This window comes from Bacillus sp. AR8-1 (assembly GCF_008042345.1).
GTDB lineage: Bacteria > Bacillota > Bacilli > Bacillales > Bacillaceae_G > Bacillus_A > Bacillus_A cereus.
This window is the reverse complement of the sequence record NZ_QNUB01000038.1, coordinates 1-57671: the sequence shown is the minus strand read 5'-3', so window position 1 is coordinate 57671 and position 57671 is coordinate 1. Positions and strand designations below refer to the sequence as shown.

Sequence of the window (57671 nt, the reverse complement as noted above, 5' to 3'; positions counted from 1 at the left end):
ATTTATACACCTCTTTTAATCTATTAATTCTCTATTACGCTCCTTCATTGAGATATAAGGGTGACTCCTCATTTAAAGAATAAAGTAAAACTTTATTCAGCTCGATCCCCATCTAACTTCTTTACTTTCATTGAATTTTTGGGCGTGAGTCTTACTGCCCACAAATAGCGGGATACATTATGCAACATTGCATTTGATAATCATTTTCAATGTAACTACAATGATTACAGGGTTACTGTTAATCCAATATTCTACATGGAGGTTTTATTATGTTAAAAAAAATTATTGTATCTTCTATGGCGCTTACTATGTTCGGTGGAGCTGCAACTATGCTAGAGGCACCTACTGCTCAAGCAGCTTCTTATAACTCAACGTCATCCTCTTACTTTGATGTCACTCCTGAAGAGGCCGTGGCTTTCTATCAATCTCAAGACTATAAAAAATTAAAAGTATTTTTGGATGACTTTGAAGCAAGAAACCCTTATACTCCAGGTGGAGGCTACGCTCAAGGGAGTGTACGTATGCAAAAATTCAACGATGCTCTTAGAGATGCCAAATTAACAAATGTCTACCAAGAATTTATTAGAATCTCATACTACAATCATTATCCAGAACCAAAATAATAACAACGGATTAAATGTTTATTATTTCTATAACTTAGCCTAATTTTAAATGTATAACCTAAAAATAATTACTAAAAACCACTCATATAAGAGTGGTTTTTCTATTTCCCCATATAATTTAGCGGAATGTTACATCATCTTTATTTTGATATCTTTTATAGTAGACATTCTCTCGTTGACACAATCTAGTAGGTTAGCAATGGAAATATCAAAATGTATTTATAATTGTTTTCTGTTTAATAGCAAAAAACGAACACCCTCTCACAATTAGATAAGGTGCTCGTTTTCATTTTTATCGGTAATTCTCAATTCAATTTAGCTTCTTTCCAATAAGTAAAGATTAAATTAACTTAAAAGCAAAGCGTTTTAAATTTAATTCATAGATCTTACTGAAACTTGGAATTGCCCCTTAGAACCATCATCATTTGAAACGTAAATTTTATATGTTCCATTCGGTAATGGAGATAAAGCATTCCGTACATTTGTAACATTAATTTGTTGTTCTCCAGGTTTTATATAACCACCAACAATTAGCTCTGTATTTGGACCTTTTACACTATATCCCATTGTATTTTGACCATTATTTTTCATAGAGAAGCTTAAGTCAGTACTCCCATCATATACGAAAGAAGTTTCAGCCTCGCCACTATAATCCATTGTTTGGGTTAATAATAAGTCTGCAGAAACATGTTCAACTACATGAATTGGATCATTCGTTTTGTGTACTTCTTCAGCATAAGTATTATTCCCTAACACACCAAGTGTTAATGCTGAAATTACTCCACAACTAAGCACTAGTTTATTTAACTTCATTTTAAGTTCCCCCTTGATGTTTGTATTCTATTACCATCATACATCCTTTTCCAAGTACGTTTTTATGTAATAATTCATATCTATAAACCTATATATCTTAACTTTTCACCTTAATAGTTATTGAGAAACCCACATAGATAAAGCTACAATATTACGCTTCATAAAAAACATGTGAATTTTAAAGTCTTTTTCTAACAAAGTTTTATACGAGTAAGTACCAAAATACTCACATAAATAGCATTTCTATTTCAGATAAAATGTACTAATAAAATTTTTCTAAAATTTCACTTTGTAATTTGATATATTCCATGTTAATATAACGAAGGCTACAAAACAGGAGTCACCATGTATATCATTTTTACAGAATATTCATACTTAAAAAACCTTATTTTATCAGTAACTCAATCCCAATTTTACCTATACAAAAGTTAGTTTATAATTTCATATGTACATAAATTTAAATAGATTTTTTCTATTTTCCTTATCAATTTTAATACGAGTAATATAACAGCATTTTTCAAGTACCCTTCCTTTTTTAGATAAAAAGTCTACTAATACTAAACATCTATGTCCAACTCATACATAATTCTACTTACAAACTATTGGAGATGCAAAACTATGGGAATTTCTACTCTTTTATTAAATACCTTTATTATAATAATTTGTATCCTTAGCTATCACGTATTTTGGCTAGAGTTTAAAGAAAAAACAACATGTAATAATATATTATTTTCTATCCTTTCCTCCATTGCTATTATTTTTTGTATGACTTTTCCTTTTCATTTACATGTGGGATTTATTTATGATTTACGTTTTATTCCTATAATATTAGTTTTTCTATATGGAAATACAAAAAACATTGTTTTTATAGGAATTTTATATCTTTCTTATCGGTTTTACTTAGGCGGAAATGGCGTTCTTCCATCATTTATTATCTTCACTATTATTTTTGGTATAACAATGCTCTTTCGTTACTTATTACCTATGTATGTTAAAGAAAAAAAAGTATTATTAAGCTTACTCCTTATTTTAGTATGTACAACTTCACTTTCTATTTGCGGTATTGTAACTCAAATACATACAGGAGGGAAAATAGACTCTACTCTCATAGAATTTTTATTAAATTACATAATCATTAATATTTTCACAGTATTATTATCAGTTTATTTAATAGAGGGAATGATCGAGAAATATAAAATGAAAGAAAAGCTACAACGGGCTGAAAAATTTTATATAGCTAGCGAACTAGCAGCGTCAATTGCACACGAAATCCACAATCCACTAACCACGGTACATGGATTCACTCAATTATTAAATGAAAAACATGCCTCTAAGCTATCTCAGGATCAATACTTAGAAATCATGTTAATTGAAATGCAGCAAATACAATCTACTATTAATAACTATTTATCTTTAACCAAACCACAGAACACCCTAAAAGAGAAAATAGATATTAATCACATTTTAAATCAGGTGAAAGATACTATTTCACCACTCGCTCTATCATACAAAGTTGAAATCAAACAAAATAGTACAGATTCCTTTTATATAAATGGGGACCCCGAAAAATTCAAACTCTGTCTAAACAACATCATCCAAAATGGAATTGAGGCTATGAAAAATGGTGGATTATTACAAATAAATATACAAAAAGTAAAAGGAAATATCATAATTGATATTATTGATTCAGGAATTGGGATGTCATCTCAACAAATAAAACGAATTGCTTTGCCATTCTATTCAACAACAGAAAAAGGAACTGGGCTTGGTACTATGATTGCTTATAGTATTATTAAAGAATTAAACGGAGATATAGAGATAGAGAGTAACTTAGGTAAAGGGACACGCTTTTCTATTAGTATCCCTTACTAATGCGATAAAAATTTTCTGTTTAGTTAATTACATAAATGAATTTTAAGAATCCCGCTAGCGCTAGCTTACTTATTAATTATCTTAAATTCATGTGTATTAATTAAAAATAATAAGGATCAGAGCTTATCTATTGTTACAGATATACTCTGATCCTTTAGTTTAATTCAATTAAAAACACTTAATATTTATAACTTTTCTTACATCGTGATGAAATACTAGTTCATCGACTTTATCTCATTTACTGATTAGATTGGTTTAATGTAAATATAACATCTCTCGACACTTAATTTGTTATTATCATTATAGACATTTCCTACAGTTGTTTTTCCATTAAAGTACAGACCTTGTGCCATTCATTGAAAAAGACAACTCCCTTTTTACTACTTCACTTCCACCGTATAATTCCCTGTCCCCCCGCCATACTGATACACATGTAAATAATACTTCCCTGGATACGTGTAGTAACTACCTACTAGTTTATTCCCTTGCTGCTGAGCATACGTAACATAATTATTTAAATCTGCTTCAGAATAAAGTACCCAGTTCATTCCGATATTATTTTCATTCGTTACGTTAATTTGAAGGTTTTTAGCAGTCTCCACATTAATTTCAAAGAAATCACTTGTATCGCCATTTCCTAAACTAGCACGTAAGACTTGATTTAACTGCAGTTTGTTTGCTGTTTGGAATGAGTTATTCGGTTCTTTTTCTACACTGTTATCTTCTTTCTTTTGAACAGTTACAGTCGCTGTAGCAGTATTAGTTGCTCCTTTATCGTCTGTTACCGTTAATTTCGTTGTATACGTTCCTTCTTTTGTATATACGTGAGTTGGATTTTGCTCATTACTTACTGCTCCATCACCAAACTCCCATTTATACGAAGTAATTTTCCCGTCTTCATCTTTTGATCCGTCGCTTTTAAATGAAATTGCTTCATTTACATTTCCACTATACGGACCGTTTATAACTGCAACTGGTGCTTTATTCTCTGCACCTTCTTCTGTATTAATACCGTGGAACACAACATCATATTCAAATTGTCCTGATGCATTCACGCGATAATTTACGAAGTATGCTGTTACTGTTTTATAGCCTGTCCATTCCTTTGCACTTAAACGTTTTAACGTATCATTAACGTTTTGTGTAATTGTTTTCCAATCTTCATATTCTCCTTTTGCTGCAGTTCCTGTATATGTTCCTTGTAGTGTGAATGTATTAAAGAACTGTGATTTATTTTTCTTCACTGATACATTTTTCAATTTTGCTTCCGCTGTTATTTCTGCTGCAATATCTGAAACTGGCTTCGATGCATGATTCGCTAAATAATCGTCTGATACTAATGGCACATTATATTTCTCACGATTATCAACTAGCATTTGCATATAGTCTTGATATTCTTTATTTAAATTCGCATCTTTACTTAATGTAGAGCGATATGCATCATATGCTGTTACATCATTTTTCCTAATAAGATCATGTATTTTATCGAACATATCATATCTCTTATTGTACATATACGATTGTAAAGCAAAGGAATAATTATAGAAATCCCACGTTCCATACTTTGCATTTAACGTTCGCTCTGCCGTATAACGCTCCTCTGGGTTTGAAGATAATCCTCCTATAATACTCTTTCTCGGTACAATATTATCCGTTCTCGTTGCCCCTGCAAAAAATTCAGCATTTCCTTCTTCAAACCAAGATAATCTTTCATTTTCATATATTTTCCCTTGTCCCCATAACCCTGGTACTTCATATCTACCTTGTAAATAATGCGTGAACTCGTGTCTGAATAATTCTTCTAAACTATAAATACTTTCTTCTGGCGTACGCTCATAAGTAAAGAACGTACCTGTTCCTTCTATATAAAGACCACCGTTATTCGTTTCATAACCGTACAATTGACGATTAAATTGATATTCTGCTGGGCTATTATAAATAACCATCGTTAATACATCATCAGGATTTCCTTTTTCTAAAGGTTGATCACTTTCAACCGTACGATGGAATTGTGCCTTTACTTCTTTTGCCGCCCAATATAAACGTTTTACTTTTTCTTCTGTCACTTTATCTCCAGCTTTTAAAACAATTGCCCCATCATCAAACGTATACGTTTTTGGCAAATATTTTTTCTTTCCATCTTCTCTTATTTGATCTAAATTCACCACTTTACCATTTGCATCTTTTCCGCCATAATTCGTTGCAATTTGCTCAGCAGCTACGAAATATTGCTCCCCTAAATACGGATACATTTTCATCGCATCTGTTACAACTTGTAACCCTTTCGTTCCTGTACTATGGAACATACCGAGTCTACCTGTATAATAAATGCCATTATTAATAAGCCAACCGTTTTTTGCTGTAATCGTTCCCATTAATGCAAAACGACTTAATTCATTAATATAACTATCTATTTTCTGATACCATACTGTATCTTTTGGTGCTTTCCTCGTATCGTACAAATACGATTGAATGTCGTAATCAACACCTTGCATAATATCGTAAATAGCATTTCCAGCTGAAAGATTATCTACTAATGTAGAAAAATTATCATTATATTGTTTAAAAATCTTTGCAGCCGATGTTATCGTTTCCACATCGCTCGAAGCGTTTCCTATTAACTTTCCGTATGATGATACCACTCTATTTTGCTCTAATGTACCCAGCTTAAAATTTGAATTGTTAGCCATCGCTTTTAATGCAGGTAAGCATTTATCATGATAACTCCGTTCATTTAATTTACTAAGTTCCGAATTATAAAATCCTAAATAAAATCCTGAACGTACTACCTCTACTAATGTCTCAATCCCTTTTGAATCATCCTTCGTATAGGCTTGTCCTTGCTGCTTCAATTTATCAATAATCGCCTGCATCCTACTATCATTTTGATAGAATGCTAGACTGTCTGTATTAAACTGAAATAGCCCCGTAATTTGCTCCCAATCAATTGTTACAAGTAAATCTACTAACTGCTGATTGCTTAATTGATTTAATTCGGCAATTGTATAAGTTTTCGCTACAGCTAATTGCTTACTTTCTTTTTTCACCTCAGGTGGTCTTTGTGATAAATCGGCAAATTGTAACCTTTTCTCAAAAGACTTGCTTTCGAGCACTTTCGATGAATGAGCTAATTCTTGTACTGGTAGTTGTACACCGACTGGCTCCATTTTGAGCACATTTCGATAAGAAACTTGCTCTCCCTTAGTATCTTCTGCCAAACTTACCCCTTGAAAACTCCCTAACATTAAACTAGCAAAACTTACCCCTACTAACATTTTCTTTGAATAGCCTTTCATGCTCTCCCCTACCTTACATTTTTAGTGTCCCGCTCCATTATTTTACTATTTTTACTTTTTGTCCTGTATTGAGAAAAAAATAAGGTAACGTTCACACATGTATCCATTCCATATAAAATTAACGCTTGACTTTCCGTGCATTTTATATCAAAAAAAGATAGATAATAGCAAAATTCCTGCTACATCTATCCTCGTTTTCAACACTATGATTTTAACTTTATAAATGTAACTTCCGGTAATGTTTGCATATGCTGAATAAACTCATTCTTTTCTTCTGACGATATATTTTTCAGTTGCATCCCTACCTTATAAACAGTTTCTGTACCTTGCTGTGAAGCTTCCACCTCATATGAGAGTATTGGGATGCCTTTCACTTGTAGTGTTTCTAATATTTGTTGTACCGCTTCATGTTTATTTACAAACATTTGCACTGTTATATTTTGTGGAAATAAAAATTGCACCTTAAAAATACGACTTACAATTTCTAAACCAATTAAAACGAGAATCGTCGCTACAATGCCTACTACATACATTCCCGCTCCAATTGCTAATCCTATGCCGGCAGTAGCCCATAAACCAGCCGCAGTCGTTAATCCTTTCACCGCCTGCTTTTGAATAATAATTGTGCCTGCACCTAAAAAACCAACTCCACTAACGACTTGTGCTGCAATACGACTTGGGTCTAGAGACATATGCTCTTCAAACACAATATCTGAAAAGGCATATTTCGAAACAACCATTATTAACGCACTTCCTACCGCTACGAGGAAATGAGTCTTTAATCCAGCTTCTTTCGATCGAATTTCTCTTTCAATACCAATCATTGCTCCTAACAAGCCAGCAACACCGATTCGTATAATAAAATCAAAATCTACACTCACGGGCACTTCCCCCTTTCATTCATTATAGATAGATAAAACAAAAATTATCACAAACATCCTTTTATTTACATGTAGGGATACCGCTAAAATATACTTAATACTCCGACCGTTTTATGTTAATATTTTAAATATTAACATAAAATAAATAACTTCTAATTTTAAACCTCCACTAATTTTCTAAAAAACAAAGATGGATTACATGAAATTAGGTTGAGAAATTACAGAAAACGCTTTCACTTTGTATCGTAATTTTTTATAAAAACTATATAAATAAAGGAGCTTACTAACAATGAACGTCTCATTACTCACACCTACTACTGATTTACAAGAAGAATACTTAGATTTCTATAACGAATGGAAAGATAGCGGTGAAACAATGATCCCGTGGGTTATCTCAAAAAATCCTGCCAACTTCCCAGCTATGGTTCAAGAACTTCTCGATGCGCATAACGGAATAAATATCCCTGAAACTTGGGTACCAGACTCTACATATTGGCTTGTTACAGATGAAAATAAAATTGTGGGAGCTGTTAATATACGTCATAGTTTAACCAAACATTTATTTAACGCTGGCGGTCACATTGGTTATGGCATTCGCCCTTCTGAAAGAAGAAAAGGTTATGCTACGAAGTTACTAGCATTATCATTAGAAAAAACGAAGGAGTTAGACATCACGAAAGTACTTGTCGTTTGCGACGCAGTGAATACCGCTTCTGAAAAAACGATTTTGCATAACGGCGGGATTCGTGATGATGATTTCACTGAGGAAGATGGGAATGTAGTAAGAAGATATTGGATTGAGCTATGAATAATCACAAATAAGCGAGAAAGTGATTATACACTTTCTCGCTTATTTTACAATGCTTCTATTTCAAACTGCACTGTAATACCACTTGGATCTACCACCACAAACCCATTTGTAGTTTCATTTATTTCATGTTGTTTTTCTATTAATCTTTCTTTCACTTCATCTAACGCTTCTTTATACGGTAGTACAATCGCATATACCTTTAGCCCAGTTGCATGTACTGGTGGGTGTGGGTTGTTTACTCCGTTCCACGTATTTGCACCAATATGGTGATGATATCCCCCTGCTGAAATAAATAAGCAATCCTCTTCACGCTGTTGTACTTCAAAACCTACTGTTTCCACATAAAATTCATGTGATTTCTCTACATCAGCTATTCGTAAATGTACATGCCCAACGACAGTATTAGCAGGCAAACCATCAAACTCATAATCAACGAGTGTTGCCAATTCTTTTAAATCAAGTGGTGTACTTCCTCCTGGCCCTTCTCCCCATTGATCGCACGGTCGGTCTGCATAAATTTCAATACCATTCCCCTCTAAATCTTGCAAATAATAAGCTTCGCTATATGTATGATCACTTGCACTATTAAACCTTGAAATTGGTAAAATTTCATTTGAATATGTATAACGCCCTTCTTGCTCATCCGGGCTGTCAATTACATTCTTATTACGAAGAACCCCAAATAGCGCAGAAGCAAAAGCTTCACGAGTCGGAACTAAAAAGGCTACATGATATATACCAGTCGTACGCGGTTCTTGCAGTACCCCGTCCTCTAACTTTTCAAGAACAAGTAACGCGTTCTTTCCACCTTTTCCAGATAAATATGCTTTATTTCCCTCTTGCTTAATTACCTCTAAGCCTACAACATTTTCATAAAAAGCAATTTGACGCTCTAAATCTTTCACTTTAAATTCAACATGACCAATACGTGTTTTCGGATGAATTTGTACCATGAATAACCTCATCTCCTTATCCCTATATTTTCCCATTACATATAACCGTTACTATGAAGGATACAACTAAAATCATCCTATGTAAATAAGAAAAGTCAGAATTTACATACATTTTTATTTTCATAATAAAATGCCCCCTTTTCTAACTTTCAGAAAAGGGGGCTTTATAACTCTTATCTCATTTTATGTACTTCAGCAACTAGCTTTCCACCCTGAATGCCCATATAAAGCTTCACAGGTGCATCATTCGTATTTTCAAATACTAAATCTAAATATGGATATGCAATTGTAGCATCTCTTCCTTGTGGAACATAACCTACCGTTTTAGAATGTGTAGTTCTCTCCACCATTTTCAGGCCAGCTTGATCTGCTGCATTGTATAAAGTTGAAGATGTTTGACAAACACCACCGCCATATCCATCTACTAATTTACCATCAACTATTTCTTTCCCTAATTGATATCCTTTATCTGGTGTTGTATCACCGATTAAAGAATTAAAAGAGAAACGGTCTCCTTTTGCTAACACAACTCCATTTATGCTCGCTGCTGACAAACGAATATTCTCAATACGGCCACCTGTTGAACCACCTAAGTTCGTTTCATATCTACCAATTACCGTACCATTTCCTTGCGCATCACTTAATGTTGCGACTGGTTTTTTCTCCACAATCGGCAACTGATACGTAGCATCCCACATACCAACGTTTAACAATTTATCTACTAATTCTTTTTCCATTAATTCATAAGAAGGTTTTCCTTCTTGCCAACTTCCATCAGGTGCTATACGTGAAGGAACCATTTTTTTGTCGACGCTTTTTCCAACCTCACCAACAACCTTTGTTACAGACTTTTTAAATTTCGCTTCATCTTCAAAATAGCCTAAACCAGATAAATCTAATTTTTTCACTTCAGTACCAGTTCGACCATCAACTAAACTAATAGTATCCTGCACTTCTGCTTTAGCCTCTACAGTGTGCCCACCAATATCACTTACCAATGCAACATCACTTACTTTTGCACCACAGCCACTCACTACAGCTACACATAACACCCCAACTAATATACCCTTTACTTTACGGAACAATATACTCTCTCCCTTTCCCCAACATCACTATTATGTATTTATTTCATTTTTATGTATGTTTTGTTACAATCATTTTACAATATGTTTATAAAATGTTACAAGTTATTTTTCACTCTATATAAATTACTCTTTTCTTTTATAAATGTCTATACATATTTACATAAAAGTTTGAGTTTGATAGAATTGTAACTTTTATGTAAACTCTCTCTTTTATCCAGTATATACCATCAAGCAAAAGAAATACAAATCAAAAACCCTCAAGCTATTTTTTATAAAGTGAAACTTTAATCAGTGGGGTCTTACTGCCCGTTAATGCGGGATAAAGAGAAATCCCGTCAACATAAATAGGTATTTGCCGTGCCACCGCTCCGCTTTTGCACATACATTATGGTGAATTCAACCTATTTTAAAGAAATGGAGGATGTTATTATGTATCCCTACAATCCATATGATCCATATAATCAATATGCGTACCAACAACCACAGTATGACTTACAAGCACAATATCAATCTAATATAGATCAAGCAGAGCAAACGAATCCATATGACCAAAATAGACAATTCCAACTTCCAATCTCTTTTCCTGGCACTGGAAATCGTCAATTAGAAAGACGCGTAAATGAGCTTGAACAAAGAGTACGTCAACTAGAAAATACAGTTGAGCGCCATACACGTAGACTAAACCGCTTAAACCAACGTTTACGTACAGTAGAAAACAGACTAAACATTCCATTCGCAGCATTAGAAGACGGATTTTAATCAAGAAAATAAAAATTATATAAGGAAGGGGCTCCCCCTTCCTTATATAAATTGACGAAAGTTTTTTCCATCTCTATACTGATAAGAGTTAATGAAATGAAACAAGGTGATAAATATGGATTTTGAAATAAATTATCTTTCCTTTTATGTTGTACAAGTAGAAGGAAAAGGTGAAGCAGTTGATAAACGCTACAAACATTTTCAAACTTTAGACGCTGAAGAATATGAAGATAGCTCCTTAAAAGAATTTTTGAATGGTGAGTTATTAAAAATATCGAAGCGAAAAGTAGAACGTCATGCAAAAACAGAACAAGCCCCAACAAAGATTGGTCGCTTTATTGTAGAGGAAGGGCACGAACTTGATTCAAACCCTCATTACAACCTTTTTAATCGTATTCGCTTTGCAGAAACAAAGGACAACTTTAAAGATATGAGCGAACCTCTCGTTTATACATATCTTGACACAAGCGCTGTACGCGGTGGTGTATTTTTAATTGCTCAGGCAAAACTACGCAAATACTTTGATGATCCATTTGTATTCGTAATGAAATGCGACTTCGAACCAAAGGTTGCTTCTATTTCTGATGAATCAACACTGATTCGTAACGTTGAAATGGCCATCACAACAAAGAATATGAAATCTATCCAATATCCGTACATGCCTGAAGAAGGTATGGTTGAAGTAGGCGAACTAAAAATACACCAAGCATCACATGCCCGCTACTTTGAAGACTTCTTAAAATTCGTCGAATATGAACGCTCTATGCCTGAAATTATGAAAACACAGGTAATGGACATGGTATACGACCAAATTGAAGATGTATTTGAAGAAGGTACGGAAGAACGCGAACAATTCGACCAAGCGATGGAAGTATGGGCTGCCAGTCCGAAGCGGGAAATTATGGAACAATTTTCAACCGAAGAAGTAATGGAAGCTACCGCTCAAATCGTCGAGCACGCTCCTGAAGTGGAATTAAAACTAAAAGCAGATCATATCTCTGTGAAGGCTTTGCTTGCTGATTTCGGGGATCAAATACATATTGCGAAGGTAAATGACCGATACGTATTAATGATTGAGGCTGATACACTTACGTTTGAGAAAGGCTTCTCTCCTATTGAATTCCTGAAGCCGGATGAGTTGCAAGATGTGATTGAGCGGATTGAGAATAAGCAGCAATATTCTTATGATCCGAACGGGATTGAATAAATCCTTCCATATAACTATTTTTACCGAGCGCTTTTAATAAGCGCTCTTTTATTGTGGACATATTTTATAGTTATATAAAAAACCGATTCTACTAAGAATCAGTTTTTCTGCTTTATAACAAAAATATTTATTTTTAATCCAAGATAACACTTGTTGCAGAATCCAGTAAATTCCTTCCTTGTTGTACAAGCGTATTTCCATTAGAGTAGTCACTATGTATGTTGGTAAAATGAAAACTTCACTTCACTACCTCAAATTTATTATACTCGTAAAAAGATAATTGAAAACGATATTCCGGATGCTCTCTCACCCAATCGTAGGCTTCTTCTAAAATTCCCATTTTGTTTTGTAGGTCATTAAGTTCACTACATTTGTCCTTTTTCTGTTTGCACAGAGGGCAGAATCCATTTACTATGTCGGCACTTGTCGCCCTAATAGTTTTACTTTTTAAGTCAACTACTAAACGAAGAAGAAGAGAATACTCAGCTTTTGTAGTCACCGTCATTTCAGCAACCCCATCCTCATTCCAAAAGACACCGTTTAATTCCATCTGTACGGTGACATCTTTAATATCCAAGTCTATCACTATCACACCTCCCTTGTATAAAACTCATATTTTATTCTTCGATTTTAACCTTTAATACACCACGCTTTAAAGATATATTAAGCTTTTTCCAATTCTTCTTCTTTGCTATGAAAGGAAGTATAATTACTGCTGATCGCGTGGCAAATATTATCCCCAAAACTAAAACTGTTACAATGTTAAAGATTGCTTCCATTTAACTCTACCCTCTTTCATTTCTATGGGCTCTAATTTTATGAATGTATTTAAAAATTCTTACCACCCCTTAATTTTCAAAGCAATTATAATGGCCCAATCACAACAAATCAATTCCTATTTAATATGAATACTTTATTCATCCATCAGTATAATGATGTTAAATTTATGTAGCTAGAAATAGAGGAGAATGTCATTTAACCTCTACATTCTCCTCCATCTCAGCCAAATACCTAATCTGTCGTTCCGCTTTTCTCACTGCCGTACGAAAATGTTTTTTCAGGAGTTCTACTGTATTTTCACTTATATAATATCTTTCCGTTATACTTTCCCACGTGTCACTACTTTCAAATGTACTCCATTCAAAAGGGCGTTCTGTATTTTTCTTTAGTTCTTTAAACACCCATTTCCGCATCTTTTTTTTCGCTTTTTCTGTTAGTTTTCCGTTTTTTACAAGTTCAAGTTCACCATGTCTTTTGTATCGCTTATTAATATCTCTCTCGCTATACACTTTAAGAAGTATATTTGCTGTATTTTCGGCATCTGCTAAAGCACGGTGCTGTTTCCCTTCCCACGTTAAAGCGAGCTGTTCTACCGCAAATTGTAAACTTGGCGTATGTTCAAACAATTCCTCATATGCTTGGAAAACAAATTTTTGCAAATCAATTCTACTTTCTTTTTCTATAATGGGGCATTCAACACCATGTAATGTACAATCATGAGATAGAAAGCGATAATCTTCTTTTCCCCATGAAACAAATATAGAATCTTCTCCGATAAACTGAATAAATTTCTCTATAATTTGAGGGAATTTGTCTACAGCCATTAAATCTGTCTTCGTAATACCGGTTAATTTTGTTGTATGACGAGTTAATCGTGCACTTGGTTTTACTAACTCCGAAAATTCTTCAATTATCTTCATTGTACCTATTTCTATTTTTACAGCTCCGATATCAACTATTTCTGACGGATCTTCTGATTTATACGGTCTGAAATTCCTCTCAATATCAAACACAATGAAATGTGTAGCGTTTTTCAATTTATTTACCTCTTTCTAAATTCCTTTTTCACACAAACACTCTATTTTCAGTATTTATTTATTCATGTACTTTATACAAAAATCCTTCGAATAAATAAATGAAAATTCAGTCTTATTATGATATGTAAGTAGGAGGACATCTATAAAAATGCAAAAAAAAGAAGGGCGAGCCCTTCTTTTTTCAAAAATTACTTCTTGTTTACGTTAGTAGCTTGAGGTCCACGGTTACCTTGTTCTACTTCGAAAGTAACTTCTTGACCTTCTTCTAAAGTTTTGAAGCCTTCGCCTTGGATAGCTGAGAAATGAACGAATACGTCTTCTCCGCCTTCAACTTCGATGAAACCGAAACCTTTTTCTGAGTTAAACCATTTTACTTTACCGTTTTGCATGAAAAAAATCCTCCTACAATGTACCTATATGTACATATTCATTTTCAACCACCTTACAATAATAAGCCAGATATTAAAAAACTGCAACCCCTGAGGAGATTTAACATTGCTATCCTCCTCGGAAGTTACAGCTCATTTAAATCTCTATATTATTAAAAGTAAAATGGTTTAAACATACTATATCATATCAATATAATAAAAGTAAAGTTTTTTCTTAAATTATTTTTTGTTCCCACTGCATTGCTTTTAATTCACCTGATCCAGCTACTACATAACCATCTTTTTGATTAACAATGCGCCATCCGTGTCCTTTAACTGAATCACATACTGTAACAATACCTTCGTCAAGAAGTACACGGCACACACTACTAATACCCGCCTTATTTTGTGTTGAAGTTGTATATAAGACATGTTGGTCTACACTTAAGTCTAAATAACTACTTGCTTTCTGCTCACTTTGACATGTATGCCAATATATTTTTTCACTCGCAATACTGTCATCTATTTTACAATAAGAAATATTCCCGCTAACTCCCTTGCACGATCCACTTGCCGCTACTAAATAAGAATTGTGTAAAGTCAACGCAGAGATCATTTGATTCATCGTAATTTTAATCCTCTTTAATTTACGTGTCTTCAAATCAAAGAGCCAAACACCACCATACTTAGCATGTATTTTCGTACCAATAAATAAGTAATGTTTATATAAAAATAATGATCGAATAGACGGTGCCGCACTGCCATACTCAAGAAACGGATGAATAGTCTCCCATGTCGAACCGAAATTATTAGAAAGATACAGCGTTTTTTCTCCATGAGCAACAACAGTTCCTTGTACATTGCTACATACATTCCAACTTGTTGCTTTTGTTGGAAAACGCTGAATTGTCCAGTTCTCTCCACTATTCATACTACGAATAAAAATCCCTTCGTCACCTACACCATAAACTACATTATCTTCGCTATGTAAATCCCTAATTCGTTTTTGAAAACCATTTAAAATTCGTTTCCATTCTCCGTCTTGTTCAACAAATAAGCCATTATATGTAGTAGCTAACAATAGTTTTCCATCTCTTAACTTTGTAATAGCAGTTGCACTTAACATCGTCTCCACGTTGACACTCCCATTCTTAGAACTTCTCAGCAAATGCAATTGCAAAATTACTGCATTTTTCAACATCCTCTTGATCTTCTGGAGCTAATTCAATTTTCAGCCCTTCTTGTACAAGCTCTGCACCTCGTTCTACAAGGCGTTCTTCAAATATCGTTACCGCTTCACAAAACAGTTCATACGCCGTATCACCTGATCCGAATACCGCTACCTTTTTCCCAGCTAAATCTATATTTTCTAAGTCCTCATGAAAATCTTCCGCTTCAAATGGTAATTCACCATCGCCCCACGTATAAGATCCTAAAATGATTCCATCATAAGCTAATAATTCTTCAGCATCCATGCCTTCCATCTCTTGCAATACTACTTCATGATCAAAAGCATCTAAACTAACTTTAATTAAATCAGCAATACTCTCTGTATTTCCTGACATACTTGCATAAGCTATTAAAATTTTTGCCACTTTGGCATCCCCCTCTAACAATAAATGATTCTCATTCTCATTATATTAATAATGAGAATCAATTTCAATTGATTTTTTCTACTTTTATTTACATTTCACATTACTTATTTCAAATAAAGTGAAACTTTAATGAGCCCTCACCAATCAGGATTTTTCAGACAGCCCACAAATAGAGGAATAAATAAAAAAAGCACAGATGACTATACAATCATCTGTGCTTTTTTATTACTTTTTAAAAATACCAAAAGGCTTCCCTACTGGTAAAACAACTTTTCCGAAGTGTGTGTTTAACACTGCTGCTGCTGAACCATAGAAAGATAATAATGAAATAAGAAGTTCAGAATATGCTGCTAAATTATGCATTGCGTGCGGCATAACACCTAAAGTACTTAATGAAAGACCAATAAATAAGAAATCAATAAGGACGAAGATCATAAATAATACTTTATGTGTTTCCATTGCACCAATCGTCATAAAGATTGTGAAAATCAAATATCCGATAAAGGCTACACCAAGCTGTTTTGAATCTGCAGCTTGTGCTAATTTTTCGCCAAATACTCCAAGTTGAATTAACCAAGTCATTCCAACACCTAACCAAAATAGGCCGTACGCACCAAATGCTGTCGTACCGAATGTATTGTTATGCTTTGCATCGTGAATGCAAGCAAAGATTTGTGCAAATCCTCCTAAAAAGATTGCCCATGGTAATACAAGTGAAACGCCATCTGTTAAGCCTAACTTTTGAGATGATGCTACAAGTGTTACCATCGCTAATCCAAATAGACCAATTCCAGATGGATCCGCTGTTGTCATTTTCACATGATGTGTAGTAGTTTGATTGCTCATATAAACCTCCTGATTATAAACATACTCGAATACAATACTTAAATCAGAAGCCTATGTCAATGGTTTTTTTTGTATGTTGTCAGACGTTATATTTTATAATGATTAAATATATTTCCGACCACTTCATAAGGTTTTATATTCACTTTTTCCAACTCGTTTATCGGTAGCCATAACGGAATATAACTTCCTTTACCTTCCCGCTGAAATTCCTCAGCTGTTCCACTTCCGAACACTCCACCTGTAATATAGGCACCATAATAATATTCATTTCCTTTATATTTTACCTTTGCAATAAGGTGCTTCACTTTTATATGTAGCCCTAATTCTTCGTATACCTCTCTTTTCGTTGCCTCTTCAGGCGTTTCACCTTCCTCAATCCCTCCGCCAGGAAAAACATAATATATTTCCTCTTCTCGAATACGTTTTATAAGAGCGATTTTCCCTTCCTGTACAATAATAGCCGCCCCGCGATTTCTTATCATTTTATTTCCTCAATACGAATCGCGACTGTTCCCCACTCTTTTTCTTGTTCTTTCGTATATATTTTGTATGTACTTTCTAACATTTCCTCTAAACTATCATTTTCACAATCCAATAATTTTTTATCAATTTGTTCATACATAGATTTAAAGCTCTCGTATCGCTTTATTTCCGTTACTTTTACCGTCATCATTTCTGTTGTCGTAAGATTCGTAAATACGATTTCATCACCTTTGTTTATTAGTTGACGTTTTTTATCGTATAGGCGTACTTCATATACTTTTTTTCCTGATTGAATTGACTGAAACGGTTTATTATATAAACCCATTTCGTATCGCATACATCCCACTCCCTTTTGTTCATTTCACCTATTAATACAGTTCACATTACTACATCTTGCATATAATATTCCATACGTATCACTTAATTGAGAAAGGAGGCTGAAGAAGCATGTTATATTTAAATCAAAAACCTGAATATAATAAATATGATATTGGTGATTATACTTATAGTAAAGTAGGGCCAACCATTTTTTCTTGGAACGATGAAACAAAATTAAAAATAGGTAAGTTTTGTTCATTAGCAGAAGAAGTCGTTTTCATACTTGGCGGTGAACATCGCGCAGACTGGATAACAACTTATCCATTTAATGCACTTTTTGATGAAGGAGCACATATTACTGGTCACCCTTCTTCAAAAGGTGATATCGTAGTCGGCAATGATGTATGGATTGGTTATCAATCCTGCATTTTATCTGGTGTTACAATTGGTAACGGGGCCATTATCGGCGCCAGAAGCGTTGTTACAAAAGACGTACCCCCGTATGCAATTGTAGCTGGTAATCCTGCAAAATTTGTTCGATATCGTTTCCCGCAAGAAACGATTGACAAACTAGAGAATCTCGCATGGTGGGACTGGGACATTTCTGTTATAAAAGGAGCCATTCCATTACTACTCTCCGACAAAATCGAAGAATTTTTCACCTCGCCCGAAAATGAATCTATATGATTAAAACAGAAAGAGCATCCTGAAAAATAATTGGATGCTCTTTCTGTTTTTATTTTTTATGTCCATGCAAATGATTACACGGAGAACATTGAAATGGAATCTTATCTAAGCAATTAAAGTTTGTTTCGCAAATTTGTTCAATCGTTGGAACAAATGGAATGACAACTATGTTACTTTCTACTATTTGTGTAACAGGTGGCAATACTGTGCCTACTTGATGTTCAAAACGAATACTCGCTTGATTTATATAATTTCCTGAACCATTTGGCGCGCTCTGTACTGCTACTTGGAACGAAACTGTCCTTGCTTCACCAGGATTTAAACTTCCGATAAGAAACCCTACTGCCGGGCTTACATTCGGCACTGGCGTATTATCAACCGTTACACTTCCAGGAACAAATCGAACACTACTATCTAACATATCTTGAAAACGAATATTTTGCATTACAGTATCACCCGTATTTGTGATGACTGTCGTAAACGTAATGACATCTCCAATTGTTGCTACCTGTAAATCTGCCGTTTTTACGACTGTCGTTGAGACATTTTGAGGAATAAACGGGATAACAACTGTATTACTATCACCTTCAACTACTACTGGCGGCTCATTCGGATTTACAGTTGCAAGCCCATTCGCTGTAGCAGTATTTGTAACTAAATTATTTACTTGCCCTCCTATTATTACAACTTGGAAATTAATAATTGCTGCATCATTTGGCTGAAAATCACCTAACGGAATACCAGTATTCGGATTAGCAAATGGAAGAGGTACATCATTTACCGTTACCGTACCATTTATAAATAGCGTATTCGGATCAATGATATCTGTTAACACAATATTGGTCACAGGAACTGTACTATCATTTATAACAGCGATTCCGTAAGTGACAACATCCCCTATCATTGCTACTTCAAAGTTTGCTCCTTTTGCAACAAATAAGATTGCAGTATTTACCGTCACTATAACTGTATTGCTTGTATCCATCACTGTAACTGGCGGCTCCCCTGGTACTAAAATATATTCTGCTAACGCCCCAGCAACGTTCACTACTGTACCACCATCCGGAAAACTTGTAATCGTAGCTTCATATGTTACAAGTGACGTCTCACCAACTGGTATATCAGGTATCGTAAATCCAATCTGCGGATTTAACCCCGGTTGCGGAACCCCATTTATCGTTACACTATTTGGAACGAAATCAGCTTCCTGAGATAGCACATCGATAAATTGAACATTCATTGCATCAGCAGTACCAGTATTTAATATACGAACAGTATACGTTACCGTTTCTCCTACACCAACAACTGAATGGTCTACTTCTTTTAGCATATCTAAGCTGCCTCTATTTACCGGCGTAACCGCCGTATTACTTGAATTTGTAATTGTAGACGGAGGTTCTCCTGGAATCAATTCGAAATCACCCGTTACTCTTGCTGTATTCATAATGCTACTAGAAGGCGGAACTGCGATTACATTTACTTCAAATGTAATTAATACACTATCCCCTACTGCAAGATCAGGCAATGCAAAGCCTACAAATGGATCTAAACCTACTTGCGGAATCCCATTTATTTGTACACTTCCAGGAACGAATTCTAAACTAGGTGATGGAACATCGATAAACTGAACATTCGTTGCTGTTACCGTTCCCGTATTTGTCACTTGCACACTATACGTTAACGTATCTCCTAATCGTGTCGCTTCTTTATTTACAGATTTTATAACGCTGAATCGTCCTCTATTCACTCTAGTTATCGTCGTATTACTCGGCTCTGTTACTACAACTGGTGGTTCTCCTGGCACTAAAGTAAAGCTTCCTGTTATATTTGCAACGTTCGTAATTGTTCCTGATGACGGGATGTTTGTAACTGTCGCTTGAAACGTCACTATAACTGTTTCACCTACCGGTATATCACCAACTCCAAATCCAGTAATTGGATTTAAGTTTGGTTGCGAGGCTCCATTTATCGTTACACTATTTGGTACAAATGACGCTCCTGCTGAAATGGTATCAACAAACTGAACAGCATTAGCTGTTACTGTTCCTGTATTCGTTATTTGAACCGTATACGTTAATATATCTCCAACGAGAGTAGCAACCCTATTTACTTGTTTAATAACATTAAATTGCCCTCTATTTACAGTTGTAAGTGTTGTATTGCTCGGCTCTGTTACTATAACTGGTGGTTCTCCTGGTACTAATACAAAACTTCCAGTTACATTTGCCGTATTGGCAATTGTTCCGTTTGATGGCGCACTAACAACGGTTACTTGGAAGATGACTTCTACACTTTCACCTGGATTTATATCTGGAAGCGGGAATCCATTATTCGGATTGAATCCAGGTTGTAACACACCATCTATCGTTACACTGTTCGGCACGAATGCTATAGAGGAAGGTAATACATCACTATATTGAACATTCGTTGCTGGCACTGTTCCTGTATTTTGAACTACTGTTGTATATGTGATTGTATCGCCTACTGCAACAACCGGCTGACTCACTGATTTTAAAACATTCAAACCAGGCTCATTGATTTCTGTTAATGTCGTATTACTTGTCGTTGTTTCCGTAATAGGCGGTTCTGTTTCACTTACAGCAAATGTAGCTGTAACGTCTACAAAATTAACAATCGTTCCACCTTCTGGTATGCTTGTAACCACTTCCTGATATGTGACAAGTACAAAATCATCGACAGGTATATCTGGAACTGTAAAACCAATGAAAGGATCTAATCCTGGTGCTGGTACCCCGTTTATGCTCACACTTCCTGGTACAAATGCTACACCCGCGGAAGTAGTATCGATAAATTGAACATTCGTCGCTGGCACTGTTCCGAAATTAAAAATCAATACATCATACGTTAATATTTCTCCCACCGTCGCTACTTCTTTATCTACTAGTTTCAATGGAAAAATAAACGCTATATTAATTGTCGTAACGACTAAATTTGTTAATATCGTTTCCGTAATCGGTGGTTCCTGCGGATTTGGTTGTGAAGTAAATGTAACATCTGCATCATTTAATATGACTTCATTATCTGGAATTTCTGTAATCGTCACTTGGAATGTGATCTCAATACTTCCACCAGCGATTAATAATGGAGTAACTGTAAATCCTATTTCTGGATTTAAACCAAGTTGCTGCACTCCACCTATCGTTACACTATTGTCAACAAACGTCGTTCCTTCTGGTATGACATCTTGGAAGAACACATCTGTAACAGGGATAATTCCTACGTTTGAAATGAGCACAGTATACGTTAATACATCCCCAACGGCCCCAGTTGCAACATCAACTGTTTTTGTTGCAGTTACTTCACCAGGAGGAGGTAACGGTATTGTAACTACCGTTGTATTACTTGAATTCGTTGTTGTTACAGGTGGCTGTAAAGGATTTAATAAGAAAGTGGCTGTAGCAGATGCTGTATTTAATACTGCTCCACGTGTAGACGGTGCAACTACCGTAACTTGGAACGTTACTGTCAATGATGTTCCAGCTGCAATATTAGGAAGCGGGAAACCAACATTTGGGTCAAATCCAGGTTGTGGCGTTCCATTTATCGTTACACTATTTGCTACAAAAGTTGTTTCTAAAGCAATTGGATCAAGGAAAGAGACATTCGTTGCTGTTACTGTACCGTTATTTCGAATGACAACAGAATACGTGTAAGTTTCTCCAAGTGCTGCTTGTTGTACAGATGAAGATTTTTGTATATTTAACTGTGCTGTGTTTACTTGCGTCACTACAAAATTACTATTTGTAACAGTCGTTATTGGAGGGTTTGCTGGATTTATAAGAAAACTTGCAGTAACGTTCGATTGGTTTCTTATATTTCCACCGCTCGGAACACTCGTCACTGTAACTTGAAACGTAATCGTAGCCGTTTGCCCGACCGGAATATTTGGTACCGGGAAACCTAGCATAGGATCCGCGCCTTGCTGTACGACTCCATTTATCGTCACACTATTTGCTACAAAGGCAGTACCAGACGGAATTGGATCTTGAAAAACAATATTCGTTGCAGGAACAGTTCCTGTATTTTGAATAAGAATCGTATACGTTAACGTATCTCCTACACCGGCTTGTAGTGTATTTACACTCTTCATTACATTAAGTGATCCTACATTCACTCGCGTCACAACAATATTACTAATCGTTACAATTGTAATTGGTGGCTGGAGAGGACTTACTTGGAAATCAGCAGTGACATTCGCATTATTCGGAAGAACTCTATTTGGTGGTACACTCGTGATTGTCACTTGAAAAGTGACCGTCACCATTCCTCCTACTGGAATATTAGCAAGTGGAAATCCAGTAGGAGGGTTTAAACCTGGTTGAGGTGTCCCATTTATTGTTACACTATTCGCTACAAAAGTGGTTCCAACTGGAATCGGATCAAGGAATGATACATTTGTCGCTGTCACCGTTCCACTATTTTGTATACGAACTGTATACGTTAACGTATCTCCTACACCGGCTTCAGTAGCACTTACACTTTTCATTACATTTAACCCTGAAGAATTCACGATCGTCATAACAGTATTACTTGGTACTGTTACAGTAATCGGTGGCTCTGTTGGATTTACAAGGAAATCTCCAGTTACATTCGCATTATTTACAACATTATTTCCTTGGGGAATTTCATCAATTAATACTTCAAATGTAACAATAACACTGGCGCCAGTAGGCAAATTATTTAATGGGAATCCAAGTTCTGGATCTGCCCCTTCTTGTAAAACACCATTCACAACTACACTATTTTCAATAAATAATGTCCCTTGGGGAATTGAATCTTGGAAAAATACATTCGTAGCTGGTACACTACCTGCATTTATGACTTCTATTGTATATACTAAAATATCCCCTACTGTTGCAACATCCGTATTGACTGCTTTCACAACTTCAAAGTTTCCTGATTGTACTGTCGTATTCACAACATTACTCGGTACATTGATTGTTACTGGTGGTTCATTCGGATTCACTTGAAAGCTTGCTGTTACATTTGCTTGATTTAAAATATCTTCATTTTCTGGATTCTGTACAATTACTACGTCAAATGTGACTACAACCGTTTGAGCCGCAGGAATATTCGGAAGAGAGAATCCTGTATTCGGATTTAGTCCACTTTGCTGTACTCCATTAATTGTTACAGAATTTGCAACAAATGAAACAGCAGAAGAAATAGGGTCTTGGAAAAATACATTTGTTAACGGAACATTCCCTGTATTTTGGACGGCAATTGTGTACGTTAAAGTATCCCCTACCGCCGCTTGCGTTGTATTTACTTCTTTTATTACATTTAAACCGCCTGTATTAACTTGTGTCACAACTGTATTCGTTTGTCTATTAATTGTTATCGGTGGCTGATTCGGAATAACGACGAAATTAGCAGATACATTTCCGCGATTCGCAATCGTACCTCCCGATGGTGTAGATGTTACTCGTACTTGAAATGTAACAGTCCTACTTCCGCCAGGAGATATATTAGCTACTGTAAACCCAGTCGCTGGATTTACCCCAGGTTGTGAAACCCCATCCACAGTCACACTATTTGCGATAAATGTCGTTCCAATTGGGATCGGATCTTGAAAAATAACGTTCGTTGCAAGTACATTTCCTGTATTTTGAATTGTTACCGTGTACGTAAGAACGTCGTTAACCGTTGCAAAAGCTTTATCCACTGTTTTTCTCGTTGTTATATCAGCTATATTAATTGTCGTAACTACAGTATTACTTGTCGCTTGCCCTGAAACTGGTTGTTGACCAGACACTGGAGTAAAGTTAAATGTTACACTCGCACGGTTTGGAATTGGATTGACAAGAGGGTTCGATGTTACTCGAACTTGAAAGCGCACTACAGTCGTTTGCGATGCATTAATACTTCCAAGATTAATACTACTTGCTGGATTCGCTCCTGGACGCGCTACTCCATTTACCGTAACGCTATTTGCGACAAATGTTGTTCCAGCAGGGATACTATCAACAAAAATAACATTGTTCGCAGTGACGTTTCCATTATTTGTGACATTAACTGTGTACGTTAATACATCATTAAGTGTTGCCGTCTGTAAATCTACAGATTTTTGCATACTAATAGTTGCTTGGTTCACTGTCGTTTGTACTGTGTTTGAAGAAGACGTACTTGTAATAGGAGGACTACCAACGAAGGGACGGAATTGATATGACACCATTGCACGATTTAAAATAGGATTGGGGTTCGGGAATGATGTTATTCGAACTTGAAATGTAACAATTCTTTGCGTGTTATTTGGGATTGTACCTAAATTAATTCCATTAGCAGGGTTTGCATTCGGCTGTGTTACTCCCCCTACCGTAACACTACCTGCAACAAACGTCGTTCCGTTCGGAATACTATCACGTAATACAACGTTTTCTGCACTTCCTGTTCCTGTATTTGGGACCTTAATTGTATAAGTGAGAGTATCCCCTACCCCCGCGACTGTTCTATTAACTGATTTAACAGGATTAATAATTGGACCTGTTGCATCAATTTGAACACCAAAACCAGCTGCTGCGTATCCATCTCCATTTGTAACAAATCGAACCGTTGCTGATGTTTGACTGTTTACTAAAGATGAGGAGGCATCTACATTCGTAATATCCCACCCTTGTCTTCGGACGGCCAAAGCTACCCCTAACGGCTGATTCAAATCTCCAAACGTGCCGCTCGTATCTAAATTTCCACTATCATTACAAATTTGTGACTGAAAGAAATTATTCGCAGGATTTCTCGGTCCGAATAATGCAACTGTAGCATTTGCATTCGGTCCAAAGCGAAGTTGATCTCCAACAATGTTAGAATCGCCTTCTTGAGCAGTTACGAGCACTCTTCCTGTAACAGCTCCTGTTGCCGGCGTAGCAAATCCTGAAATAGTAGCATCAACTGGTGGTGATGAAGCATCAATAATTTCTTGGCCTGCATATACTGACAAATTTCGAAGTGGTAAACTTGCATTTTGATACACAACCTCAAGCGTCCATCCAGCTGAACGACTGATTGTCGGGTCAGCTGAAGTTCTTGCAGCTGGCACGGCACCTGTTGTATATGTGCCTGCTCCACCTGCACTAACAAGATTCGTTACATTGGCAGAGCGAGCATAATAAAACTGGTTTCCTACTGAACCTTGCTGCGCGGTAGCAGGATCTGGCGTAACAGAAAACGTCCCTGCTGGCGTTGTAAATGTAATGTTATCATTTAAAAATGGTAAAACATCTTCCGTATCAGTCCGGAAAGTACCAGCCCAAACTAATTCTGCATATAACACACTGCTCCCCGCTGGAAGATTTAAAATTGCACTTGAAGAATTCAATTGCCATTCATCTGTTGTCCCTGCTGGGAACCCTGGTACTTGCAATGCTGTATTTACTGTCGTAAACACAGCAAGTGTACCAAAAATATTACCTGGTGCAGGTGATGTAGGGCTAAGTCCCAGCGTATTCCCAGTAAACGTGACGGCACCAGGTACTGTTGTCGTAAACCTATTTATAAAAGGCACACAATCATCTCATTTCAATTATAGTAAAAAGTGCTCTATACTATAAAATGTAGACAAACTATACAATGTACGTTGTCCAACAAAATTCCGCACATATGAGAGGGGTTTATAAAACTATGCGCTACGTTATCATAACAGGAACTTCACAAGGTTTAGGTGAGGCAATCGCTACGCAATTATTAGAAAAAAATACAACTGTCATCTCTATTTCTAGAAGAGAAAATAAAGAGCTTACAAAACTTGCAGAGCAATATAACAGCAATTGCATTTTTCATTCCCTAGATCTTCAAGATGTACATAACTTAGAAACTAACTTTAAAGAGATCATTTCATCTATTAAAAAAGACAATGTATCCTCTATTCATTTAATTAATAATGCGGGTACAGTTGCACCTATGAAGCCAATTGAAAAAGCTAAAAGCGAACAATTCATTACGAACGTTCACATTAATTTACTTGCACCTATGATTCTTACATCTACATTTATGAAACATACGAAAGACTGGAAAGTAGATAAACGCGTTATTAACATTTCATCTGGTGCAGGAAAAAATCCTTACTTTGGCTGGGGCGCTTATTGTACAACAAAAGCTGGTGTAAATATGTTTACACAGTGCGTAGCAACTGAAGAAGTAGAAAAAGAATATCCAGTAAAAATCGTCGCTTTTGCACCTGGTGTTGTTGATACTAATATGCAATCACAAATTCGTGAAACAAATAAAGAAGATTTCATAAATTTGGACCGCTTCATTGCATTAAAAGAAGAAGGAAAACTATTATCACCTGAATATGTTGCGAAAGCTATTCGTAACTTACTAGAAACTGAGGACTTCCCTCAAGGCGAGATTATTAGAATTGATGAATAACAAAAAGGTGTGCTAAAATTGCACACCTTTTTGTTTTACTTCTCTAAAAATATAAGCACAGACTCCGCAATTTGCTCATAACCAATTTCTTGATAAATTTTATTCGATATCGGATTCGCTAAATCAGTATATAACGTAGTCGTCTTGTACCCTTCATCTAACATACGTTGACTAAGTGCCGCTACACAATTAGATGCGTATCCCTTTTTCCTTGCTTCTTTCGGCGTGTATACGAAATTAACTGTTATATTATTTTTCGTTGGTCTCGTTTTTGCAGCTACAGAAACAAGTTTCCTATCTACTTCCAAACCAAACAGTCGATTTGTAGTTATTAATGTATGCGCAGTTTGTTTTGCTTCTTCTTTCGTAGTAGGAAGCTTTACGTCTTCACAAAATTGATATATCCACTGTTCTATTAATGGTAATTCATCATTATTTACCGCCCGGAAAAGTCCGTTCGCATTACACTTCTTCTTTACTCTGTTCAGCTCATACACACCTTGCTCCATTGCAACATTCATTTTCTTATTTTCTAATACCGCAATCTCTTCCGCTAATTTCTGTACAATTTTCTTATTACCGATCAATCCAGGAATATCCGGATATACTTTCGTTAACTCTTTTGCAAGTTCCTCAATAGCTACTCCCGAAATTTCAGAAGTTGCAACAATGATTTGTTTCTTCTCTTCTGTTTGCAGAAATACAACCGCAATGTCTTCTCCTTGTTTCGCTATCCCCATAAATATCGGTTCTTGAACCATTTGTAATACACCTAATATGAGATTGTTTTCCTGCTCATTCTTTTCTAGAAATGGTGTAACATCTTCTTTAAAATGAAAAATCTCTTCATATACATGTAATTGAATCATCGACAATCTCTTCTCTCTATTTATATTTTAATTAAGTATTGGCGATTAATTCATTAAATCCCTCTTTTACGATTCAATAATATTCAAAGCTAATGTATTCAAGGCATTTTCAGCTTGTAAAATTCTCTGTTTTTCCTTTTCAAATACATCTTCTTCTTTTCGAAAGGACTCTTTTCGATTTTTAATCATACGCTTCATTTCTTTTTTACTCGGTCCACCGTATACATTTCTTTTTTGAATAAAAGCTTCTGGCGATATAATTTCTTTCCACTCTTTTTCTAATAAATTTATTTTAAAACGTTCTTGCAAATACATATTTACATCTTTGAAGTGTAATTCATGTAGTTCTTTTTTCTGCTCCAATGACATATTTGCAATAGCACTTGCTGCATGATGAGCATGCCGAAATGGAATTTCATAATTTTTCGTTAAAACATCAGCGAAATCCGTTATCGTTATTGCATGTTTATAGGAACGACTTTTTAACGTTTCTTCTTCTACTTTCATCGTTAGGATCACTGCATTCATCATACAAAAAACACGAATCGCCTTTTCAATCCCTTTATATAAATATGGCTGCAAGTCATCTTCCGTATCGACAATATCACCAAATGGTGTATTATGAATCATTTGAAATACTGTAAATGCTTCTCCTAAAGCACTACTCGTAATTGCACGAGCGTGTTCAATTGAAACCGGATTTCGTTTTTGCGGCATAATACTACTAATTTGTACATATGGCTTTGCAACAGTAATACCGTCATATTCTTTCGTTGCTAACAACAAAAAGTCATGAATCCATCTACTCGTATTCGTCATCATTACCATAAGTAGCGAGCTAACTTCTAATAAATAATCCGCTCCGGCAACAGCATCATATGAGTTCTCAATTACAGTTGTAAACCCAAGTAGATGAGCAACTCGTTCTCGTTTAATCGGGAAACTTGTTGTAGAGAGTGCAGCCGCCCCCATTGGAGACTGATTTAAAAGCTGGTACGTTTTTTTCATTCGTTCTAAATCTCTTTGCATCGTATCATAAATTGCTAAAGTATAATGACCAAATGTTGTTGGCTGTGCCGGTTGTGTATGTGTATAAGCTGGCATGATCGTTTCCTTATGATCATCAGCAAGTTGCAGTACACTTTCTTGCAATAGCAAATGATGTTCCATTAATCGTAATATATACCGCCTTAAACTCATGCGATACATCGTTACACCCATATCATTTCTACTTCTACCAATATGCATATTACTTACAAAATCGCATTTCGCTTCTTGAGAAATTAAATGTTCGATTAAAAAAAAGAGGTCTTCATGCTGCTCTGTATATACCAATTTATCTTTTGGTATTCGCTCTACTTTTCTAAGTGCGTTTAATATAACTTTAGCTTCTTCTATTTTTATTAAACTTTCTTCAGTTAGCATCGTAATATGTGCTTTATGCACTTGAAACATATCTTTCAATAAGTAATTTCGTTGAAAATCAAATACATGTTGTAATACACAATCCACATATGTTTTTCCAGGGAAATCAGCGCCTTCACTCTTTATAAACTCTTCCTTACTCTGTTTCATCACCTTTTCCCCTCTCACCTAAGTATTACTACCCATCATACCCATTGATAGAAAAAAAGTGCCTGTACATAAAAATAAACTCGGTGCTCTCTGCACCGAGTTTATTTAATAAAAGTCGCATCATACTTATCACTTTGCAACACTTGGAAATGTAAGTTTGCTAAATGTTTCCGTATTTCCGCACTATCGTCTTCATTTAAATTGTTCGCCAAAAACACAATTTCTGTACAGTTTCCACGTTTATCCATAGCGTAAACCGCTTTTGTAACCGTCCATGGTGTGTAACCATTCTTTTGTCCAGCATGTCTAAATGTTTTACGGTATTTCTTAGCACTCATGTCTGTTTCAACGATATTTGCCCACACTTTTTCTTCAGCTTCTGTCAAGCCACCTTTATGGTTTGCCTTTTGAAGTAATACCATATAATCATTTGCAGAAGCTGCTGGTAATCTATCTGACCAAATTTTGTCGTAACGTTCCTCTAAATAAAGCGGAATTTCCTTCTGTAATAATGGTCCCTTCTTCTTTAAGCGTTCATGAATAATCATCGAATATTCACGATATTGCTCTTGAGACATTTCTTTTAACTTTTTCTCTATTTTATATTTTGGAACATGTAATTCTTTATGCAAATATCCCGGGATATACAAAGATGAAACGATTGGAAATAGTGGTTGATGTGCAGGAAGTGATAAACTTTGTAAATTTCGATTGATGTTGTCTAATCCTAACAATTCCATTAAGTATTCAGCATTTGCATTCGAACTAAACTTAACCATTCCTTTTGCCACTTCTTCTAAAGAAACCGCTCCTTCAGTTATCTTGCCCGTCTTCTCCAAATACTTTTGCCATCTATCTTGTGCACCACCATCTGTATTCGGCACATAATAGCGATTCACATCGTTAATCGACACAAAACTAGACGAATCAATTTTCCCTTCAGTAACTTGTTTCGTATATTCAAGCGCCACAATTAATTTCATCGTACTAGCAACTGGCAATACAACATTTGGGTTTACAGAATAAACAACTTTATCATTTCTCTTTACTAGAAGCGCACTATTTTTTTCATCTTTATGTTCTTCAATAAAAGATGCAATATACTGTGCATCATCATTATTTGAACTCCACACTTTTTTCACTAAAAAGTTACCCGATATTAGCAAAACAAAAATACCCACAATTACTGCGCATACTATAGTTTTTTTCAAGTAAAATTCCTCTCCTATTGTGTAACTCTTCTCTATTTATGATTAAAAAACAAAATAATGGAGATGGTCATTTAAATAACCATCTCCATTATTTTAACTTGTATGCTCCTATTATGTCTACGTCATAAATTTCACAAAATCCTCAAGAAACTTTTTATAATGTAACGACCAACCAATTCGCACCCAATTTTTTAATGCTTTTGCATCAGGTTGAGGCCGAAAATCAGCAATACTCTCTCCTTTTGCAATTCCAGCTGTATCTACATCGACACGACGATATACATAGTCTAAAAGGGATGGATTTGCCGCAACCATCATTGTAACGACGTCATGTACTGGGCTTCCTTTTATTTTCGGATTTAACTTTCTATAAGCTTTATAATAATACGTAAATATCGGCTCGATTAACTTATTAAAACTCGTTTTAGAGTGTTTCGTAATATATTTTACCATTTCCGGCGTAATAATTGCTTCAGATGTAACGTTAAGTGGTACTAATGTCACATTTTTAGCATTTTGCATAACTAATTGCGACGCAATGGGATCACCATGAAAATTCGCCTCTGCGACTGGTGTTACATTGCCAGGCATTAAGAAAGCACCGCCCATTATATAATATTCTTTCACATACTTCATCATCGGCTTTTCTAAAATAAATGCCGTCGCTAGTGTTGTTGATCTACCAGCATCGACTATTATTAATTCCCCTTTATATTTTTCAAGAAGATCAAAAAATGCACAAAAAGGCTTTATATTTGGCGAAAAAGTTTTTGGAGGTTTAATTGGCCCTAAACCGTCTGCCCCATGAATTTCTGGATAATACGTTGTAACATCTCCGGATAAAGGAATTTTCGCACCATTAATAACAGGTATATCTTCCCGTCCTGCCATTTGCAATAAATATGCGGCATTACTTGTCGCCTTTTCTTGTGTTACATTTCCATATCCCGTTACTACTCCAACAATATCAATATCAGGATGCAACAATCCATACATAATTGCTAAAGAGTCATCAATGCCTGGGTCTCCTAAAAATAACACTTTTTTCATCGACCTCAACTCCATCCCCTCAGTTGTTATTAATTTATGAATAAACGTGGATATACAGAATAAAAAAGAACAAATTCATACGAAAAAACGCAGTCTTATAAGGACTACGTTCTTCAGCTAACCTATACTGTTTTTTTTACAGCACTCATACTTCCAATAACATAAGCGATAAACGCAAAACAAATTGGGAAGACAACTGTATGTATACCGAACGGATTTGGATAGAAAAGATGAATACACATATATGAACCTACTCCAACGAAAATGGAAGCAAGCGCTCCTGTAGCATTTCCTTTTCTCCAATATAACCCTAATACGATTGGCCAAATGAATGCTGCTTCTAATCCACCGAAAGAAAATAAATTTAGCCATATTAAAAAATCTGGTGGTTTAATCGCCGCTGCATAAACGAGTAGCCCTACAATACCAGTAATCCACAAACTTCCTTTTTTTATCGTACTGTCTGCTGCATCTTTATTTATGTAATTTACGTATATATCTTTAATAATTGACGAGCTTACAAGTAATAATAAAGAGTTTACTGTAGACATAATCGCCGCCATTGGTGCAGCTAAGAAAACTCCAGCTAACCAAGGTGGCAACACTTCCATCGCGAGTAGCGGCATTACTTTATCTGGTACCGTTATACCTGGAAGTACTACTCTTGCAAATACACCTGTTAAATGCATACCAATCATAATTGTACCAACGACAACTGTTCCAATTATTAAAGCTTGGTGCATAGCTTTTGAATTTTTATAAGACATGGCACGCACGCTAATTTGCGGTAAACCTACAACGCCAATTCCAATTAAAATCCAAAATGATGTAACATATGATTTCGTTAAACTGCCATCTGCTCCGAATGGTGTAATTAAATTTGGATTAATTTGAACAAGTTCCTGCATAATCTTTTCAATTCCACCACCAGCAATGACAGTAGCAATTAAAATGATTGTCGTTCCAACTAACATAATGATTCCTAATAATGTATCTGATAGCGCGACTGCACGAAATCCACCAATTAATACGTACACAAGTACAGAAAAAGTAAATAAAAATAGTGCTGTTGTATACGATAGACCCGTTAGTGACTCGATTAATCGTCCACCGCCGACCCACTGGGCTACTGTCGCTGAAAATAAAAAGATAATAATACATAACGCAGAGAGTATAACAACTGCTTTATTATTGTATCTCCCTTTTAAATAATCGATAAGAGTAATTGCTTCCATCTTCCTAGCAATAATTGCAAACTTTTTACCGATAACCGTTAAAACGATATATCCTGTTACAACTTGAATCGCAGATAATAGTACCCATCCAAGCCCCATATTGTAAGCAATACCGGGACCACCAATAAAGCTACTTGCACTACCGTACGTAGCAATCATTGTCATCGCTAATAATAAACCGCCTAACTCACGCCCACCAAGAAAATATTCTTGTAAAAATTTATTATGTGCTGTTGCTTGCACGCGTCTTGAAGCATATACACCAATTAAAAATACAACGATAAACGAAATTATCATTGGAATGATTACATACCAATTCATCTATTATTCCTCACTTTTTTCTTCCTCATCGAGTGAAATATCTTGAAATACAAAACGAACAACTAAACTAAGTAAAATAACCATAACGATAAATCCAACGATACAGCTATAAAAAAACCATGCGGGAAAACCTAATACATATGTATATTCACTTGGATCTTTACTACCAAGCCCATAAGCAAATCCGTACCATATTATAAAATTAATAATAGCAAGTCCAAGACCAATTAACGCTTCTCTATGGGCTATTCGAAAGCGTGGATCATCATGATAATCTTTCATTTTTCCCCCTCCTCTCACGATGTATTATTGTACCATTGTTCTTCTAGTTTTTCCTACTAGAAAGCAAAAACAAGCAGGATTTTTTATAATCATATAGAAGCTTCTCTTACATTACATATTTTTTACAATTGTAACACAAATGAAATTTGAATTTTCAGTATTTATTAATTATGATTTTAATTAGAGGCTTTCCATCTAGTTTCCACATCCTTGATTTCGGAATAAGCGCCGTCTCGTACTGCGTTTACATTATATTTTCAAGGGGGTTATACAATGAGTCAACTAGCTGTAAATCTTCATGAAAAGGTAGAAAAGTTTCTTCAAGGTACAAAAAAGTTATATGTGAATGGATCTTTCATTGAAAGCGCTTCCGGTAAAACGTTTAAAACACCTAACCCAGCAACTGGTGAAACACTTGCCGTCGTTTCTGAAGCTGGTCGCGAAGATATTCATAAAGCTGTAGTCGCAGCTCGTATGGCTTTTGACGAAGGTCCTTGGTCTCGTATGAGCACTGCTGAGCGAAGCCGTCTCATGTACAAGTTAGCTGATCTAATGGAAGAACATAAAGAAGAGCTTGCACAGCTCGAAACATTAGATAACGGAAAACCAATCCGTGAAACAATGGCAGCAGACATACCACTTGCAATTGAGCATATGCGCTATTACGCTGGATGGGCTACGAAAATCGTTGGTCAAACAATTCCTGTTTCCGGTGATTACTTTAACTATACACGCCATGAAGCTGTTGGTGTCGTTGGTCAAATTATCCCTTGGAACTTCCCGCTTCTTATGGCAATGTGGAAAATGGGAGCAGCGCTTGCTACAGGATGTACAATCGTTTTAAAACCTGCAGAACAAACTCCACTATCTGCTCTATACTTAGCTGAATTAATTGAAGAAGCTGGATTCCCGAAAGGTGTTATTAATATCGTACCTGGATTCGGTGAATCAGCTGGACAAGCTCTCGTTAATCATCCACTCGTTGATAAAATTGCATTTACCGGTTCTACTCCTGTCGGTAAACAAATTATGCGACAAGCATCCGAATCATTAAAACGCGTTACACTTGAATTAGGCGGCAAATCACCAAATATCATCTTGCCAGATGCTGATTTATCTCGCGCGATTCCTGGTGCACTTTCTGGTGTTATGTTTAACCAAGGACAAGTATGCTCTGCTGGGTCACGCTTATTTGTTCCGAAGAAAATGTATGATAATGTCATGGCTGATCTCGTCCTCTATTCTAAAAAACTAAATCAAGGTGTCGGTCTTAACCCTGAAACAACAATTGGTCCTCTCGTTTCTGAAGAACAACAAAAACGTGTAATGGGCTACATTGAAAAAGGGATTGAAGAAGGAGCTGAAGTACTATGCGGAGGAAGTAATCCATTCGATCAAGGCTACTTCGTTTCTCCTACAGTATTCGCTGACGTAAATGATGAAATGACGATCGCAAAAGAAGAAATTTTCGGTCCAGTTATTTCTGCAATACCGTTTAACGATATTGATGAAGTAATTGAACGTGCAAATAAATCACAATTCGGCTTAGCGGCTGGTGTGTGGACAGAAAATGTTAAAACAGCACACTATGTTGCAAGTAAAGTACGTGCAGGTACAGTATGGGTAAACTGTTATAACGTCTTTGATGCAGCATCTCCATTTGGAGGATTTAAACAATCTGGTCTTGGCCGTGAAATGGGATCTTACGCATTAAATAACTATACAGAAGTAAAGAGCGTTTGGCTTAACTTAAATTAATGAGAAAGAACCTGACCTACCTGGTCAGGTTCTTTTCATTATGTATTCCTTTAAACTTGCAGTCCTCCGCTCACATTTAATACTTCACCTGTAATATAAGATGCGTATTCTGATGCTAAAAAAGCTGCTGCGTTCGCAATATCTTCTGGCGTTCCAATTCTACCAACTGGAATAGCACCAACCATCTTTTCTTTCACTTTATCTGGTATCGTTTTTGTCATATCTGTATCCATAAAACCCGGACAAATCGCATTACAAGTAATACCGAAGCTTCCAACTTCTTTCGCTGCTGTTTTCGTTAAACCGACAACTCCTGCCTTTGTAGCCGCATAATTTGCTTGACCTATGTTTCCTTCTCTACTAATTGAAGATATATTAATAATGCGTCCATACCCTTGTTGTCTCATGTAAAGAAGCGCTGGTTGCATACAATAAAAAACACCAGTTAAGTTCACTTGTAATACTTGTTCCCAAGCAGACTTCTCCATTTTATGTAACATTGCATCTCTTGTAATCCCGGCGTTATTCACCAAAATATGTAATGTACCGAATTTTTGAACCGCATATTCAATTAACGACTTCGCTTCATTTTGATTACTCACATCACATCGATATGAGCACACTTCATATCCTTCATCTGATAACTCACGTGTCGTTTTTTGTAGATTCTCTTCATTTACATCGCTAATTAATACTTTCGCCCCTAGTTTTGCATAAACCCTTGCAATCTCTTTTCCAATTCCCTGTGCAGCTCCTGTTACAACAGCTGTTTTCCCATTTAAAAACTCCATTCCTATCCCCCATTTCTATTACTTATACTGTATATTTCGGCTTTTTGCTTTTCAATTCCTCTTTGTATAAAAAAGTCTATTTGTGTCAAACTAACTTTGCAACGTCGCATAAAGTGCAAGGAGATTATGTCGAATGAACAAAAAGAATTTCAAACAAAGCAAAGCAACTGATGGCATTGATGTTGAGTTCTCTCGCGAACTCGCTGACCACAATGACTTAGAAGCAAACGCACGTGCAAATGCCGCTGATGCACGTCAAAAACGCCAATCAACCGAAAAATAAGGTACATCACAACCTTATTCTTTTCAAAAGGGACCTACTACCCAACAAAATAAACCGAGAGACATCTCTCGGTTTATTTTCTATATTTTTTTGCATAATGAGCCAAAGTAAGCAACGGATATATATGAGCATAACTATGATAACGAATATAAAACCCACCTGGCAAGCCTGTTCCAGTAGGATATTTTTCATTTACATAAGGGTTGGAGAGCAAATATGAAATACCTTTGCGAATGACTGGCGTTTCTTTATCATAGTAAGAAATGAGGGCATCTAACGCCCATGCTGTTTGGGATGGTGTACTAAATGGCAAAGTAACAAATCTTTTTTCCACACTACTTTGGCAAGATTCTCCCCAGCCACCATCTTCATGCTGTATATGTTCAAGCCATAAAGCTGCTCGTTTCAATGATGGATCGCTAGATGGTATTCCGAGTGACCGTAAACCCGTCAACACTGCCCACGTACCATATATATAACAAATTCCCCATTTCCCATACCACGATCCATTTTCCTCTTGTACATTCATTAACCAATTTATCGCACTTTGTTTTTGTTTCTCGGGCAATTGATTTTGCGTATACGTCCCGAAAAATTCTAACACTCTTCCTGTAATATCTGGTGTAGAAGGATCTGTAATCATATCACTTGCATTTTCGATTGGTAAATTTGCTAATATACGGCTCGTTACCCCTTTTTCAAAAGCCCCCCAACCACCATCATTATTTTGCAATCCTTTAACCCAATTAACCGCTCGCTTCCAAGCATTGTCTACATTTTCGTTCCCTCTACTTCGCGCCAATGCTCTTAACGTAGCAGTTGTATCATCAATATCTGGAATCGTCGTATTCACATCCGAAAAGCCCCAACCACCTGGGAAGAGATCCGGTGCATGTACACTCCAATCTACTTTCTTTGTTTGCTGTTTTCTTAGTAAATACGCTGATGCATTTTGAATCACTTTACTTGCTTTCGGAACTTGAGCTTCTTGCAAAGCATAACTGAGTAAAGCTGTATCCCATATAGTTGACGGAGAGTTTTGCAAATGGCTCCCTCTCTCCATCTTCCATATATAAGATGTGATTCCCGTTATAGCCTTCTGAATAATTGGTGATTGAATAGAATGTCCTAATGCAAGTAAAGCATAAATCATATAAAACGAGGCAGTTGCGTAACTATATAATGTTCCATTTTCATCAATACGCTCTTTCATAAAACGTTCTACTTCCTCATATCCTTTATGATGCAAAGAAAGTGGATACGTTATAATTTTCTTCACGTCACTTAATAATGTTTGAAAAACCGGAGATCGGTCCTCCCGAAACCATCCTCCGCCCCCGCCTGCAATATGATTTAAATTTGGCAATAACTTTTTCTCTACTCGAAATCTTTTATTTAAACACAACATCATCGGAATTAAATGAATACGTGCTGAGCTACTCAGTTCAAAAATACTGAGAGGGGAATCATTCTGCAGAAACATAATTGGTGTTGGCAAATGAAAGAGAGAAGGGTATTCATATTCTCCATGAATTGCTAATAAAAACTTCGTCATAAAATGAGCACGCGCTACCCCCCCGCGCTCATTTATAAACATTTCCGCTCGCTTCATATTCGCATCTTCTTTTGTATATTTTTCCGATGCAAGTAAGGCAGCATAAGATTGAATTGTAGCAGATAAATTACCACCCATTTCATCTTCATACAATTTCCATGTTCCTTCATTTGTTTGAAGTGATGCTAATCTTTTTACAAACGGTTCTATCTCTTTATCTCTACCTAATAATTTTAATAAAAAAATCATATGACAATCTGTTAGTGGCGCTCCTTCAAAACAAAACTGCCACGTACCATCTTGCCGTTGCATTGTTTGAAGTGCAGTTGTTCTTCTCGCTATTTCTTCATGCACTTTTTCATATAATAACAAGTTACTCACCCACCCTTTCGAAATCCGTATAACGATATTCAAAAAGGTAGCTGAATATGTATAAAAACAAAGAAAAGCAGAACATATAAAATGTTCCGCTCATAAACAATATCCTACTCCGACAATAATCCCTAATAAAGCACCAACTACTACTTCATACGGTGTATGCCCAACAAGTTCATTTAACTTCTTATATTCTGTTTCTCTACCGTGAAAAAACTCATTCAATATTTTTGCTTGTTTACTTACTGCAAGCCTTACTCCTGAAGCATCATACATAACAATAATGGCAAAAATAGTAGCAACCGCAAACATCGAGCTTTCCACACCTTCTACTACCCCAACTCCTGTAGCAAGTGCTGTAACAGTTGAAGCATGAGAACTCGGCATCCCACCTGAAGCGAAAAACTTTGCAAAATCAAATTCACCCGTTTTGACTAATTTAAAGACTACTTTCGTTAATTGTGCTAAAAACCATGAAATTACAGCGGCCATAAGCGGATCATTATGTAAAATTGTTTCCACGTTCTCAGCTCCCTACTAGCTATGATGGAAATCCTATATAGTATCAGTATAAAGAAAAATGCGTAGAAAATACTACGCATTATGATACTTTTGCTGATTTATTTTTTATAAATTTCGGTTGTTTCTGCACTAAAAACTTTGTCTTCGCTACCGAGAATACAAATAAAGCAACCCATATACAGAAAAATGCAATCATATGTGTAGATGTGAAATGTTCACCAAATACAAATACACCTAAAATTAAGCTAATTGTTGGCGCAATATATTGTAAAAACCCCACCATATAAAGCGGAATAAGTTGTGCTCCTTTTGCAAAATAAAATAGTGGTAATGCCGTTACAATACCTGCTCCTATTAAAAGTAACGTTGATAACATTGAAATAGATCCAAATGAGCCGAAACCATGTGCTCCTGTCATAACAAGATAAATGATTGCAAACGGCGTCACTAACATCGTTTCCATCGTAAGTCCAATTGTGGCATCATAGTTTAACAGTTTTTTCGTTAATCCGTATAATCCAAATGAAAAGGCAAGTGAAAGAGAAACCCACGGAATAGATCCGAAACGTACTGTTAAAATGACAACCCCTACTCCTGCTAAACCAACTGCAACATATTGCCAAAAGTTTAACTTTTCCTTTAAAACGACTGTACCAAGTAAAATACTAATAAGCGGATTAATATAATAGCCAAGACTCGCTTCAATAACATGATTATGATTAACGGCCCATATGTAAACAAACCAGTTTCCGCTAATCAAGACTGAAGCTATTGTTAATGACATTAATAATTTAGGTCGTTTAAAAAGATTCACAAATTCCCCAATAAACTGGCGAAACCTCTTCGTAACACCTAATACAAGTAACATAAAAACAAATGCCCAAACGATGCGGTGTGCTAATATTTCATCTGCTGGAACTTCCTCAACCCATTTCCAATAAATCGGTAGAATTCCCCACATCGTATAAGCACCAGCCGCATATAGTATCCCTTTTTTTTGCTCTGCTGATTGACTCCCCATCTTCCTTTTTCTCCTCTTCTCATTTTTTCTCCATTATACGGTCTCACATGCTCACTTTACCAATAATCAATCTGCATTTCTTTCGACATTTCTCATACAACGAACAATAAACATACCGTTATTACAACAAGTAACGGTATGCCGAAAACAAATTTCTTTTTATGAGTTTTATGATGAAACATATACATACCGATCCAAGCTCCAACTGCTCCCCCAGCTGCCGCTGATAAAAACAGCGTACTTTCTGGCGTTCTCCACTGTTTCTTCTTTGCTTTTCGTTTATCAAGCCCCATAAGGCTAAAAGCTATAACGTTAATAATAAGAAAATAAATCCATTTCATCGCTTTCTCTCCTTATGAAAAATTCGCTTAATGGTAACACGAAAAAACGCCGGAAACAACTGAAGAACTCTTTTTATCAAACTAGTTTCATTCCTTTTTCTTAATTAGTTACCTTCATATTTACAAAACCAACTAAAATCGCAATTAAAGCATTTAAATAGAAAAATGTTATGAGCAGAATCTTATATTTCATTACATTCACCCACTACCATATCATCAAAAAAACTGCTCTCAATCACTTTCTCCTCAAAATGAAGAACTACAATTAGCCCTACATATAAAGAAACCAAATTTAGAAACCATTCCCCATTCTCATCTTTCTTAGCTAAGCATTTAAATATCTCTTGAAATTGCATACGCTCGTCTGCAGCAACAATCGGACGCACACCAAAATATTTCAATACGAGATTCAGCTTCAACTGCACGGATAATGATAAAATATATTTTAATAGCTTCGTATACTCTGTACTATCTTTTTGACTATACAACTTCACAAGCTTTGGATGTAAATTCGAAATCGATAATTCCTCGTCAGTCACTCTAGTTACTTCTATCGTTTCAATCATCTTTTTCATATCCATCACATTCACCCCTTCTGAAAAAATTCTAAAGCCAAAGAGTACTTAATTCAAAATGTGCAATAATTGTGCGTTTCTCGTCTCTCGTTCTTCCTCACTGACTAAATCATACTTTTTTAGAAGGTGAAAAATATCATTTAATAATTTCTGCGAATGATTACCTTGTAAAAAACTCTTTAACTCTTTAAAGATCCCTTCAGGTAAAGAATTCTTTTGACTTTCGAGCTTATTCATCACATCTTCAATAGAATGATCAATGTTACACGCCATACTAAACTTCCCCCTCTATCCTCTATAAATAATATCCTCAGCTAACGATGTAAACACTTCTCCAACAAGAGAATCTTCATCATATACAGATGAACCGCTATTTTCTTCACGTTTTGCAAAAGGTACTTGTGCGATTACTTCTGTTTGCAATTGTTCTGCTAACATTTCGCCACCGCCTTTTCCGAAGAGATAATTTTTCGATCCATCTTGCTCTTCATAATAAGCCATATTTTCCACAATACCTAAAATCTCATGCTTCGTATGTTTTGCCATTACACCGACTCTTGAAGCAACGAATGAAGCTACATTGTGCGGAGTTGTAACAATTATTTCTTTCGCTTGCGGAATCATCGCTGCAACATCAATCGCAACATCTCCTGTACCTGGTGGTAAATCAAGTAATAAATAATCTAATTCTCCCCAGTGCGTATTCGCAAGGAAATTTTGAATCCATTTATTTAGCATCGGACCGCGCCACATAACTGGGTTATTTCCTTCTGTAAAAAATCCCATCGACATGATTTTAACACCGTGACTAATGACTGGAATTGCCGTTTGATCAATCATCGTTGGTTTCTTATTCGTTTCCATCATAGCTGGAATACTAAAACCATATATATCCGCATCTAATATCCCCACTTTTTTCCCCATACGAGCTAGTGCAGTTGCAAGATTAATTGTCACCGTTGATTTTCCAACTCCGCCTTTTCCGCTCGTTACAGTAATAAAACGTACTCCTGAATCCGTGCGAAGCATGCTCGGCATACCAGTTTCTGTTCTAGTATTTTTCTTTAACTTCTCTGTTAAAGCTGCACGTTCTTCTTGTGTCATAGAACCAAATGTTATCTCCACTTTAGAAGCACCAATTGCGTGAAGTGATTCTTCAATATCTTGTTGAATTTTTGCTTTTAACGGACAACCTTGGATTGTTAGTACTACTTCAAGTTTAACCTCTGTTCCGTTCATTTGTATATTTCTAACCATATTTAATTCTACAACACTTTTGTGTAACTCTGGATCCTCTACATGTTTTAATGCATTCATTATTTGTTCTTGAGTAAGCATGGAACTCATCCCTTCTCTTATTCTAATTTATATACAACATCTTCTTGACGCTTCATCTGGTGAAAAAGCTTATTACCCGCCGCTAACGGGCGGGATTAATGCGACTATATCTCCAGCCTTTATCATCTCTTCATTCATTACAAACTCCTCATTAACAGCCACCATTACTTTATCCAGCGATTGTAAACAATAGCTGACTTTGAGCCATTCTTTTAATTGCTGCACTGTCATTTCTTGCTTTTCTGAAATTACTAATCGATCCGATCCAACTTCCTCACTCAAATTTGCAAATAATAAAATTGTAATCATTTTCTCATTCTTCCTTCTTTGGTTTTCCTTCTGGATATGGTGTGTTTTCAAGTTGATCTCCAATCCACATCGTTCCATCTTCCCAAAATTCTTTTTTCCAAATTGGAACAATTCGTTTTATACGTTCAATCGCGTACTCATTCGCTTCATAAGCTACTTTACGATGCGGTGATGAAACTGCTATGACTACCGCAATATCCATTATTTCTAGCCGCCCTACACGGTGCGTAATTGCTACTTTTGCATCCGGCCATCTTTCACTAATCTCTTCACCAATTCTCATAAGTTGTTTTACTGCCATCGGTTTATATGCTTCATACTCTAAATGTAGCGTTCGTTTTCCTTTTGTTAATTCTCTCACCGTACCAATAAATGTTGTAATCGCACCTGCTTCCCTTCTTGCGACTTTATTCGTTACTTCTTCAACTAAAATCGGATTATCTACAACTTCAAATAGCGCTTGTCCCATTAGAACCACCTCTCACTTTATGAAATGTCCAAGGCCATTCACTACCTTCGTTATCTTCTAATAAAAGAACATCAACAAACATATCTTTTTTATATCCTCTTGTCCCGCCCGGCAATACGATAAACGCATTTGATTCTGCCAATGAAGAAACTGAGCTAGATTTATCAAACCCTGATGGATAAGCGATTAATTTCCCCTCATCATATTGCAATTTTGCTCGTACAAATCTTGTAAATGGATTCGGTTTTAGAAAATCTTCTCCTAATAACGCTTTTTCTCTTTTTAAATGTACTTTTTCACTAAACATATACGTCCGAATACACGGTCTTACGAATAATTCAAACCCTACATAACAAGCTGATGGATTTCCTGATAAACCAAATAATAACTTGCCATTTAATTGTGCTACAGTTGTAACACTTCCTGGTCGCATTGCAACTTTATTAAAAAGAACAGATGCACCTAACTTTTCGTAAATAGCTGGTAAATAATCATAATCTCCTACTGATACACCGCCCGTTGTAATTAACATATCTACTTGGCCAAGCGCTTCTTTCACAGCTGTAAAACACGTATTAAAATCATCACTAAACTTCCCAAAATATTTTACTCTGCCGCCCGCTCTTCGAATTTGAGACAATATCATATACGTATTACTGTTTCGGATTTTCCCTGGCTGTAATGAATCATCGACATCGAGCAATTCACTCCCAGTCGCTAACAGTCCAATTACAGGCTTTCTCGCAACTGGTACTTCACTATAACCGAATGTAGCAAGAAGAGCTGAAATACCTGGATTAATGTACGATCCTTTCTTTGCAAGAACCGTTCCTTTACGAGCATCTTCACCTTGAAAAGAAATATTGTCGCCCGTTTTGAATGATCGCTTCACTTCCATATAATTGTTGCCATTCTTCTCATATTGACGAGTCAGCTCTAACATAACAACCGCATCACAGCCATTCGGAATTTGTGCTCCCGTCATAATTCGAACTGCTTGAAACGGACCTACTTTCTCATGGAATAGCGATCCTGCACCAATTTCACCCACTACTTCAAATACAATTGGCGTTTCATAACTTGCTAAATTAGTATCTTCTGCTCGAATAGCAAATCCGTCATACGGCGAACGATTAAATGACGGTACATCATGGTCAGCTACTAAATCCTCTGCTAATATACGTCCATAAGCTAATTCAATTGGTAATAGCTCCTTTAAGCCTTTATCAGCAAATCCCATCACTTTACGAACAGCTTCTTCAACCGTAATTGGCACTCTTCTTTCCATTGTTGACACCCTCTCTATTAACCGAATACACGATAATATAGTTGTTTCGCTTTCGAAACATCATTTGTACCATGAATAAAAACACGACCATCTCGAAAAACAACCACGCGGTAATCATCGAATTGGCAAGATAGTAAATACGGATTCCGATCTACTTCCCCCAGTTTTTGTAATACTTTTTCTATATCATCAAAATTGTATTTCCTATTGTCTACTGTTCTAATTTGAACTGTATTTCTTCCGCATAAAACAGCTGCTTTCGTTTGATTTTCGTATGATAAATAAGGATAAGTTCGATTCAAACCGCATGAGAGACAAGTGTCTGTTTTTATTTTCCCTAATTTTATAAAATGATTTTGATTACTCCATATATCAAACATGAAAAATGTTTTTCTAATTGCTGAGAAATCTCCCACTAAAATTTTGAGTGCTTCTGCCACTTGATATGCTGCGACGATTTGAACAGTCGGACTAATAATTCCAGCGGTATCACATGTCACACCTGTAACAGGAATATTTTTCAGCATACAATGTAAACACGGTGTCTCTTGCGGAATAATTGTATAACTCATACCATACGATCCAACGCAAGAACCATATACCCAAGGAATATTATGTTTTTGTGATAAATCATTTATTACAAATCGAATATCAAAATTATCTGTTGCATCAATGATTACATCTACACTTTTTAATAGACCTTTCATATTTTCTGAAGTTGCATCCATTACGAAAGCATGTATTTGTACTTCCGAATTAATTTGTTCTAACCGATTTTTTGCAGCAATTGCTTTCGGCATTTTCTCTCTCGCATCTTGTTCAGAGTACAATTGTTGCCTTTGTAAATTACTCCATTCAACGTAGTCACGATCAATAATCGTCAACTTGCCAACACCTGCACGTACGAAACTTTCGGCACTTGCACTTCCTAATGCGCCTGCCCCTACAATTAACACATGTTTATTTCGAATTTTTTCTTGTCCTTTACTCCCAATTGGTTTGAACAACTGTTGTCGTGAATACCGATCAGCCATTACATACCCTTCCTCTCAAGAACTCTATTTCATATTAGAATGTTGTTTCTGATAACAAGCAAAGTAAGCAAAACCAACAAACCCAGCTCCTCCAATTACATTCCCGATAAAAACAGGAACAAAATTTTTAGCCAAATCCATCCACGTTAGATGACCAGCAAAAATAACAGCGGAAATGACAAACATATTTGCTACTACTTGCTGAAATCCAATCACTACAAATGCCATAATTGGAATCCAAATTCCGATGATTTTTCCGACAAAATCACTCGTCCCGTAAGCGAGCCAAAGAGCAAGACAAACGAGCCAATTACAACCAATTGCTAAAATTAAAGTTCTCCCAAATGATTCATGTAACTTCCCTTCCGCTATCGCTACCGTTTTATTTAAATACTCTCCCTCTGTTAATCCGCCAAGATGCCCAAAGCAATACGCAACAAAAATTGCCCCAATAAAATTCATGAGAGTAATCCAAACCCAGTTATTCAGTACACTTATCAATGTAATTTTCTTTGCATAAAGCGCCATAGACAGTGACATCATATTTCCCGTAATTAATTCTCCTCCTGCTAATACTACGAGCATGAGTCCAACAGGAAATACTGCTCCTCCTAAAACATTCACTAGACTTCCCCAGCGCTCAGGTAAATTCCCTAAAACTCGAATGTTAAGTAAAAAACCTATCGCAATAAACGCTCCTCCTAAAAAACCGAGAATAAGCATCGCTGGCAATGTCTGTCTTACTTTTTGAACACCGGCCTCAATGACAAGCTCAGCAATTTGTTCCGGCTTATGAAATGCCATTACCCATTCCTCCATTTTCTCCAAATAAAAAAGCAGCTTCAAAAAACCTCCTCAAATAAAGGTTTTTGAATGCTGCTTAATTTCTCTGCACATCTTTTACAGAGATATCAATCATCACTTTTACTATAAAATAGAAAATCCACAACTCTTGTAAATTTTCCATTTTTCACTATGAAGCTAGCTTTATATATTAACCACCGATATGTGACATTTCAATTTTAGGTATTGCTTTCTTATTTGTATGATTTAAGCGTTCATCTGAATAACGATCTTCCCTATTATTCCATATATCGCGTACTACATCTGTAATGTCCTCATCTGTATGTTCAGAACGAAGCAATTCTCTTAAATCATTTCCTTTAGAAGCAAATAAGCAAGTATATAATTTTCCTTCTGCAGAAATACGAGCTCTCGTACATGATGAGCAAAAAGAATCTGTTACTGATGAAATAATACCTATTTCCTCATCGCTTCCTATATAACGATACCTAGTAGCCACTTCACCAGAATAATTTGCTTCTATCCGTTCTAACGGCATAACTTGATGAATCGTATCTACTATTTCTTGTTTGGAAATAACTTCACCTAACTCCCAGCCATTATAATTCCCAACATCCATATACTCAATAAACCGAAGAATATGCTTATTTTCTTTAAAGTATTGCGCCATCTGCAAAATATCTTGTTCATTTTTCCCTTTTTGAACGACCATATTTATTTTAATTTTCATACCAACTTCAGCAGCAGCCTGTATTCCTTCCAGAACCCTTTGCACTTTGCTCCTATTACCATTTAAATAGAAAAACCGATCTTCTTCCAAGGAATCTAAGCTAACTGTTACACGTGATAGTCCCGCCTTATATAAATCAGGAGCAAACTTTTTAAGTAACGATCCATTGGTTGTTAAACCGATATCTTCTACACCATCAATTTTATTAAGGCGCTCAATAAGCTTTGGAAGACCTCTTCGAAGTAACGGTTCTCCGCCCGTAATTCGTAACTTTCTTACACCTAAAGAAACAAAAATACGTGTTATCCTTTCAATCTCATCAAAAGATAAAATTTTATCATTAGACAAAAACGAGTAATCAGGACCAAATATTTCTTCTGGCATACAATATCGGCAGCGAAAATTACAGCGATCAGTAACTGAAATACGTAAATCCTTTAACGGACGTTGCAACTTGTCTAATGTAACTGATTTCATCTTCATTGCCTCACTTTTATTTTATATTTAAAACACGTTCTGGATGGGTATATACATTTAAGGAGTGATTACGAATAAATCCTATTGTCGTAATACCTAAATCTTCCGCTAGTTGCAAAGCTAACTCAGTTGGAGCTGATTTTGATAGTATAATTTCACAACCGATTTTTGCAACTTTCAATAATATTTCCGAAGAAATACGACCACTAAAAACAATGATTTTATCTTTTATAGAAATATCGTTTCTTAAACAATAACCGTAAATTTTGTCTAGTGCATTATGCCTACCAATATCCATTCGGCTTAAAATAATACCATTCACATCACATAAAGCTGCATTATGAACCCCACCAGTATGATGAAACGTATCCGCAGATTGCTGCATTTCTTTCATTAACCGAAAACAATCCTCTGCCGTAACCTGTACATGGACACCCTTCATTTTTTTTGCACTTAGTGCATCATTTGCAAAAATAAACCCTTGCCTACTCATACCACAACAAGACGTAATATAGCGTTTATTTTGCATTTGTTCATAATACGGATTTACTTTTGTCGTTGTTACATGCACAAAGCCTTCTTTCTCCTGCACCCATACACTATCAATATCTTCATACTTCCGAATGATTCCTTCAGACGCTAAGAAGCCTATTACCATATCTTCTATATATTCTGGAGTACTAACCATTGTAACAAACTCCTGTCCGTTCATTTTAATGGTGACAGGAAACTCTGTTACAATGCTGTCCTCTATGTGCTTAAATGCTCCCTGTTCATAACGAAAGATTTCTCTTTCTACCTGTATCGGTTTCACGATCAGTATCCTTCTCTCACGTTATATTTTTATCAAAAACAAATACAGAAACTGCAATATCTTCTTCTACTTTCATATCTGAAAACAAATTCACTAATTTCGCTCCAACAAGTTCCTCCAAATGTTCACGGGAATTCGCAGCATACACTTCTTGAATCATTTTCGTTCTAGCCATATGAACCATTTCCGCACCGTCCATCGTACTTGAAATAAATTTTTCAGTAGGTGTTAAGTTTCCATAAAGAGTCGCTATAGCCATATTTTCCGCAAAAACAGTATGAATTCGTTCTGGTCCTTTTCCGAAAAGTTCCTTTCGAAGTTTTCGGATCATATCATTAAATTCATGTACTTTTTTTGACATACAATTATACCTCCCAAAAGCCTCATTTTACTTTATTATATATTTTACCAAAATGAGCCTTCCGCCCAAACTATTTCCTACAAATATTTGGGCGGAAAGGTTCACTTCATGAAGTTTATTCGTCTTTTAACCCTTTCCCCATTCCTTTTAAGAAATGAAGCCCAAACCCGATAGCGCGGTTAATATCTGGGTCTTTCAATACTTTCATAAGATCGAATACCCCTACTTTTTTATTACTTTCTAGATGTTCATTACCTTCTTCTAGCCCGACTAATAAACTACCTATAAGCTTTTTCGTAAGTTCTGGGTCAAGTTCAGTTAACGCACCTGCAGCACCCATCATATTATTAATTAAATTTGTAACAGGCTCACGAGTTACTTGACCTAGAACAATCTTTGCAATTGGTTCTTTCGCTTTCAGCATAGAATTTGCAGCTTCTAGCATTCCAATGTCATTTAATTCCCCTACTATATTAAACATCTGATTTAGAGCTTCTTCATTATTTGTTAAAAGCTCCTTTAAATCATCTAATTTTTGCTGTTTTATTTCTTCCTCAGTTAATTCTTGTTTTTGAATCATTTTTATAGGTGCAGCCATAGTTTTCTCCTCCTACTTATCCGTTAAATGCACATACCCTGGACGTGCCCACTTACGATGTACCTCAATTCCAGCTTGAGGGTGACGTTTTTTATTGCGTGGGTTCGCTTTTGGCATCGGATTTTCGCCATCAACTTCTAACACTTTCATACGCACTTTCGTTTGTTTATACGCAGGTGTATTCGTACGTACATCCACAGCAGGACCTGTTAAGAAATTAATTGCCGTTTCGTTATCTGTAGAGTTCATCGGTAAATATAACTCATTCGCTTTTACACGATCTGTAACGAGTGCACGTAATTTTAATGCTCCAAAAGGAGAGACAAGACGAACTAACGAACCCGTTTTTACGCCACGTTCTTTTGCAAGGTCTGGAGAGATTTCAACGAAAACACCAGGTACTTTCGTTTGGATACCTGTTGATTTATTTGTCATATTCCCTTCATGGAAATGCTCAAGCATACGACCGTTGTTAATGTGAAGGTCGAACTCCGCTGGAAATTCAGCTGGACGTACCCAGTCAGCAATCGCAAAACGAGCTTTTTTATCTGGGAAGTTAAATCCATCTTGGAACAGAAGTGGTGTATTTGTTCCATCAAAACTTCCCCAATGGAAACTGTTCCATCCTTCAAGCACTTCATAGTTCGCTTGCGAGAATAATGGTGATAAACTTGCCATTTCAGCAAAGATTTCACTTGGGTGGCTATAATTCCAGTTTGCCCCTAGTTTATTCGCAACCTCCTGGACGATCCACCAGTCTGGTTTCGCATCTCCTAACGTAGGAAGAACTTGATATAATCTTTGGACACGGCGCTCTGTATTTGTGAAAGTACCTTCTTTCTCAAGAGATGGCGCTGCTGGTAATACAACATCTGCATATTGAGCAGTTTTAGAAAGGAAAACATCTTGCACAACGAAGAAATCAAGGCTCGACAACACTTCATGTACATGATTCGCATTAGAATCTACAAGAGCCATATCTTCTCCGACAAGATACATTGCTTTCATTTTTCCTTCGTCAATTGCGTGAAGCATTTCAATATTATTAAGACCTGGTTCACTATCAATTTTCACTCCGTAAGCAGTTTCAAATTTCGCACGTTCCATTTCGTTAGTAACGTGCTGATATCCTGGAAGCCATCCTGGTAAAGTACCCATATCACAAGCACCTTGTACGTTATTGTGACCTCGAAGTGGGTATGCACCTGCTCCTGGACGACGATAGTTCCCTGTTGCAAGAAGTAAGTTTGAAATTGCAGCGGAAGTATCAGAACCACCTGTATTTTGCGTTACCCCCATACCCCAAAGGATACATGTACCATCTGCATCACGAATCATTTCAGCCATTTGAATAAGTGTTTCTTTTGAAATACCTGTTACTTCTTCTGCATATGCAAGTGTATATTCTTCTAGACTTTCTTTGAAATCTTCAAAGAAGTTTACATTCTCATTAATAAATTCCTGATCATGCCAACCTCGATCAATCATATATTTTGTAACAGCCATTAACCAAACTTGATCTGTTCCTTGTTTTGGACTAATAAAGACATCTGATCGCTCTGCCATTTCTGTTTTACGAAGATCAGCTACAATTAACTTTTGTCCGTGTAATTTATGTGCACGTTTAATACGTGTAGCTAAAACAGGATGACCTTCTGTCGGATTACATCCTACAATAATAACAAGACCAGATTGCGCAATATCTTTAATCGTTCCTGCATCACCGCCCATACCAATTGTACGGAACAAACCATCCGTTGCTGGTGATTGGCAATAACGTGAGCAGTTATCAATATTATTCGTTCCAAATACTTGTCGAGCTAATTTTTGAATTACATAATTATCTTCATTTGTAATTTTAGAGGAAGAAATAAATCCGATAGAACCTTTACCGTACTCTTCTTTAATAGTACCTAATTTATTTGCAACTACATTCAGTGCTTCTTCCCATGTAGATTCAACAAACGTTCCATTTTTACGAATTAAAGGTTTTGTAATTCGTTCTTTAGAATTTACGAAATCCCAACCAAATTTCCCTTTTACACAAGTGGAAATTGCGTTAACTGGTGCATCTGAAGATGGCTGTACTTTAAGGATTTTACGCCCCTTCGTCCACACTTCAAACGAACAACCTACACCACAAAATGTACATACTGTTTTCGTTTTCTTCGTACGAGTATCACGCATGGCCGCTTCCACTTCTGATACCGCAAAAATACCGCTATATCCAGGCTCAACTTCTTTAATTAAATCTACCATCGGTTCAAGAATATCTGGTTTTAATCCCGTCATAAATCCAGCTTCACCGAGCATCGTTTTCTCCATTAAAGCGTTACAAGGGCAAATCGTTACACATTGACCACAGCTAACGCATGAAGAATCATTAATATTTACTCCTTCATCCCAAATAACTCGTGGGCGTTCCGCTTCCCAGTCTATCGATAACGTTTCATTTACTTGTAAGTTTTGACACACCTCAACGCATTGACCGCATGCAATACATTGATTAGGGTCATAGCGATAAAACGGATGCGTCATATCAACTTCACTTACATCTACTTTCGGTTCATAAGGATATTTTTGATGTTCAATTTCCATTAATTCTGCTGTATTATGCAGTTTACAGTTCCCATTGTTGTTGTCACATACTGTACAGTATAATAAATGATTTTCTAGTAACCGATCCATCGCCTCTGTTTGTGCTTCTTTTGCGCGAACAGAAGCACGTTCAATGTCCATACCTTCCGTTGCTATCGTCGAACAAGAACGCATTAACTTTCCGTCAACTTCTACAATACAAGTGTCACATGTTTGAATAGGATCTACTTCTGGCACGTAACAAATTTGCGGATGTTCAATCCCGTTCTCATTAATAACACCCAATATCGTTGAACCAGGCTCCGCTGTATACTTTTTTCCGTCAATTGTAATATGAACCATGTTGTCATTCATGGTCTCTCCCCCTTTTTGAGAATAAAAAAACTCCACCACGAAAATATACGCACCACATTTTGGGCACGCTATCATCATGGTGGAGTAGTTTATTAGCACATCTTGCTAAAATACCAATCCATTTATTCATAAATAAAACGATAGATTCATAACAGGTCATATCACGATTCCATCTTTAACACTATAATTATAGCGTTAAATGTACAAATATACAATATAAATTTTAAACTGCGCATATGTCTGTATGTAACTATCCATAATAACCCATATAAAGTTCAACGAGGAATAAGGTGAATATATGGGATCTTTTCGAAAATGGATAAGGGGCGAAAAATCTTTCTCTACTCATGAGCAATCTGAAACTGTATTAAATAAAGAAATTTCTTCCTCCATGCCGCTTAATCTTAAACACTTATCCAAATTATTTAGTGGTATTCCAGAATTAATTACACGCACTTTCCCGTTAAAAAACGGAAAAGAAGCTGCTCTTATATATATGGAAGGACTTGTAGATAAAACTGTTATTAATGTAGATATTCTTCGTCCTCTCTTATTTAAAGAATGGAATGAAGATGATTTTTGGGAATCTTCTGTTTCTATAGGGAATATTAAAAAAGTTCAGAAGTGGATAGACATTGAGCAATCTCTCTTACATGGCAAAAGTATTTTATTTATAAACGGGCAATTATCAGCTTTAGAACTAGATACGCAAGCGGCGCCAAAAAGGAGTATTGAAGAACCTACAACAGAGACTTCCATAAAAAGCTCACACGAAGGATTTAATGAAGTGGCAAGTGATAGTATCGCACTTATTCGTCGCTATATTCCAAATCGCGAATTAAAAGTGAAGGAATTCACTGTTGGCGAACGAGCAACCTCTAAAGTTTTTTTACTTTATCTTGCAGATGTTGCAAACGAAGATGTTGTACAAGATATGGCATGCCGCATTGAATCAATCAAAGTAGATGCTATTCTTACTACCGGTGAATTAGAAGGATTTGTTGAAGATAATTCCTATACTCTCTTCCCACAATTGTCTATCACTGAACGTCCTGACACAACGGCACATCATATTTTGAATGGGCGAATTGCTGTTGTTGTAGATCGCTCACCAGGCGTATTAATAGGACCTATGACCTTTTCATCCTTCTTTCAGACGATAGATGATTACAGCTTCAGACCTATGATTCCATCTTTTATACGACTCCTTCGTTTCACTGGGCTATTTATTGCAATATTTGCTCCTGCTCTTTATATTGCTATGATTTCCTTCCATTATGAAGTGATTCCGCTCAAATTGTTGTTAACGATTGGAGAATCTCGAGCCAAAATTCCTTTCCCTCCCATATTAGAAGCTTTATTAATGGAATTAGTTCTCGAAATGCTCCGAGAAGCAGCGATTCGGCTTCCTGGGCCTGTTGGACAAACAATCGGCGTCGTAGGAGGAATTGTAATTGGACAAGCTGCGGTTCAAGCTGGGATTGTGAGTAACGTTATGGTTATCGTCGTATCAATTACTGCGGTTGCCTCCTTCATTATTCCTAACTTAGAAATGTCAGCAGGAATTCGGCTTCTTCGATTCCCAATGATGATAGCCGCCTCTTTATTTGGCGTCATTGGAATTATGGTTGGAATGGCAATCATTATCATCCATATTCTTTCTATGGAATCACTTGGTGTACCATATGGTAGTCCTTTTTCTCCGTCATATGCTTCGGATTTAAAAGATACCCTTATACGTTTCCCATGGAAAATTATGAAGAAACGGCCACTATCTCTACAATTAAAACAAGATAACCGGCAAAGAGATGTTAAAGAAAAGGAGGAGAATTAGTGACAAAACGTGCAAAGAGGGAGATCACTTTATTTCAATACATTTTAACGATTAGTGGTGTTCAAGTCGGATTCGGCGTACTTACACTTCCGCGTGAAGTTGCACAAGGAGCGAATACAGATGGCTGGATGTCTATTATTATCGGATGTGTCATTACTACTTTAGTCAGTCTATGTATTGTAAAAATCATGGAAAAACATCCAGGATATACTTTACTTGATGTGCTGATACGCTATCTTGGAAAATGGCTAGGAAGAGTAGTAATGATTTTTTGGATTTTATATGCTGTACTCGCAGCTGTTTCCTTAATTTTTTCCCTCTTATACGTTATTCATATTTGGATTTTACCTAGATCTCCTATGTCTTTAATTATGATTTTGCTATCTATTCCAATGCTTATGCTTGCATGTAAAGGAGCACTTATTATTAGTCGTTTTGCTGTTTTCACTGTCATCTTTACACTTTGGATGCCATTATTATTATTTATTCCTCTTAAAGATGGGCATTTTATATATCTTCTTCCTCTTATCAAGGAAGGATGGCTACCAATTATAAACACCGTAAAATCAACTATCATTGCGTTTCTCGGATTCGAGTTTGCGTTTGTCCTTTATCCTTATTTAACTAACAAAGCATCTGCAAAAAAAGGAATTGTTATTGCAAATTTGATTACGTTATTTATTTATCTTCAAATCACGTTCGTTTCTTTTATTTATTTTAGTCCAGATGGTATAACAAAGTTTTTATGGCCAACTCTTTCTCTTGTTACACCGTTTCATTTCTCATTTCTTGAGCGGTTTGAAATTATCTTTTTGTCATTTTATCTCTTTATTATTTTTGATTCCTGTATTCCTTATATTTTTACTGCTTCAGATGGTATTAATCAATTACTTAACAAAAAAGGCAGTTCATTACCTATTTATTTTTTATTATTCGGGTGTATTTTCATCTTATTCTTTTATATCCCTTCTTCTTATCAGATAAGTTCGTTGCGGGAATTTTGGGGAACTGCTAGTTATTTTATCGTTTTTCTATTCCCAGTTGTATTTCTCTTATACATGACACTTTATCAGCATTGGAAAAGGAGAAAAGTTTAAATGAGACGCTTTATTCATTTTATTATATTTTGTTTTCTCATAATTTTTTTAGCAGGTTGTGAAGATCGGCTTGATTTAGAAAAACAATCCATCTCATTAATTTACGGTTTTGACGCAAAAGCAAAAGGAAAATTAATTGTGTATCACGTAAACCCTATTTTCAATGAAGATGTAGAGAAAAAGTACGAAATTCATGAAGCGAAAGTACATACACCCCGAGAAGCAAAAGATACGTTTAACAGTTCAAGCAGCGGTTTAGTGTCCACAGAAAAGTTACAGCTTATATTGTTTAGCACGAATTTTTTAAAACAAGAAGGAGCTATGCCTTATCTGGATGTTTGGTATCGCGACCCTAAAAATACAGGGAATATGCGCATGGTTGCAGTAGATGGCCCCATTTCTTCTGTTATATATAATAATTTCAAAGATAAGCCTGCTCTTCCTGAATATTTAACAGATTTAATTAATACGAACAAACTATACAATCGGACCGTGTTTACGACATTCCATGAATTTCATAGACAAACTTTTAATAAAGGCGTAACTCCTGCTATTTCAGAAATAAAAAAAGGGAAGAAAGATGTTATTGTTACCGGTTCGGCACTATTAACCTCTCGTGGAACTTATAAGATGTCTTTAAATCGCTACGAAAGTGCCCTTCTTCTTATGGTGCAAAAGAAAGCTAATATACCCGTTTCACTTACAATGAAAATCCCCTCTAATTTAGTTGAAAGTAATAGCCATCTAAAAGATACAAAAGGCGACGATTTTATAACAATAAATGTTCTTAGTATGAGTCATGATATCGGTACAGACTATAGCGATAACCGCTTCAAATTTAATATTAAAATGGATTTAAAAATTGCCGTATCTGAACTTACATTCAACATGGATATAGAAAATGATAGAAAAAAATTAACTTCTCTTATTACAAAACAACTAAACAATGATTTAAACGATTTAATCCACAAAATTCAAAAACAGCAGCTTGATCCATTCGGATTTGGTGATTATGCGAGAGCGTTTCAATATGAAGAATGGAAACAAGTTGAAGATGATTGGCCAAGTTCCTTTTCAAAAGCTAATGTGAAAGTGGCACCAACTATTAAAATTTTAGAAAATGGGATTATTAAATAGAAAAAACACGCTACTTGTTCTTATATGAATAAGTAGCGTGTTTTCATTTCCATTACAAGTATTATTTCAATGGACTATACTCTATTTCCATTTCTAACATTACTATGTTTTTTAGCATATACAAAATATATGAAAACGCCTATTATAATCCATGCCACAAAACTAATTAAAGTAAGCTTAGAAAGGTTCAAAGCCAAATATATACAACTTACTATTGAAACGATAGGTAAAAAAGGTACTAGAGGGGCACGGAATGGCCTCTTCATATCAGGATGCGTCTTTCTTAATACAATGACAGCTATAGATACAAACACAAATGCTGTTATCGTTCCCATATTCACTAAATTAGCTAATAAATTCAAATCCACTAATCCCGCTAATAAAGCTGCTAGTATACCTGTAACCCACGTATTAAAAAATGGAGTTTGTAAACGTTTATGGACACTTGAAAGTCTTTTTGGTAACAGTCCATCTCGACTCATCGAGTAAGATACACGAACAAATGCAAACATAGCTACTAACAGAACTGTTGTTAGCCCCGCTATCGCTCCCACCGATAACAACCCAGCAATTCTATCTTCTCCTACAGTGCGCAACGCATATGCAACCGGATCAGCAACATTTAATTCCGTAAACGGAACCATTCCAGTTAGCACGAATGAAACACCTACATATAGAACGGTACAAATGAACAAGGAAACAAGTAGCCCAATTGGCACGTTACGTTGTGGACGCTTCACTTCCTCTGCGGCTGTTGCAACTGCATCAAATCCTAAAAAAGCAAAAAATACAGTAGCAGCGCCCCCTACCACACCGTGAAAACCAAACGGTAGAAATGGTTGCCAATTCTCTGGTCTTACATATTGTGTCCCTACAACAATAAATCCTACAATAACAGCCAGTTTAATAATAACCATTATATTATTAATTCGTGCACTTTCTTTCGCACCACGGCTTAATAAAAATGTAACAACTAAAATAATAAGAACTGCTGGTAAATCAATGATTCCACCCTTCCCCATTCCTGGTGCCGAAGCAAAAACCGTAGGAATGTGAATATTAAAACCTAGTAGCAATGACTGAAAATATGCTGACCAGCCTGCTGCAACCGCAGAAGTCGCTAATAAATACTCCAGCATAACACACCAGCCAACTATAAATGCAAAAATCTCACCTAGTGTCATATATGTATATGAATATACACTTCCCGAAACTGGAACTGTAGATGCAAATTCAGCATAACAGAAAGCTACACATGCACATATAATTGCCGCTAATACAAAAGATAATACAATCGCCGGACCAGCATGTTTCGCTGCTACAATACCAGTTAATACGAAAATACCTGTACCAATAATTGCTCCAATACCTAAAAGAGTTAAATCAATCGCTCCTAAAGTTTGATTCAATACTTTTTTCTTTTCTTCATCCATTGCTTTCTTTATGAAAAGACTCATTCTTTGAAACCTCTTTTTCAAGTTTATCTCTTACTTGTTACATTCTTTATTACTGTTCTATTTTAAAAATAAAAATATACATAGTTCACTTCCCCTATAGACTTAGTAACCCACCTCATAAAAAACAGAAAATTCAATCTCTTTATACCGTATTGAATTTTCAAAATATTAATCATACCAAAAAACCATTAAGAATGCTGATTGAATTTATCATACAATTAATTATATTGTCAATAATAAATCACTCAAAAATAATCGGTTGATTATGTATCAAATGTTATTTTTATACATAATTATTTTCTTAAAAACATTGTTGTTTTCCACCTTAATATTCATATTCATTTTATTACATTGATTTTCATTACATACAATGTAATGAAAATCATAATAACCTCAAATTAATTAT

General features: G+C 35.9%; 52 protein-coding genes. 12 read left to right on the top strand and 40 right to left on the bottom strand.

Annotation, left to right across the window (positions count from 1 at the left end; translation table 11 throughout):
• The first annotated feature begins 269 nt into the window (after positions 1-269).
• The gene (locus DN400_RS22970; RefSeq protein ID WP_000913814.1) at positions 270-623 is read left to right on the top strand and encodes a hypothetical protein; all 354 of its coding nucleotides are present in this window, start codon (positions 270-272) and stop codon (positions 621-623) included.
• A 372-nt stretch (positions 624-995) separates the two neighbouring features.
• Here DN400_RS22970 and DN400_RS22965 read toward each other — a convergent pair whose 3' ends face one another.
• Positions 996-1436: a hypothetical protein gene (locus DN400_RS22965; RefSeq protein ID WP_071714644.1), complete on the bottom strand. Its 441-nt coding sequence runs from the start codon at positions 1434-1436 to the stop codon at positions 996-998.
• A 618-nt stretch (positions 1437-2054) separates the two neighbouring features.
• On the opposite strand from DN400_RS22965, the gene DN400_RS22960 reads away from it, so the two are divergent.
• A complete protein-coding gene (locus DN400_RS22960; protein WP_063548274.1) occupies positions 2055-3308 on the top strand; it encodes a sensor histidine kinase in 1254 nt (417 codons plus the stop codon).
• Between the two features lie 380 nt (positions 3309-3688).
• Here the strand turns inward: DN400_RS22960 and colA are convergent, their stop codons facing one another.
• Both colA and DN400_RS22950 read right to left on the bottom strand, forming a co-directional pair.
• Positions 3689-6604: a collagenase ColA gene (gene colA / locus DN400_RS22955; protein ID WP_065229169.1), complete on the bottom strand. Its 2916-nt coding sequence runs from the start codon at positions 6602-6604 to the stop codon at positions 3689-3691.
• Between the two features lie 203 nt (positions 6605-6807).
• Positions 6808-7485: an MgtC/SapB family protein gene (locus DN400_RS22950; protein ID WP_098675372.1), complete on the bottom strand. Its 678-nt coding sequence runs from the start codon at positions 7483-7485 to the stop codon at positions 6808-6810.
• A 289-nt stretch (positions 7486-7774) separates the two neighbouring features.
• Between DN400_RS22950 and DN400_RS22945 the strand changes: the two genes are divergently transcribed.
• Entirely contained in the window at positions 7775-8293 is a 519-nt protein-coding gene (locus DN400_RS22945) for a GNAT family N-acetyltransferase (RefSeq protein ID WP_065229170.1), read from the top strand.
• Between the two features lie 47 nt (positions 8294-8340).
• Here DN400_RS22945 and DN400_RS22940 read toward each other — a convergent pair whose 3' ends face one another.
• Entirely contained in the window at positions 8341-9249 is a 909-nt protein-coding gene (locus DN400_RS22940) for a VOC family protein (RefSeq protein ID WP_147801949.1), read from the bottom strand.
• Positions 9250-9422: 173 nt separating this feature from the next.
• Positions 9423-10334, bottom strand: a complete 912-nt coding sequence (locus DN400_RS22935) for a VanW family protein (protein WP_000488980.1) — start codon at positions 10332-10334, stop codon at positions 9423-9425.
• A 429-nt stretch (positions 10335-10763) separates the two neighbouring features.
• Here DN400_RS22935 and DN400_RS22930 point away from each other — a divergent pair, with 429 nt between their 5' ends.
• Both DN400_RS22930 and DN400_RS22925 read left to right on the top strand, forming a co-directional pair.
• Positions 10764-11093 carry a hypothetical protein gene (locus DN400_RS22930; RefSeq protein WP_000283707.1) on the top strand — a complete coding sequence of 110 codons (330 nt, stop codon included), beginning with the start codon at positions 10764-10766 and terminating at the stop codon, positions 11091-11093.
• A gap of 115 nt (positions 11094-11208) precedes the next feature.
• On the top strand, positions 11209-12300 hold the full coding sequence (locus tag DN400_RS22925; protein WP_000345035.1) for a DUF3900 domain-containing protein: 1092 nt from the start codon (positions 11209-11211) through the stop codon (positions 12298-12300).
• Between the two features lie 238 nt (positions 12301-12538).
• On the opposite strand, the gene DN400_RS22920 is transcribed toward DN400_RS22925, so the two are convergent.
• The 9 genes from DN400_RS22920 to DN400_RS22885 form a co-directional block, all read right to left on the bottom strand.
• Positions 12539-12886: a hypothetical protein gene (locus tag DN400_RS22920; RefSeq protein WP_000566112.1), complete on the bottom strand. Its 348-nt coding sequence runs from the start codon at positions 12884-12886 to the stop codon at positions 12539-12541.
• A 31-nt stretch (positions 12887-12917) separates the two neighbouring features.
• Positions 12918-13079, bottom strand: coding sequence for a hypothetical protein (locus DN400_RS29620; protein WP_080477938.1), 162 nt, complete (start codon positions 13077-13079; stop codon positions 12918-12920).
• 192 nt (positions 13080-13271) lie between these two features.
• Entirely contained in the window at positions 13272-14117 is an 846-nt protein-coding gene (locus tag DN400_RS22915) for an exonuclease (protein ID WP_065229172.1), read from the bottom strand.
• Between the two features lie 188 nt (positions 14118-14305).
• Entirely contained in the window at positions 14306-14506 is a 201-nt protein-coding gene (gene cspB / locus DN400_RS22910) for a cold shock-like protein CspB (protein ID WP_001179150.1), read from the bottom strand.
• A gap of 214 nt (positions 14507-14720) precedes the next feature.
• Positions 14721-15620 (bottom strand): WD40/YVTN/BNR-like repeat-containing protein, encoded by a 900-nt coding sequence (locus tag DN400_RS22905; RefSeq protein ID WP_000449499.1) that lies wholly within the window; start codon positions 15618-15620, stop codon positions 14721-14723.
• 16 nt (positions 15621-15636) lie between these two features.
• Positions 15637-16080 (bottom strand): flavodoxin, encoded by a 444-nt coding sequence (locus DN400_RS22900; RefSeq protein ID WP_001062759.1) that lies wholly within the window; start codon positions 16078-16080, stop codon positions 15637-15639.
• Between the two features lie 225 nt (positions 16081-16305).
• A complete protein-coding gene (locus DN400_RS22895) occupies positions 16306-16926 on the bottom strand; it encodes an acetate uptake transporter (RefSeq protein WP_000070938.1) in 621 nt (206 codons plus the stop codon).
• An 86-nt stretch (positions 16927-17012) separates the two neighbouring features.
• Positions 17013-17408: an NUDIX hydrolase gene (locus tag DN400_RS22890; protein WP_000620821.1), complete on the bottom strand. Its 396-nt coding sequence runs from the start codon at positions 17406-17408 to the stop codon at positions 17013-17015.
• Positions 17405-17746, bottom strand: coding sequence for an ASCH domain-containing protein (locus tag DN400_RS22885; protein ID WP_001268365.1), 342 nt, complete (start codon positions 17744-17746; stop codon positions 17405-17407). Before DN400_RS22885 ends, DN400_RS22890 begins: the two co-directional genes overlap by 4 nt.
• Before the next feature lie 110 nt (positions 17747-17856).
• Between DN400_RS22885 and DN400_RS22880 the strand changes: the two genes are divergently transcribed.
• Positions 17857-18414 carry a CatB-related O-acetyltransferase gene (locus DN400_RS22880; protein ID WP_000966309.1) on the top strand — a complete coding sequence of 186 codons (558 nt, stop codon included), beginning with the start codon at positions 17857-17859 and terminating at the stop codon, positions 18412-18414.
• A 49-nt stretch (positions 18415-18463) separates the two neighbouring features.
• Here the strand turns inward: DN400_RS22880 and DN400_RS22875 are convergent, their stop codons facing one another.
• Complete coding sequence (locus tag DN400_RS22875) at positions 18464-25936, bottom strand: DUF7507 domain-containing protein (RefSeq protein ID WP_098675374.1); 7473 nt, start codon at positions 25934-25936, stop codon at positions 18464-18466.
• A 116-nt stretch (positions 25937-26052) separates the two neighbouring features.
• Between DN400_RS22875 and DN400_RS22870 the strand changes: the two genes are divergently transcribed.
• Positions 26053-26802, top strand: a complete 750-nt coding sequence (locus DN400_RS22870; RefSeq protein WP_097821393.1) for a (S)-benzoin forming benzil reductase — start codon at positions 26053-26055, stop codon at positions 26800-26802.
• A gap of 35 nt (positions 26803-26837) precedes the next feature.
• Here DN400_RS22870 and DN400_RS22865 read toward each other — a convergent pair whose 3' ends face one another.
• The 6 genes from DN400_RS22865 to DN400_RS22840 form a co-directional block, all read right to left on the bottom strand.
• Positions 26838-27671 (bottom strand): GNAT family N-acetyltransferase, encoded by an 834-nt coding sequence (locus tag DN400_RS22865; protein ID WP_000615371.1) that lies wholly within the window; start codon positions 27669-27671, stop codon positions 26838-26840.
• A gap of 66 nt (positions 27672-27737) precedes the next feature.
• Positions 27738-29246: an argininosuccinate lyase gene (argH, locus tag DN400_RS22860; protein ID WP_097821394.1), complete on the bottom strand. Its 1509-nt coding sequence runs from the start codon at positions 29244-29246 to the stop codon at positions 27738-27740.
• A gap of 101 nt (positions 29247-29347) precedes the next feature.
• Complete coding sequence (locus DN400_RS22855) at positions 29348-30457, bottom strand: serine hydrolase (protein WP_000751368.1); 1110 nt, start codon at positions 30455-30457, stop codon at positions 29348-29350.
• A 117-nt stretch (positions 30458-30574) separates the two neighbouring features.
• Complete coding sequence (locus tag DN400_RS22850; RefSeq protein ID WP_000756465.1) at positions 30575-31507, bottom strand: nucleoside hydrolase; 933 nt, start codon at positions 31505-31507, stop codon at positions 30575-30577.
• Between the two features lie 122 nt (positions 31508-31629).
• Positions 31630-33063 (bottom strand): sodium/pantothenate symporter, encoded by a 1434-nt coding sequence (gene panF, locus DN400_RS22845; RefSeq protein WP_001104824.1) that lies wholly within the window; start codon positions 33061-33063, stop codon positions 31630-31632.
• A 3-nt stretch (positions 33064-33066) separates the two neighbouring features.
• The gene (locus tag DN400_RS22840) at positions 33067-33345 is read right to left on the bottom strand and encodes a YhdT family protein (RefSeq protein WP_000656237.1); all 279 of its coding nucleotides are present in this window, start codon (positions 33343-33345) and stop codon (positions 33067-33069) included.
• 273 nt (positions 33346-33618) lie between these two features.
• Here DN400_RS22840 and dhaS point away from each other — a divergent pair, with 273 nt between their 5' ends.
• Positions 33619-35103 (top strand): aldehyde dehydrogenase DhaS, encoded by a 1485-nt coding sequence (gene dhaS / locus DN400_RS22835; protein WP_000080279.1) that lies wholly within the window; start codon positions 33619-33621, stop codon positions 35101-35103.
• A 50-nt stretch (positions 35104-35153) separates the two neighbouring features.
• Here dhaS and fabG read toward each other — a convergent pair whose 3' ends face one another.
• Positions 35154-35894: a 3-oxoacyl-ACP reductase FabG gene (gene fabG, locus DN400_RS22830; RefSeq protein ID WP_000395038.1), complete on the bottom strand. Its 741-nt coding sequence runs from the start codon at positions 35892-35894 to the stop codon at positions 35154-35156.
• Between the two features lie 133 nt (positions 35895-36027).
• On the opposite strand from fabG, the gene DN400_RS22825 reads away from it, so the two are divergent.
• Complete coding sequence (locus DN400_RS22825) at positions 36028-36177, top strand: YfhD family protein (RefSeq protein WP_001035815.1); 150 nt, start codon at positions 36028-36030, stop codon at positions 36175-36177.
• A gap of 73 nt (positions 36178-36250) precedes the next feature.
• Here DN400_RS22825 and DN400_RS22820 read toward each other — a convergent pair whose 3' ends face one another.
• The 17 genes from DN400_RS22820 to fdhF all read right to left on the bottom strand — a co-directional run bounded on the left by DN400_RS22820 (position 36251) and on the right by fdhF (position 51740).
• Entirely contained in the window at positions 36251-38104 is a 1854-nt protein-coding gene (locus DN400_RS22820) for a terpene cyclase/mutase family protein (protein WP_071714649.1), read from the bottom strand.
• Positions 38105-38203: 99 nt separating this feature from the next.
• Entirely contained in the window at positions 38204-38629 is a 426-nt protein-coding gene (locus DN400_RS22815; RefSeq protein ID WP_000447821.1) for a divergent PAP2 family protein, read from the bottom strand.
• 79 nt (positions 38630-38708) lie between these two features.
• Complete coding sequence (rarD, locus tag DN400_RS22810) at positions 38709-39650, bottom strand: EamA family transporter RarD (protein ID WP_000535541.1); 942 nt, start codon at positions 39648-39650, stop codon at positions 38709-38711.
• Positions 39651-39742: 92 nt separating this feature from the next.
• Positions 39743-39991: a DUF1294 domain-containing protein gene (locus DN400_RS22805; RefSeq protein ID WP_000871349.1), complete on the bottom strand. Its 249-nt coding sequence runs from the start codon at positions 39989-39991 to the stop codon at positions 39743-39745.
• Between the two features lie 182 nt (positions 39992-40173).
• Positions 40174-40572: a hypothetical protein gene (locus DN400_RS22800; RefSeq protein ID WP_000367304.1), complete on the bottom strand. Its 399-nt coding sequence runs from the start codon at positions 40570-40572 to the stop codon at positions 40174-40176.
• A 42-nt stretch (positions 40573-40614) separates the two neighbouring features.
• Positions 40615-40839, bottom strand: a complete 225-nt coding sequence (locus DN400_RS22795) for a hypothetical protein (protein ID WP_000752378.1) — start codon at positions 40837-40839, stop codon at positions 40615-40617.
• A gap of 15 nt (positions 40840-40854) precedes the next feature.
• Positions 40855-41904 carry a P-loop NTPase gene (locus tag DN400_RS22790; protein WP_086387193.1) on the bottom strand — a complete coding sequence of 350 codons (1050 nt, stop codon included), beginning with the start codon at positions 41902-41904 and terminating at the stop codon, positions 40855-40857.
• 72 nt (positions 41905-41976) lie between these two features.
• Positions 41977-42213, bottom strand: coding sequence for a molybdopterin converting factor subunit 1 (gene moaD, locus DN400_RS22785; protein WP_061660590.1), 237 nt, complete (start codon positions 42211-42213; stop codon positions 41977-41979).
• A gap of 4 nt (positions 42214-42217) precedes the next feature.
• Positions 42218-42682 (bottom strand): molybdopterin synthase catalytic subunit MoaE, encoded by a 465-nt coding sequence (gene moaE / locus DN400_RS22780; RefSeq protein WP_098015674.1) that lies wholly within the window; start codon positions 42680-42682, stop codon positions 42218-42220.
• The gene (locus DN400_RS22775; protein ID WP_000442198.1) at positions 42663-43970 is read right to left on the bottom strand and encodes a molybdopterin molybdotransferase MoeA; all 1308 of its coding nucleotides are present in this window, start codon (positions 43968-43970) and stop codon (positions 42663-42665) included. Before DN400_RS22775 ends, moaE begins: the two co-directional genes overlap by 20 nt.
• 17 nt (positions 43971-43987) lie before the next feature.
• A complete protein-coding gene (locus DN400_RS22770) occupies positions 43988-45004 on the bottom strand; it encodes a molybdopterin-synthase adenylyltransferase MoeB (RefSeq protein ID WP_098015675.1) in 1017 nt (338 codons plus the stop codon).
• A 24-nt stretch (positions 45005-45028) separates the two neighbouring features.
• The gene (locus tag DN400_RS22765; protein ID WP_000863998.1) at positions 45029-45808 is read right to left on the bottom strand and encodes a formate channel; all 780 of its coding nucleotides are present in this window, start codon (positions 45806-45808) and stop codon (positions 45029-45031) included.
• 190 nt (positions 45809-45998) lie between these two features.
• On the bottom strand, positions 45999-47015 hold the full coding sequence (gene moaA, locus DN400_RS22760; RefSeq protein ID WP_000844119.1) for a GTP 3',8-cyclase MoaA: 1017 nt from the start codon (positions 47013-47015) through the stop codon (positions 45999-46001).
• 16 nt (positions 47016-47031) lie between these two features.
• Positions 47032-47829 carry a formate dehydrogenase accessory sulfurtransferase FdhD gene (fdhD, locus tag DN400_RS22755; RefSeq protein ID WP_000802685.1) on the bottom strand — a complete coding sequence of 266 codons (798 nt, stop codon included), beginning with the start codon at positions 47827-47829 and terminating at the stop codon, positions 47032-47034.
• 16 nt (positions 47830-47845) lie between these two features.
• Positions 47846-48190, bottom strand: a complete 345-nt coding sequence (locus DN400_RS22750; RefSeq protein WP_000039582.1) for a Na-translocating system protein MpsC family protein — start codon at positions 48188-48190, stop codon at positions 47846-47848.
• 115 nt (positions 48191-48305) lie between these two features.
• Positions 48306-48788, bottom strand: a complete 483-nt coding sequence (locus DN400_RS22745; protein WP_000729897.1) for a helical membrane plugin domain-containing protein — start codon at positions 48786-48788, stop codon at positions 48306-48308.
• 12 nt (positions 48789-48800) lie between these two features.
• A complete protein-coding gene (fdhF, locus tag DN400_RS22740) occupies positions 48801-51740 on the bottom strand; it encodes a formate dehydrogenase subunit alpha (RefSeq protein ID WP_000999397.1) in 2940 nt (979 codons plus the stop codon).
• Between the two features lie 298 nt (positions 51741-52038).
• Here fdhF and DN400_RS22735 point away from each other — a divergent pair, with 298 nt between their 5' ends.
• From DN400_RS22735 to DN400_RS22725, 3 genes are read left to right on the top strand one after another with little or no spacing between them, the layout of a single operon-like run.
• On the top strand, positions 52039-53574 hold the full coding sequence (locus tag DN400_RS22735) for a spore germination protein (protein ID WP_065229181.1): 1536 nt from the start codon (positions 52039-52041) through the stop codon (positions 53572-53574).
• Positions 53574-54671: an endospore germination permease gene (locus DN400_RS22730; RefSeq protein ID WP_000166524.1), complete on the top strand. Its 1098-nt coding sequence runs from the start codon at positions 53574-53576 to the stop codon at positions 54669-54671. Before DN400_RS22735 ends, DN400_RS22730 begins: the two co-directional genes overlap by 1 nt.
• The gene (locus DN400_RS22725) at positions 54672-55808 is read left to right on the top strand and encodes a Ger(x)C family spore germination protein (RefSeq protein WP_071714656.1); all 1137 of its coding nucleotides are present in this window, start codon (positions 54672-54674) and stop codon (positions 55806-55808) included. It abuts the gene before it with no gap.
• Between the two features lie 74 nt (positions 55809-55882).
• On the opposite strand, the gene DN400_RS22720 is transcribed toward DN400_RS22725, so the two are convergent.
• The gene (locus tag DN400_RS22720) at positions 55883-57265 is read right to left on the bottom strand and encodes an APC family permease (RefSeq protein ID WP_000051664.1); all 1383 of its coding nucleotides are present in this window, start codon (positions 57263-57265) and stop codon (positions 55883-55885) included.
• Between the last annotated feature and the right edge of the window lie 406 nt (positions 57266-57671).

What these genes read in the sequence shown, in the direction of transcription:
- DN400_RS22930 (WP_000283707.1), top strand. Translation starts at nt 10,764, where the DNA reads ATGTATCCCTACAATCCATATGATCCATATAATCAATATGCGTACCAA.
- DN400_RS22925 (WP_000345035.1), top strand. Translation starts at nt 11,209, where the DNA reads ATGGATTTTGAAATAAATTATCTTTCCTTTTATGTTGTACAAGTAGAA.
- DN400_RS22770 (WP_098015675.1), bottom strand. Translation starts at nt 45,004, where the DNA reads ATGGCTGATCGGTATTCACGACAACAGTTGTTCAAACCAATTGGGAGT.
- DN400_RS22720 (WP_000051664.1), bottom strand. Translation starts at nt 57,265, where the DNA reads ATGAGTCTTTTCATAAAGAAAGCAATGGATGAAGAAAAGAAAAAAGTA.
- moaA (WP_000844119.1), bottom strand. Translation starts at nt 47,015, where the DNA reads ATGAAATCAGTTACATTAGACAAGTTGCAACGTCCGTTAAAGGATTTA.
- DN400_RS22885 (WP_001268365.1), bottom strand. Translation starts at nt 17,746, where the DNA reads ATGCGATACGAAATGGGTTTATATAATAAACCGTTTCAGTCAATTCAA.
- moaE (WP_098015674.1), bottom strand. Translation starts at nt 42,682, where the DNA reads ATGGGACAAGCGCTATTTGAAGTTGTAGATAATCCGATTTTAGTTGAA.
- DN400_RS22965 (WP_071714644.1), bottom strand. Translation starts at nt 1,436, where the DNA reads ATGAAGTTAAATAAACTAGTGCTTAGTTGTGGAGTAATTTCAGCATTA.
- rarD (WP_000535541.1), bottom strand. Translation starts at nt 39,650, where the DNA reads ATGGGGAGTCAATCAGCAGAGCAAAAAAAAGGGATACTATATGCGGCT.
- moaD (WP_061660590.1), bottom strand. Translation starts at nt 42,213, where the DNA reads ATGATTACAATTTTATTATTTGCAAATTTGAGTGAGGAAGTTGGATCG.
- DN400_RS22890 (WP_000620821.1), bottom strand. Translation starts at nt 17,408, where the DNA reads ATGATAAGAAATCGCGGGGCGGCTATTATTGTACAGGAAGGGAAAATC.
- DN400_RS22795 (WP_000752378.1), bottom strand. Translation starts at nt 40,839, where the DNA reads ATGGCGTGTAACATTGATCATTCTATTGAAGATGTGATGAATAAGCTC.
- DN400_RS22825 (WP_001035815.1), top strand. Translation starts at nt 36,028, where the DNA reads ATGAACAAAAAGAATTTCAAACAAAGCAAAGCAACTGATGGCATTGAT.
- fdhF (WP_000999397.1), bottom strand. Translation starts at nt 51,740, where the DNA reads ATGAATGACAACATGGTTCATATTACAATTGACGGAAAAAAGTATACA.
- DN400_RS22840 (WP_000656237.1), bottom strand. Translation starts at nt 33,345, where the DNA reads ATGAAAGATTATCATGATGATCCACGCTTTCGAATAGCCCATAGAGAA.
- DN400_RS22800 (WP_000367304.1), bottom strand. Translation starts at nt 40,572, where the DNA reads ATGGATATGAAAAAGATGATTGAAACGATAGAAGTAACTAGAGTGACT.
- DN400_RS22750 (WP_000039582.1), bottom strand. Translation starts at nt 48,190, where the DNA reads ATGTCAAAAAAAGTACATGAATTTAATGATATGATCCGAAAACTTCGA.
- dhaS (WP_000080279.1), top strand. Translation starts at nt 33,619, where the DNA reads ATGAGTCAACTAGCTGTAAATCTTCATGAAAAGGTAGAAAAGTTTCTT.
- DN400_RS22970 (WP_000913814.1), top strand. Translation starts at nt 270, where the DNA reads ATGTTAAAAAAAATTATTGTATCTTCTATGGCGCTTACTATGTTCGGT.
- panF (WP_001104824.1), bottom strand. Translation starts at nt 33,063, where the DNA reads ATGAATTGGTATGTAATCATTCCAATGATAATTTCGTTTATCGTTGTA.
- DN400_RS22940 (WP_147801949.1), bottom strand. Translation starts at nt 9,249, where the DNA reads ATGGTACAAATTCATCCGAAAACACGTATTGGTCATGTTGAATTTAAA.
- DN400_RS22725 (WP_071714656.1), top strand. Translation starts at nt 54,672, where the DNA reads ATGAGACGCTTTATTCATTTTATTATATTTTGTTTTCTCATAATTTTT.
- DN400_RS22960 (WP_063548274.1), top strand. Translation starts at nt 2,055, where the DNA reads ATGGGAATTTCTACTCTTTTATTAAATACCTTTATTATAATAATTTGT.
- DN400_RS22765 (WP_000863998.1), bottom strand. Translation starts at nt 45,808, where the DNA reads ATGGCATTTCATAAGCCGGAACAAATTGCTGAGCTTGTCATTGAGGCC.
- DN400_RS22850 (WP_000756465.1), bottom strand. Translation starts at nt 31,507, where the DNA reads ATGAAAAAAGTGTTATTTTTAGGAGACCCAGGCATTGATGACTCTTTA.
- DN400_RS22745 (WP_000729897.1), bottom strand. Translation starts at nt 48,788, where the DNA reads ATGGCTGCACCTATAAAAATGATTCAAAAACAAGAATTAACTGAGGAA.
- DN400_RS22895 (WP_000070938.1), bottom strand. Translation starts at nt 16,926, where the DNA reads ATGAGCAATCAAACTACTACACATCATGTGAAAATGACAACAGCGGAT.
- DN400_RS22865 (WP_000615371.1), bottom strand. Translation starts at nt 27,671, where the DNA reads ATGATTCAATTACATGTATATGAAGAGATTTTTCATTTTAAAGAAGAT.
- DN400_RS22775 (WP_000442198.1), bottom strand. Translation starts at nt 43,970, where the DNA reads ATGGAAAGAAGAGTGCCAATTACGGTTGAAGAAGCTGTTCGTAAAGTG.
- DN400_RS22790 (WP_086387193.1), bottom strand. Translation starts at nt 41,904, where the DNA reads ATGCTTACTCAAGAACAAATAATGAATGCATTAAAACATGTAGAGGAT.
- argH (WP_097821394.1), bottom strand. Translation starts at nt 29,246, where the DNA reads ATGAAACAGAGTAAGGAAGAGTTTATAAAGAGTGAAGGCGCTGATTTC.
- DN400_RS29620 (WP_080477938.1), bottom strand. Translation starts at nt 13,079, where the DNA reads ATGGAAGCAATCTTTAACATTGTAACAGTTTTAGTTTTGGGGATAATA.
- DN400_RS22945 (WP_065229170.1), top strand. Translation starts at nt 7,775, where the DNA reads ATGAACGTCTCATTACTCACACCTACTACTGATTTACAAGAAGAATAC.
- fabG (WP_000395038.1), bottom strand. Translation starts at nt 35,894, where the DNA reads ATGGAGTTTTTAAATGGGAAAACAGCTGTTGTAACAGGAGCTGCACAG.
- DN400_RS22870 (WP_097821393.1), top strand. Translation starts at nt 26,053, where the DNA reads ATGCGCTACGTTATCATAACAGGAACTTCACAAGGTTTAGGTGAGGCA.
- colA (WP_065229169.1), bottom strand. Translation starts at nt 6,604, where the DNA reads ATGAAAGGCTATTCAAAGAAAATGTTAGTAGGGGTAAGTTTTGCTAGT.
- DN400_RS22805 (WP_000871349.1), bottom strand. Translation starts at nt 39,991, where the DNA reads ATGAAATGGATTTATTTTCTTATTATTAACGTTATAGCTTTTAGCCTT.
- cspB (WP_001179150.1), bottom strand. Translation starts at nt 14,506, where the DNA reads ATGCAAAACGGTAAAGTAAAATGGTTTAACTCAGAAAAAGGTTTCGGT.
- DN400_RS22880 (WP_000966309.1), top strand. Translation starts at nt 17,857, where the DNA reads ATGTTATATTTAAATCAAAAACCTGAATATAATAAATATGATATTGGT.
- DN400_RS22735 (WP_065229181.1), top strand. Translation starts at nt 52,039, where the DNA reads ATGGGATCTTTTCGAAAATGGATAAGGGGCGAAAAATCTTTCTCTACT.